Genomic DNA, 57,671 nt, shown 5'->3' with positions numbered 1-57,671 from the left:
CCAGTTTGCTTAAATCCATCAGCCCTTCGCTGTCAAAGAGGCGTTGGGCGCGATCGGCCTCGGTCGGTTCGCGGTACCAGGTATGGGCAGTGAAACGCGGCAGTGTACGGCCCAGCTCGCTCACTTCGTCGGCAAACGCATGAACGTCGCCGTTCTCCGCCGCGTGGAACCAGTTCACCTGCGCGGTATGCTGTCCTTTCGCCAGCGTATCGAGCATCGCCAACATCGGCGTCTGGCCGACGCCAGCGGAAATCAGCGAAACGGGGGTATCAGCGGCGACATTCATAAAGAAGTCACCTGCCGGCGCAGCCAGATGCACCACATCGCCTACGCTGGCGTGATGGTGTAACCAGTTTGATACCTGGCCGCCGTCTTCACGCTTCACGGCAATACGGTACCCTTTGCCATCGGGTTTACGGGTCAGTGAATATTGGCGGATCTCCTGATGCGCAAAACCTTCCGGCTTCAGCCAGACGCCCAGATACTGCCCGGGACGGTATTCCGCCACCGTACCGCCGTCGACCGGTTCAAACTCAAAGCTGGTGATCAGTGCGCTACGCGGGGTTTTCGCAACGATGCGGAAGGGGCGCGTGCCTTCCCAGCCGCCGTCTTTGCTGGCGTTCTCGTGATAAATCTCGGCTTCCCGATGAATAAAGACGTTAGCCAGTACGCCATAGGCTTTGCCCCACGCGTCCAGCACTTCCTGGCCCGGGTTGAACATTTCGTCCAGCGTCGCCAGCAGATGTGTCCCGACGATGTTGTACTGCTCCGGCTTAATCTGGAAGCTGGTGTGCTTCTGCGCGATTTTTTCTACCGCCGGCAGCAACGCCGGTAAATTTTCGATATTGCTGGCGTAGGCCGCGATAGCATTAAACAGGGCTTCGCGCTGATCGCCGTTACGCTGGTTGCTCATATTGAAGATTTCTTTGAGCTCTGGGTTATGCGTAAACATACGGTCGTAGAAGTGGGCGGTCAGTTTCGGTCCTGTTTCAACCAGCAGGGGAATGGTGGCCTTTACTGTAGCGATGGTTTGTGCGTCAAGCATACGTGCTTCCTTTATGTGAAAATCTAATGATGCATATCAAATGCATCTTATAAGAATACCCTTGCATTGTAAATGGATCTTCTCTGCTTTACGTTATGGAGGTAACAACGTGAAAAATCTGCATCACAAAGCTGAAAAGAAATCCGTTGAAATTCGTCAGGCTCTCGTTCAGGAAACCCTTATCTGACGCATAGGTAATCGTTTGCGTAAAAACCTTTGTCAAGACCTGTTATCGAAGAATGATTCGGTTATACTGTTGGCCGAAGTCCCACGGACTGCCTTTTCAGGCACAAATTTTATTGTTAGCTGAGTCAGGAGATGCGGATGTTAAAGCGTGAAATGAACATTGCCGATTATGATGCCGAATTGTGGCAGGCTATGGAGCAGGAAAAAGTACGTCAGGAAGAGCACATCGAACTGATCGCCTCCGAAAACTACACCAGCCCGCGCGTGATGCAGGCGCAGGGGTCTCAGCTGACCAACAAATACGCTGAAGGTTATCCGGGCAAGCGCTACTACGGCGGTTGCGAATACGTTGATGTCGTAGAGCAGCTGGCTATCGACCGCGCGAAAGAACTGTTCGGCGCCGACTACGCTAACGTGCAGCCGCACTCCGGTTCTCAGGCTAACTTCGCTGTTTACACCGCGCTGCTGCAACCGGGCGATACCGTTCTGGGTATGAACCTGGCGCAGGGCGGCCACCTGACTCACGGCTCCCCGGTTAACTTCTCCGGTAAACTGTACAACATCGTACCTTACGGTATCGATGAGTCCGGTAAAATTGACTATGACGAGATGGCGAAGCTGGCCAAAGAGCACAAGCCGAAGATGATTATCGGTGGCTTCTCTGCCTACTCCGGCGTGGTTGACTGGGCAAAAATGCGTGAAATCGCTGACAGCATCGGCGCATACCTGTTTGTCGACATGGCGCACGTGGCGGGCCTGATTGCCGCAGGCGTTTACCCGAACCCGGTTCCGCACGCTCACGTTGTCACCACCACCACCCACAAAACCCTGGCGGGTCCGCGCGGCGGCCTGATCCTGGCGAAGGGCGGCGATGAAGAGCTGTACAAAAAACTGAACTCCGCCGTCTTCCCAAGCGCGCAGGGCGGCCCGCTGATGCACGTGATCGCGGGTAAAGCGGTAGCGCTGAAAGAAGCGATGGAGCCGGAGTTCAAAGTTTACCAGCAGCAGGTGGCGAAAAACGCCAAAGCGATGGTAGAAGTGTTCCTGAACCGCGGCTACAAAGTGGTGTCTGGCGGCACTGAGAACCACCTGTTCCTGCTGGACCTGGTGGATAAAAACCTGACCGGTAAAGAAGCTGACGCCGCGCTGGGCCGTGCTAACATCACGGTGAACAAAAACAGCGTGCCGAACGATCCTAAGAGCCCGTTCGTGACTTCCGGTATCCGTATCGGTTCTCCGGCGGTCACTCGTCGCGGCTTCAAAGAAGCGGAAGTGAAAGAGCTGGCTGGCTGGATGTGTGACGTGCTGGACAACATCAATGATGAAGCCACCATTGAACGCGTGAAAGCGAAAGTGCTGGATATCTGCGCCCGCTTCCCGGTTTACGCGTAAGCGCTTATGTTGTGAAAATGGCCCGATGGCGCTGCGTCTGTCGGGCATTATTTATGCGCCATAACGTGACGCCGCCGGAAGTCATTATCCGGCGGCGTTGCCGTTTGAACTTCTCCCTCCGCTTGTTAATCTTATGTTACTCTTGCCAGCGCAACCGTTTACCGCCAGACTATCGCCTCCAAACGGGAGGGAATCATGGCATTGCATTCCACGCGCTGGCTGGCGCTCAGTTATTTCACCTACTTCTTTAGTTACGGTATTTTTCTGCCCTTCTGGAGCGTCTGGCTCAAAGGTCTTGGGCTAACGCCGGAAACCATCGGTCTTCTTCTGGGCGTGGGTCTGGTCGCGCGTTTTCTCGGTAGTCTGCTCATTGCGCCTCGCGTAAGCGATCCTTCGCGGTTGATCTCCGCGCTGCGCGTACTGGCATTGCTGACGCTGGTATTTGCGCTGGCATTTTGGGCAGGAACGCATGTCGCGTGGCTAATGGTGGTGATGGTTGGGTTTAACCTCTTCTTTTCACCACTGGTGCCGCTGACCGATGCGCTGGCCAATACCTGGCAAAAGCAAATTACCCTGGACTATGGTCGGGTGCGGCTGTGGGGGTCCATCGCCTTCGTGATAGGGTCGGCGCTGACCGGTAAGCTGGTGAGTTTATACGATTACCAGGCGATTCTGGCGCTACTGACGCTCGGCGTCGCCTCGATGTTGCTGGGTATGTTGTTACGTCCCAGCGTGCCGCCGCAAGGGGAAAGCCGTCAGCAGGAGAGCGCAGGCTGGCCCGCCTGGCGTACGCTGGTGGCACAAAGTTGGCGTTTTCTCGCCTGCGTCTGTTTGCTGCAAGGGGCGCACGCCGCCTACTACGGTTTTAGCGCCATCTACTGGCAGGGGGCTGGCTATTCAGCATCGGCGGTCGGCTATTTATGGTCGTTGGGCGTGGTGGCGGAAGTGATCATTTTCGCCCTGAGTAAAAAGCTATTTCGCCGGTTTAGCGCCCGCGACTTGCTGTTGCTTTCCGCTGTGTGCGGCGTGGTACGCTGGGGACTGATGGGCTGGAGTACGGCGTTGCCGTGGCTGATTGTGATACAAATCCTGCACTGTGGCACGTTTACCGTTTGCCATCTGGCCGCCATGCGCTATATCGCTGCGCGTCAGGGAAGCGAGGTGATTCGTTTGCAGGCCGTCTATTCCGCTGTGGCGATGGGCGGCAGTATCGCGATTATGACGGTATTTGCCGGTTTTCTGTATCAACATCTGGGCGGCGGCGTATTCTGGATTATGGCGCTGGTGGCATTGCCCGCTATCTTCCTTCGGCCCAAAGTGGTTGCCGCGTCATGATTCCAGGATCTTGCGGATCTGCTGCTGTTGGTGCTCTGTGAGGGTGCGATCCGCATGAATTAATGGCGGTGAGAAGAGCGGTAGCGGCGTGGCGTAAGGGGTAACAATCAGCGCTACGCCGCGCGGGCATCCCTCTTTTTGAAACGCCTGGAGCGATATCCGTCTGATATTCAGCGGCAATAGGGTCAGTTCACGCAGTTGCTGCTCAATATGCGTCTCCAGCGCATCATTTTTATCCGCTAACAATACGATCTGCCTCTCATGCAAATCGTTATCCTGCATCAGCCAGGCGCCGAAAATCACTGCCACCAGCCCCGTCTCTTCCTCGGAAAAGTGGATACCATATTCGGCTTCAAACCCGGCGAGCGCCTCACGTGTGGTGCGAACCAGACGCGGATAAAGACGGTTGAACTCTTCCGGAAGCGTATTATCGATGCCAATCGTGAATAAACTTCGGTTCAGCGCCTGGGCGAGATGGACATAGAGCTGATCGTTAAGCCCTTGTTCGTCGCTGAAGCGTACGTTCCCTTTTTCTCGAAAGCGCAGCACCAGCCGCGCCACCTCCAGTCGCAGTTGCTGCGCCCGTTGATGCGTGTCGCGAATCGGGTCGGGGAGGCGAATCATTGAAAACAGTAACGCCATAAACAGCGCTTCATTGAGCGGTGCGGCCTGCATCACGTGGCGCTGCCAGTGACGACCAATTTCCTGGGCGAGTGGATATTCCGCGCACGACTGCGCCCAAATCTGCTGTACAGGGTTGAACTCCGGGGTGATGCCGGCATGGTGTTGTAGCAGACAATACTGTAAAAAGAGACGCAGGAACTGCACGTCGCGATGTTCAAATGGTTTTTGCAACCGGCGGGCGCACAGATTGATGAGCGCGTGCAGATTAATATCGTCATACAGCGGACGCGCGATACCGCGCTGCTTTAGCGCGTTTTTTAAGGCCGGGGTAAACTGTTGCGTGACGAAGGTCGGGCATAAACGCAGGCCGCGCCTGAGCCAGTGTAAAAGGCAAAGGCGCTGATCGAGTGCTGTACCTTCGATCCGATAGCAACCGTTCTGGCATGTTGTGATGGCAAGGCGATGATAGCGCTGGATCTCCAGGCTTGTCTCAGTGATATCCTCACGGGCAGTATCATCATCAACGCCATTAAGCGCGCTGAAGATTTCCACCGTGGCAATTGGCTCCGGCTGGAAAAGCGTCAGCAATACCTGACAGCGGCGCTGGGGAGCGGAAAGTACAGATGGTGGGGCAATTGTCGGCATCATCTGTCAGGTCTCCCGTTAGTTTGTCTGGTAAGGATAGCTAAAGTTTGCGTGTGAAAAATGTGATAAGCGTGCTTTTAGGCCAGGAATGCTGAGGAACGTCACAGAATTTTTATCGCGAGGAACAGATGAAGCCAGTGAAACGCAGCGCCTTAACACTATTTCTTGCCGTTTTATCTTTCGTGGCGGCGGCGCATCCGCACAGCTTCATCCGTCTGCAAACGCAGGTGGTCAGTGAAAATGAGCAATTTGTGGCGTTAAAAATGCGCTGGACAATGGACGCGCTGACGTCCGCAGATCTGCTGTATGACGCCGGAAACGCGGCACCGGGGTCAGAAATATGGAAAAAGTTGGCGGCGGAAGTGATGGCTAACGTACTTGGGCAGCACTACTTTACAGAAGTGTGGCGCAATGGCGCGAAAGTGAAGTTTAAAAACAGGCCGACAGAATACGGTATGACGCGTGACGCGCATCAGGCGGTATTGACCTTTACGCTACCGCTGGCTGAACCGCAGCCGTTAAGCGGACAGACTTATACCTTTTCAACGTTTGATCCCTCTTATTATGTCGATATGCATTATGACCAGGACAGCGATATCACGATGCCGGAACCGCTGCGCGAAAAGTGTCGGATTCAGGTTTATACTCCTGCGCCCGGCGAAGAGACGCTACGTTTCGCCCAGTCGCTGGATAAAGAGGACGCGCCGCCGGAGGATATGGATTTAGGTAAACAGTTTGCCCAAACGGTGACCTTGCAATGTCAGTAATTTTTTCTCAACGCACTCCGGGGCGGCGCTGGCTCTCGCTGTGGCCATTGGCGTTATTCCTGCTGCTGATGCTGGTTGGCGGTCTGTGGATGTGGCAGGCCTGGCCGCAGGTGATGTTGAAAAGCGCTCTTTGGCAGCGGGACGTGAATCAGCAGTTGAGCGCGCTGCTTAACGCGGTGGCGACGCATCCTGAGCGGGCGGGCGGATCGTTGCTTCTGCTGAGTTTTATGTATGGCGTGCTTCATGCGCTGGGGCCGGGACACGGCAAAGTGGTGATCGCGACATGGCTGGCGACGCATCCTTCGAAGTTGAAATCGAGTATCGTGTTAACCCTCGCCGCCGCGTTATTACAGGGGTTCGTGGCTATCGGGTTGGTGGTGGGCGTGCTGACCGTATTGCAACTTCCGGCCAGGCAGCTCCATCTGAGCGGTTTCTGGCTGGAAAAGGGGAGCTATGCGTTAGTTGGCGGGCTGGGCATCTTGCTGTGCTGGCGGGCCATAAAAAGGTTACGCGCGCTGCTACGTAAACCTGCCTTTATCGCTTTTACGCCGCGCCATGTTCACCATGAAAAATGCGGCTGCGGACATCAGCATTTACCGACGCAGGAACAATTGCATAGCGGCGATGACTGGCGCGCGCGACTCATGATCGTACTGTCTATGGGGATGCGGCCCTGTTCCGGCGCGATAATGGTGCTGTTATTCAGTAAAGTGATTGGCGTTTTTAGCTGGGGAATGGCGTCGGTACTGGCGATGGCGGCGGGAACCTCGCTGACGATTACCGCGCTGGCGCTGCTGGTACACACTTTTCGTGCTCTGGCGGTGAAACTCAGTGGAAACAAAGCGCCGGCGTTATGGCGGCAGGTAGGCTGGTCAACGCTGGCGCTGGCCGGAGGGGTCATACTGCTTGTTGCGGCGCTGGTCATGTGGTTTAGCGTGCCGCAGCCTGTGGGCGGGCTGCGGCCATGGCGTGGTTGATTAGTGCCCGGCGGGTTTGAGATGCATCCGCGCGACGGATTCGTCTTCGGCCCAGTAAATGCGTTCGGCGACCATCGCTTCCGGATTGAGCTGAACGCCGCGCAGTACCCGTTCTTTAAAACGCAGGTAGCCGCCTTTGTCGATCAGATGGCCCATATGGAGATAGATCGGTTTTCCGCCGAGCATCTCTTTTTCAAATTCATACAGGTTAACGATCACCTGCTTTATCACATCTTCAGTCACCCAGTTGAGGAAGAGCTTGCCGACGCGCGGCGTCTTTTTACTGGTGCGTCCGCCCAGACGGACTTGCCAGAGCTGATCCGGCTTACGTTGCCAGGCCAGCGTCGGACAGGCCAGCACGCACTCGCCGCAGCCGATACAGGCGGACTCTTCTTTGACCGCTTTGCCGTTCTTCAGCGCCAGGCAGCCTACCGCGTGGTGACTACAGGCCTTCACGCAGGCGCCGCAACCGATACAGCGATCGGCAGTGAAGCGCATTTTCGCCACGCCAATAATTCCCAGATCGGCCATTGACGCCTTCGCGCAATCATTCGGGCAGCCAACGATGACCGTTTTGAGATGATAAGGGCTGGGATAGACCAGTTTTTCAAGACGGCGGGACAGACCGGTCGTGTCAGTGTTGGCTTTCTGGCAAATGCGGTTCCCCTGACAGGCGACAATATTTCGCCCGCCAATAGCGAGATAGCCCGCTTTGGTATCCTCAACCTGGACGTCGCACAGTTCTATTTCAATCTCGCGAAGAAACGGCTCCAGCGCGGCGTTCACGTTGTCGATATCTTCGTAACGGATACCCGGCATCGCCAGCTTCTGGCGGGTAGTGAGGTGAATTTGTCCGTTGCCCCAGGTTTCGGCGATGTCACGCGCCACCGTTAGCAAATGCGCGGGCAAAATACCGCCGGGAATGCGGACGCTGATCATGGCTTCGCCGCGCACTTTTGACAGGCGATATTCGTTTTTCGCACGGGCTTTAATGATATCAATATCAATGCTCATGATGTTCTCCTTAATCGGCAAAACGTTGCGCGACGGCGTAGTTAAATATCGGGCCGTCGGTGCAGACATACACTTCGCCCATACGGCAGTGGCCGCACTTCCCGACGGAGCAGGCCATCCGGCGTTCGTAGTCCACCCAGATTTGCTCCGGCTTGAGCCCTTTTTGCAGCAGCATTTTTACGGTAAAGGTAATCATTATTGGCGGCCCAACGACGATGGCCTGCATAGTGTCGATATCGCTAAGCGTCATGTCGGCAAGCCGATCGGTCACCCGGCCAATCTGGTAACGGTCATCAGCCTCGCCTTCATCCAGCGTGAGCACCAGATTATGTTTGCCGCGCCACGTCGCCATTTCTTCTTTGTACAGCACGCAATCGCGATTTTTATAGCCGAGAATCATATCCAGCTGACCAATTTCCTGGGGATTCTCAACGAAATAGCGCATTAAGCCTTTCACCGGCGCGACGCCCGTGCCGCCTGCGACAACCAGTAAGGGTTTATGGCGCAGCGTATCGACCGGATAGCCATTGCCATAGCAGCCGCGTAGCCATACGTTGTCGCCTTCTTTCAGCGTAAAGAGGGCGCTGGTCACTTTTCCGACATTACGAATCAGCAGATCTATCCAGCCGTCGCCATAGTCGGAAACGGAGATGGGCGCTTCGCCGACGCGCGGCAGCGACACCTCAACAAATTGCCCCCAGTGCGCGGGAAAATCGACGGCCACGCGGAAATTCCACTCCAGCGGCGTGTGGCGAGTAATACTGAGGATGCGGTACGCCGCAGGCAGCAAACTGTGCTGCGGTTTATCATGACAGGAACAATGTGACATGCGTTATGCCTCCTCTGCCAGCGCCTGCCGAACGGCAGCGGTCATTTTGTTGATAATCAAAGAAAATTTGATGTATTGCGGGCAGCGATCGTCGCAGCGGCCGCAGCCGACGCACATATGTTCAATGCCGTTGCGCGCTTTGTAGTCATTGACCTTATGCAGGGCGCGGTAGCGCAGACGCTCGCCGGGTTTTTCGCGAAAACCATGACCGCCGGCCATGTCGCTAAAGCCCGGCACCATGCAGCTTGCCCACTGGCGACGGCGTTCGCCGCGCTGCGGATTTTCATCATAGGCGACGTCAAAGACGCTATAGCAGGTACAGGTTGGGCACCCGGTAGTGCAGCGGCCACAACTGATGCAGCGGCTGTCGTAGGCGTCCCATAGCGGGTGGCGGGTGAGAATGTCGCGAATTTTTTGCGGATCGCGGCAAACGCTGTCCGGCGTGACGACGGTTTCCCGGTTTTCGCTGACGAAAGAGGGGGTATAGTCAGCCTCCTGCCCCAGCCCTTGTATCGCCGCCTCGATAAAGGGATCGCGGATGCTGACAAGCGCGCCCTCATCGCTAAAACGCATGGCGGCGCTATAACAGTCAGTTTTATTGGTACCCATTGAGACGCAGAAACAATTTTCGAAGCTTTCTTCACACTCAATAAGGACGAAACGAATATGCTCCCGTAGCAGTTGATAACTGTAATCGGAATTATTCCCATTTGATAAATACATATAATCCAGCCGCGACATGGCGTTAATGTCGCAGGCGCGGGCAAAGATGATTATCGGGGAGGTGTCTGTCTCGGCAATTTGAATGGTGTCTTTATCGAAATAAAAGAGCGTTTCGGTGATAGGGGCGATAATGGTATTCGGCGACATGTGCGATTTCTCGTGCCAGATGAGATCGCGCCAGCCGCTAATTCGTTGATAAATAATGTTGTCAGTGTCGGAAAAACGTCCGCCGCGAAACTCTGCGGACGGGGCAAACACGCGCCATTTTTTGTTTAATCGCTGGATAAGCAAACTAAACTCGTCAGGCGTAATTTTGATAGCCATCACATACTCCACAGTAATATTCAGGAAAAACAAATGAAAATAAATTGTTATAAAAATCAGTTGAATATTACTGTTACGCTAGCGCTAATCCACCGCCTTCGCTAACGGGAAAAAATGGTTTTTACTATCGGTATAATAAATATATTCTTAATCATAAAATATGCATATATACAGCGTCGCGCTATTTAGCGGATAGCGCGGTCTGAATAAATTTAATCATTGCATCACGGTAAAGGTTTGCATAACGTCCGGAAAAAGCATCAATGTGATCGCCGTCAGGAATGAAGATTTTTTGTTTGGGCTCCCGGGCGAGGGCATACAATTTCTCACTGTCCTGCCAGGGAATAACATGGTCTGCCGTGCCATGAAGAATCAATACCGGAATGGGGCTGACGCTGGCGATATTGCGATCCGCGCTATAGCGGTCATCAAGCAAATAGCCGCTGCCCGGGATCATCTGGTTGGCGATGGAGGAATAGGATAAAAACGTTGAGTCGAGGATAATCGCACGTATGCCCGCCTGGTCGGCGTAGCGCATATTTGCGCAGCCTACGCAGTGGCCTACGGCGGCCAGTACATTATTGCCGCCCAGGCTCTGTCCCAGCAGTACCAGGCGCTCGGGGTTAACGTCGGCGCGATGCCGCACATAATCTATCGCGCTTTTCGTATCGTCCAGTAGCCCCTCTTGTGATGGGGTGCCCTCAGATTCGCCAAAACCACGGTAATCAAACATAAACAGGTTTACGTTGCGTTCTGGCAGCCAACTGACTAACGGCCAGTGCGCCGACATATTTCCGGCGTTGCCATGGACATGAATCACCGTCGCGACGGCGTTTTCCGGCCTGCCGAAAGCAGTGGGAATAAACCAGCCGTGCAGATGCGTGCCATCTTTGGCGGTAAAGGTAATGGATTCAGCTTCGGCAGGGGTTGGCCCATAGACTTTATTGTCCGGGTAATAAAAGGCATTGATCGCTACGCGGGGTAGCAGATAAATACAGACCACAATGATAAACAGAATAAAAAGGGATTTGACGATGCGTCGGGTATGTTGAAGGGTCATGTTCGCTTCCTTGCCGCTTTATGCCAATAGCGGAGCAGGGAGCGATCGTACAAAAACATGCAGGCAAGTAAAGCGATGAGGCTGTGTTTAGGAAAAACGCCTGAAAAGGCACGGCGGATGAGTGGCCCCATCCGCCGAAGAGACTTAGCGCTTCAGCGCATCGCTCAGTTCGTCGCGCATATTCGCCAGCATGGCTTTAACGACGCGCGGATTCCCCGCCACGATATTACCGGTCATCATGTAGTTATGACCGCCGGTGAAATCGCTGACGATACCGCCCGCTTCACGAACCAGCAGTTCGCCCGCGGCGAAATCCCACGGACGAAGGCCAATTTCAAAGAAACCATCGACACGACCTGCAGCCACATAGGCCAGATCCAGCGCGGCGGAACCGGTGCGGCGGAAATCGGCGCATTCGGTGAACAGCTTGCCGATAATATTAATGTAGGTGGTCGCGTATTGTTTGGCTTTGAACGGGAAGCCGGTAGCGAGAATAGTGCCGTCCAGATCGCGCGCGGTACTGCCGCGCAGACGGTAGCCGTTCAGTTGCGCGCCCTGACCGCGGGTGGCGGTGAACAGTTCGTTACGCATCGGATCGTAAACGACAGCCACTTCAGTACGGCCTTTAATGCGTACAGCAATGGAAACAGAGAAGTGTGGCAGACGTTTGATGAAGTTGGTGGTGCCATCCAGCGGATCGATAACCCATTGAACATCCTGATCTGTGCCAACGTGCTCACCGCTTTCTTCGGTGATAATAGTGTGTTGCGGGTAAGATTTGCGAATGGTGTCGATAATTACCGCTTCAGCGGCCTTATCCACATTGGTCACAAAATCGTTACTGCCTTTTTGGCTCGCTTCTACAGCGTCCGGAGTTTCATAGTTTTTGGCAATTACATTACCCGCCTTGCGCGCTGCGCGCACGGCGATGGTCAGCATCGGATGCATCGGTCTCTCTCACTGGATGTTAAAGAACGGGAAAACGGCGCAGAGTATAGCAGCGAGATCGGAATCTGTCTTGGTTTTATGGTAAGATGTCAGAATAATCTTTAGCTGAAGAAAGACAATGCTGCAAAACATTCGAATTGTGCTGGTGGAAACCTCCCACACCGGCAATATGGGCTCTGTGGCTCGCGCTATGAAAACCATGGGCTTAACTAACCTGTGGCTGGTAAACCCGTTGGTGAAACCGGACTCCCAGGCCATCGCTCTGGCGGCAGGCGCCAGCGATGTGATCGGTAATGCGCAGATCGTTGATACGCTGGATGAAGCGTTGGCTGGCTGTAGCCTGGTGGTCGGCACCAGCGCTCGCTCCCGCACTCTGCCGTGGCCGATGCTTGATCCGCGCGAGTGCGGCTTAAAAAGCGTGGCGGAAGCGGCAAATACGCCGGTTGCGCTGGTTTTTGGTCGTGAGCGTGTCGGGCTGACTAACGATGAGTTGCAAAAATGCCATTATCACGTCGCGATTGCCGCTAACCCGGAGTACAGCTCGTTGAATCTGGCGATGGCGGTACAGGTCATCGCGTATGAAGTCCGTATGGCCTGGCTGGCGACGCAGGAAAACGGCGACGCGGCAGATTATGAAGAGACGCCGTATCCGCTGGTGGACGATCTTGAACGTTTCTACGGCCATCTGGAGCAGACGTTGCTCTCCACTGGCTTTATTCGCGAAAACCATCCGGGGCAGGTGATGAATAAATTGCGCCGTCTGTTTACCCGCGCCCGCCCGGAAAGCCAGGAGTTGAATATTCTGCGTGGGATTCTGGCGTCTATTGAGCAGCAGAATAAAGGCAAGTAACCGCGTCAATACCGCACGGAACGCTAAATACCTGACTAATTTACTCAAGTAAATAGTTGACCAAATTACTCGGGAATGTCAGACTTGTCCCTGCTATGCAATACCCCCATTTTACAATAAAAAACCCCGGGCAGGGGCGAGTTTGAGGTTAAGTAAGACATGAGACTGACATCTAAAGGGCGTTATGCCGTGACCGCAATGTTAGACGTTGCGCTCAACTCCGAAGCGGGCCCGGTACCGTTGGCTGATATTTCTGAGCGTCAGGGGATTTCCCTTTCTTATCTGGAACAGCTATTTTCCCGTTTACGTAAAAACGGTCTGGTTTCCAGCGTACGCGGGCCAGGCGGCGGTTATCTGTTGGGTAAAGATGCTGGCAGTATCGCGGTCGGCGAAGTGATCAGCGCGGTTGATGAATCCGTTGACGCGACCCGTTGCCAGGGGAAAGGCGGCTGCCAGGGCGGCGATAAATGCCTGACCCATGCGCTGTGGCGTGATTTAAGCGATCGCCTGACCGGTTTTCTCAACAATATTACCTTAGGCGAGCTGGTGAATAACCAGGAAGTTCTGGATGTGTCTGGTCGCCAGCACACGCATGACGCGCCGCGCGCCAGTGGTCGTGCGCAGGACGCTATCGACGTTAAATTACGTGCTTAATTAAAATATTACGCCATCTCTTCTGGCGGCATCATGCGGTGAATGCCGCGGTCGTCTGAAGGATGAAGCGTAAAAAAGAATTCAGAATCAGGCCGGGACGCGGACGTCCCGTCAACACGGTCGTACATCCAGCCGGTTGCCTGATTCCTTGCATTGAGTGATGTACGGAGTTTAAGAGCAATGAAATTACCGATTTATCTCGACTACTCCGCAACCACGCCGGTGGACCCGCGTGTTGCCGAGAAAATGATGCAGTTTCTGACCCTGGACGGAACCTTTGGGAACCCGGCGTCTCGTTCACACCGTTTCGGCTGGCAGGCTGAAGAGGCGGTAGATATCGCCCGTAACCAGATTGCTGAACTGGTCGGCGCTGACCCGCGTGAAATCGTCTTTACCTCAGGGGCGACGGAGTCCGATAACCTGGCGATCAAAGGCGCTGCCAACTTTTATCAGAAAAAAGGCAAGCACATCATCACCAGCAAGACCGAGCACAAAGCAGTGCTGGACACCTGCCGTCAGCTTGAGCGCGAAGGGTTTGAAGTGACCTACCTGGCGCCGCAGCGCAACGGCATCATCGATCTCAACGAGCTCGAAGCAGCGATGCGTGACGACACCATTCTGGTTTCCATCATGCACGTGAACAACGAAATCGGCGTGGTGCAGGATATCGCGACCATCGGCGAAATGTGCCGCGCGCGCGGTATCATCTACCACGTTGACGCCACCCAGAGCGTGGGCAAACTGCCTATCGACCTGAGCCAACTGAAAGTGGATCTGATGTCCTTCTCCGGTCATAAAATTTATGGTCCGAAAGGCATTGGCGCGCTGTATGTGCGTCGTAAGCCGCGTATTCGCATTGAAGCGCAGATGCATGGCGGCGGGCACGAACGCGGTATGCGCTCTGGTACTCTGCCTGTCCACCAGATCGTCGGCATGGGCGAAGCTTACCGTATCGCGAAAGAAGAGATGGAGACCGAAATGGCCCGTCTGCGCGGTCTGCGTAACCGTCTGTGGAACGGCATCAAAGATATTGAAGAAGTTTACCTGAACGGCGACCTTGAGCAGGGCGCGCCAAACATTCTCAACGTGAGCTTTAACTACGTTGAAGGCGAGTCGCTGATCATGGCGCTGAAAGACCTGGCGGTCTCTTCCGGTTCCGCCTGCACCTCCGCCAGTCTGGAACCGTCCTACGTGCTGCGCGCGTTGGGCATGAATGACGAGCTGGCGCATAGCTCTATCCGTTTCTCTTTAGGTCGTTTTACCACTGAAGAAGAGATCGACTACACCATTGATCTGGTTCGTAAATCCATTGGCCGTCTGCGTGACCTTTCTCCACTGTGGGAAATGTACAAGCAGGGTGTGGATCTGAACAGCATCGAATGGGCACATCATTAATCGGTATCGGAATCAGGAGAATTTATAATGGCTTACAGCGAAAAAGTAATCGATCACTATGAGAACCCGCGTAACGTAGGGTCGTTTGACAACAACGACGATAACGTGGGAAGCGGCATGGTTGGCGCGCCGGCCTGCGGCGACGTCATGAAGTTGCAGATTAAAGTTAACGATGAAGGTATCATTGAAGACGCGCGCTTCAAGACTTACGGCTGCGGTTCCGCTATCGCCTCCAGTTCTCTGGTAACGGAGTGGGTGAAAGGGAAATCCCTGGACGAAGCGCAGGCGATTAAAAACACCGACATTGCAGACGAACTGGAGCTGCCGCCGGTGAAAATTCACTGCTCTATTCTGGCGGAAGACGCGATTAAAGCCGCTATTGCGGATTACAAAAGCAAACGCGAAGCGAAATAAAATAGAACGTTAACATTGAGGTTTTGTTATGTCGATTACACTTAGCGACAGTGCAGCAGCGCGAGTTAATACCTTCCTGGCCAACCGTGGTAAAGGGTTTGGTCTGCGTCTGGGCGTGAGAACCTCCGGCTGCTCAGGTATGGCTTATGTACTGGAATTTGTTGACGAGCCAACGGCGGAAGACACCGTGTTTGAAGACAAAGGCGTTAAGGTAGTGGTTGACGGCAAGAGCCTGCAATTTCTGGACGGTACACAGCTGGACTTCGTAAAAGAAGGTCTGAACGAAGGGTTTAAATTCTCCAACCCGAATGTGAAAGATGAGTGTGGTTGCGGCGAAAGCTTCCACGTGTAACCGTGTTCCGCTGTTATACCGAGCATTCGTGCTGCAGAAAAGCGGCAAGCGAGTGAATCCCCAGGCGCTTACTTGAGTAAATGACTGGGGGAACCCGCGCAGACAACGCATCTGCGGCGCGAAGTAAGAAGGTATAACCCCACCGTGGTCGCCTGCGTGTGGGGTTTGTTCTGACAGGCTATCCCTGAGAATGTTATGGATTACTTCACCCTCTTTGGCTTACCAGCCCGCTATCAGATTGACACCCAGGCGCTGAGCCTTCGTTTTCAGGATCTGCAACGCCAGTATCACCCTGACAAATTTGCCAACGGCACCCAGGCGCAGCAGCTTGCCGCCGTCCAGCAATCCGCCACGATCAACCAGGCCTGGCAAACGCTGCGTCACCCTTTGACGCGCGCGGAGTATCTGCTTTCCTTACACGGGTTCGATCTGGCCAGTGAGCAACATACGGTACGCGACACCGCGTTTCTGATGGAACAACTCACGCTTCGCGAAGAGCTGGACGATATCGAGCAATCAAAAGACGACGTGCGGCTGGAAAGCTTCATCAAACGCGTACAAAAGATGTTTGATGCTCGCCTTCAGCAAATGGTGGAACAGTTGGACAACGCCGCGTGGGACGCGGCGGCGGATACGGTGCGCAAACTGCGGTTTCTCGATAAACTGCGAAGCAGCGCAGAACAACTCGAAGAAAAGCTGCTCGATTTTTAACTGGAATCTAACATGGCCTTATTACAAATTAGTGAGCCTGGTCTGAGCGCTGCGCCGCATCAGCGTCGTCTGGCGGCGGGCATCGACTTAGGCACTACCAACTCTCTGGTTGCGACGGTTCGCAGCGGCCAGGCGGAAACTCTGCCTGACCACGAAGGGCGCCACCTGTTGCCTTCAGTGGTTCACTATCAGCAGCAGGGCCATACGGTCGGTTACGCTGCGCGTGACAATGCCGCGCAGGATACGGCCAACACTATCAGCTCTGTGAAACGCATGATGGGACGCTCGCTGGCGGATATCCAGGCGCGCTATCCGCATCTGCCTTACCGGTTTAAGGCAAGCGTTAATGGGCTGCCGATGATTGACACGGCGGCTGGATTGCTCAATCCGGTACGCGTATCGGCTGATATTCTCAAAGCGCTGGCCGCGCGGGCTAGCGAATCGCTCTCCGGCGAGCTGGATGGCGTGGTGATTACCGTTCCCGCCTATTTCGATGATGCCCAACGTCAGGGGACGAAAGACGCCGCGCGGCTGGCGGGCCTGCATGTACTGCGCCTGCTCAACGAACCGACGGCAGCGGCGATTGCCTACGGTCTGGACTCAGGCAAAGAAGGCGTTATTGCTGTTTACGATCTCGGCGGCGGTACCTTCGATATCTCTATTTTACGCCTGAGCCGCGGGGTGTTTGAAGTGCTGGCGACGGGCGGTGATTCTGCGCTCGGCGGCGACGACTTTGACCATCTGCTGGCGGACTATATTCGCGAGCAGGCGGGAATTGCCGATCGTAGCGACAATCGCGTTCAGCGCGAACTGCTGGATGCCGCGATTGCGGCGAAAATCGCCTTAAGCGATGCCGATACCGTTCGCGTTAACGTTGCGGGCTGGCAGGGGGAGATCACTCGCGAGCAGTTTAACGATCTCATTTCCTCGCTGGTTAAGCGCACGCTATTGGCCTGCCGTCGCGCATTGAAAGATGCCGGCGTTGATCCCCAGGACGTTCTGGAAGTGGTCATGGTCGGCGGTTCGACCCGTGTACCGCTGGTGCGTGAGCGGGTGGGCGAATTTTTTGGCCGCACGCCGTTAACCGCTATCGACCCGGATAAAGTGGTCGCTATTGGCGCAGCGATTCAGGCCGATATTCTGGTCGGCAACAAGCCGGACAGCGAAATGCTGCTGCTGGACGTGATTCCACTCTCTCTTGGGCTGGAAACGATGGGCGGCCTGGTGGAAAAAGTCATTCCGCGCAACACCACTATCCCGGTGGCGCGCGCGCAGGATTTCACCACCTTCAAAGACGGCCAGACCGCGATGTCTATCCATGTGATGCAGGGCGAACGCGAACTGGTGCAGGACTGCCGCTCGCTGGCGCGCTTTGCGCTGCGCGGGATTCCGCCGCTGCCGGCGGGCGGGGCGCATATTCGCGTGACCTTCCAGGTAGACGCTGATGGCCTGTTGAGCGTCACCGCAATGGAAAAATCCACTGGCGTCGAGGCCTCCATTCAGGTCAAACCTTCCTATGGCCTGACCGATAGCGAAATCGCCTCGATGATCAAGGATTCCATGAGTTTTGCCGAGCAGGACGTGAAAGCGCGTATGCTGGCGGAGCAAAAAGTCGAAGCCGCGCGCGTGCTGGAAAGTTTGACCGGCGCGCTAACTGCCGACGCCGCGCTGTTAAGCGCCGCAGAACGTCAATGCATTGATGATGCCGCCGCACATTTAAGCGCGGTCGCACAAGGCGATGATGTTGACGCCATAGAACAAGCCATTAAAAACGTAGATAAACAAACCCAGGAATTTGCCGCTCGCCGCATGGACCAGTCGGTTCGTCGCGCGTTGAAAGGCCATTCCGTAGACGAGGTTTAACATGCCGAAGATTGTTATTCTGCCTCATCAGGATCTTTGTCCGGATGGCGCAGTTCTGGAAGCTGAGACCGGTGAAACCATTCTTGACGTTGCGCTGCGCAACGGCATCGAGATTGAACACGCCTGTGAGAAATCGTGCGCCTGCACCACCTGTCACTGTATTGTACGTGAAGGCTTCGACTCCTTGCCGGAAAGTTCGGAAGAAGAAGACGATATGCTGGATAAAGCGTGGGGGCTGGAGCCGGAAAGTCGACTGAGCTGCCAGGCCCGCGTTACCGACGACGATCTGGTTATCGAAATTCCACGTTACACAATCAACCATGCGCGTGAGCATTAACAGAGGGTAGTATGGGACTCAAGTGGACCGATAGCCGCGAGATCGGCGAAGCGTTATACGACGCATATCCTGATGTCGATCCTAAAACCGTTCGTTTCACCGATCTGCATCAGTGGATCTGCGAACTGGACGATTTTGACGACGACCCTAACGCATCCAATGAAAAAATTCTGGAGGCGATTCTGCTAGTCTGGTTGGATGAAGCAGAGTAATTTTTGCGTCATGATCCTCGCCGCAGGTGCGTTGGCTACGTTCGCTCACCCCAGTCACATAGTTTGCTATGCTCCCGGGGATTCGCTCACTTGCCGCCTTCCTGCAACGCGAATCATTTAGCAAAAGATCTAACGGGCTGCCCTACGGCGGCCCGTTTGCTAATAAGGAAAATAACAATGACAGAAGCCATGAAAATTACGCTTTCCACGCAGCCTGCCGATGCGCGCTGGGGCGATAAAGCCACTTACAGTATTAATAACGACGGTATTACCTTGCATCTTAACGGTAAAGACGATCTGGGGTTGATCCAGCGTGCGGCGCGTAAAATCGACGGCCTGGGAATAAAACAGGTCGCGCTGACAGGCGAAGGATGGGATATCGAGCGTTGTTGGGCATTCTGGGCGGGTTACAAAGGACCAAAAGGCGTCCGTACCGTAATGTGGCCGGATTTAGACGATGCCCAACGTCAGGAACTGGATAACCGCCTGACCATTATTGACTGGGTGCGCGACACCATTAATGCTCCGGCGGAAGAGCTTGGGCCGGAGCAACTGGCGCAGCGCGCGGTGGATCTGCTGTGCAGCGTCGCGTGCGATAGCGTCACTTATCGTATCACCAAAGGCGAAGATCTGCGCGAGCAGAACTATATGGGGTTGCATACCGTAGGCCGTGGTTCTGAGCGTCCGCCGGTGCTGCTGGCGCTGGATTACAACCCGACGGGAGACAAAGATGCGCCGGTTTATGCCTGCCTGGTCGGTAAAGGTATCACCTTTGACTCCGGCGGCTACAGTATCAAACAAAGCGCTTTTATGGACTCAATGAAATCCGATATGGGCGGCGCGGCGACAGTAACGGGCGCGCTGGCGTTCGCCATTACCCGTGGGCTGAATAAACGCGTAAAACTGTTCCTGTGCTGCGCTGATAATCTGATCAGCGGCAACGCGTTTAAACTGGGCGATATTATTCGCTACCGTAATGGCAAGAATGTCGAAGTCATGAATACCGATGCGGAAGGGCGACTGGTGCTGGCGGATGGCCTGATTGACGCCAGCGCACAACACCCGCAGCTAATCATTGATATGGCGACGTTAACCGGCGCGGCGAAAACGGCGCTGGGTAACGACTACCATGCGCTATTCAGTTTTGACGATACGCTGGCGGGGCGCTTGCTGACCAGCGCGGCGCAAGAGAATGAACCGTTCTGGCGTCTGCCGCTGGCGGAGTTCCACCGTAACCAGCTGCCGTCTAACTTTGCGGAACTGAACAACACCGGCAGCGCGGCGTATCCCGCCGGGGCAAGCACTGCCGCGGGTTTTCTGTCGCACTTTGTTGAAAATTACCGCGAAGGCTGGCTGCACATTGACTGTTCCGCCACTTATCGCAAAGCGCCGGTTGAGCAGTGGGCTGCCGGGGCAACCGGTCTGGGTGTGCGCACCATCGCGAATTTGCTGACCGCCTGAACGGTGTTTTTGTAGGCCGGGTAAGCGAAGCGCCACCCGGCATTTTGCCTGATGGCGACGCCGTGCGTCTTATCAGGCCTACAACCCATATACATAATTTGTGATTCCTATGTCCGAAACTAAAAATGAATTAGAAATCTTGCTGGAGAAAGCGGCGACTGAGCCCGCGCATCGTCCGGCATTTTTCCGTACCTTACTGGAGTCCACCGTCTGGGTGCCGGGCAGCGCTGCCGAAGGCGAGGCGATTGTGGAAGACAGCGCTCTGGATTTGCAGCACTGGGAAAAAGAAGACGGCACGACCGTCATTCCCTTCTTTACTTCTCTGGAGGCGCTGCAGCAGGCCGTGGAAGACGAACAGGCATTTGTGGTGATGCCGGCGCGCACGCTGTTTGAAATGACGCTTGGCGAAACGCTATTCCTCAACGCTAAATTGCCGACCGGCAAAGAGTTTATGCCGCGTGAAATCAGCCTGCTTCTCGCTGAGGAAGGCAGTCCGTTAAGTACGCAGGAAGTGCTGGAAGGCGGCGAGTCGCTTATTTTATCCGAAGTGGCCGAGCCGCCGTCGCAGATGATTGATTCCCTCACTACGCTGTTTAAAACCATCAAACCGGTGAAACGCGCGTTTCTCTGCGCGATTAAAGAACATGCGGACGCCCAACCCAATCTGCTGATTGGCATTGAGGCTGACGGCGAAATTGAAGAGATCATTCACGCAGCGGGCAATGTGGCGACCGACACGTTACCGGGTGACGAACCGATCGATATTTGTCAGGTGAGGAAGGGCGAGCAGGGTATCAGCCACTTTATCACTGAGCATATCGCGCCGTTCTACGAGCGCCGCTGGGGCGGGTTCCTGCGCGATTTTAAACAGAACCGCATCATCTGAAGAAAAGAAAGCCGCCCAACAGGGCGGCCTCCTGGCTTACCTGCTCTGGACGTTGAGCGTTACGGGAACAGAGCTACCTGGGTGGCTTCTGTCTGCGTGAAGACACAACGTGCCAGAAACAAGAAGCACGACACAAAAGCATCGTACCTTCATGTTGCGGTCCTTGCGAAGACCGCATCACGGCAGCACCGCTGGCGATAATGCCGTGATAGCAGGCACTACGGTGTGCCTGCGCTTACGGCCATGGGTTATCCTCTCCTGAAGCCAGCGCCCGTTTGCGAGACGGCGGAAAGGGCCGGGAAAGATAATACCTCAAATGTTGAATAGTTTCCCGGTAAATCATATTGACATTTGCTCCCTTAAAAGGGAGTATTAATCCCCTACGGTGTGCCTGCGTTGCTATGGCAACAAAGCCTGCTGGAAAGGCCGCGAACCGGACCAGCACAAAAAAACCGCTCAATTGAGCGGTTTTTTTGTGACCTGCTTAAACCGAATTTATGTAGATTCGTTTTAAATCAGCCTGAACGGTAGGCCGGATAAGCGTGAGCGCCACCCGACATCATGTCGATTAATCGACGAGCGCGTCCAGTTTTGCCCAAAACGCCTCATGATAATCCTCCAGGTCAAGTAAAGCGGCATCGCGTTGTTCATTCATTTTTTGCTGTGCCTTCCATTGCGGAAGATGTAAATCCTCTTCGGTAAAGCCAATGTCTTTAGCGCCCGAAATAATATTATAGAGATATTCCACCAGAGAAGACTCCGCCAGCCAGAATTCATTACGTTCCATGCGGGCAATAGGGTATTCGCCGTTGGCATCCCGTTCTGTGATATAGATAAAAATGGCCTGATCGCCGACATGATCGATACGAATTAATGCCGGAAGACGGGGATCGTTACTCCAGACAGGCATCAGATCTTCAATATCAATACCTGAGCTATCCATGCCAGCGCCGTAATACGCCTCTTCATCAGGGGAGTAAGAATGAATTACTCCCTCTTTATCAATAGATCTTTGTAATGTTTCAATCACAGGCATATTATAATTGCTAAGTAGATCGCGGTCGTAGGCCAGTAGCGCCTTCAGGCTTTCAGGCAACTCAGTGGTTTCCGTATTTTGCGGATCGCGATACTTACGCACTCGCAGACGACTTATTTCCTCGGCAGGCATAGGATTAGGCACCTTATTACGGTTAACCTTTTTAACCAACTCAATTAAATTAGCGAGTGAAATATCCATTTTCCATCCTTAAAAAATTATATTTACAGGAGTTATTTCCCGGTGAAAACCAAAACAGCGGTGATGATACTCCTTATACCCGACGTAAAGTATTTACCGATAAAAAATAGGATTTTATTAAGAGAAAATAATGCCCGTTTGCAGGACAGTGGAAAAGAGCTGAATAAAAACAATGTCTGTAGATCGTTTTACATCAGCCTGAACGGTAGGCCGGATAAGCGTGAGCGCCATCCGGCATGGCAGATATTAAGCGGGTTCAACCGGTAAATCGGTACGCGCGCCCCATTCGCTCCACGCGCCGTCGTAAAGCGTGACGTCAGGCACATCCAGCGTGGCGAGCGCCAGCACCACGACCGCGGCCGTCACGCCGGAACCGCAACTGGCGATAATCGGTCTGTCGAAACTCACGCCGTGGCTGAAAAAAACCTCATTCAGTTCGTCAGTGGTCTTTAATTCGCCCTCATACACCAGTTCCGTCCACGGGACGTTTAGCGCGCCAGGAATGTGTCCGCGCCTCAGTCCCGGACGCGGTTCATCAGCCTGAGCGTTAAAACGCGCCGCCGGACGCGCGTCAACAATTTGCGCGGTTTTTTCATGGCTTGCCAGCAATACGTCGGTGAGACGCACCACGGCTTGCGGCGCGAATTTGGCCTCAAACTCGCCTCCTTCATGCGCTTCCTCGCCTTCGCGCAATAGCCATTCGTCGCGCTGCCAGCCCGCCAGTCCGCCCGCCAGAATGGACACTTTCTCGGCACCGAACGTGCGCAGCATCCACCATGCCCGCGGAGCGGAGAACAGATTGCCTTCATCGTATATGACCAGGTGTTTATCCTGGCGAACACCCAGTTCACGCATGGCCACCGCAAACGCTTCCGGGCGCGGCATCATATGCGGCAACGGCGATGCGCGATCGGAAAGCGCTTCAATATCAAAAAACAGCGCGCCGGGAATATGTCCGGCGCGATATTCGCCCGCCATATCACGATGTTCCTGTCCTGGCGGCGCCATACGGGCGTCAAGAATCTGTATTTCCGGATCATCAATATGTTCGGCAAGCCAGTCGGCGGCGACAAAAAAGGCGGTGGTCATGGGTATCTCCATTGTTACCTGATTATGATCAAATTGTCGGACGTTTCCCGAAAAGGGACAAGTAGAAGAGGCTGTTTTGGCTGGCGAAACCACATTTCTGCGTAAAATTTTCGCATCATCACAGTAATACGGACTTACACAATAAAATTTCTCGCGCATAATATCTCATCAACCATTGCTGACAGGCCGTTAAGGCCAGGGATGAAAGATGAAACATTTACGCGTGGTGGCCTGCATGATCATGCTGGCGCTGGCGGGATGCGATAACAACGATAAAACCGCCCCGACGACTAAAAGCGAAGCGCCAGCCGTAGCGCAGCCCTCGCCCGCGCAAGACCCGGCACAGCTACAAAAGCTGGCGCAGCAAAGCCAGGGCAAAGCGCTCACGCTATTAGACGCCTCCGAAGCGCAGCTCGACGGCGCTGCGACGCTGGTGCTGACGTTTTCAATTCCTTTAGATCCTGAACAGGATTTTTCCCGTGTGGTTCACGTGGTTGATAAGAAAAGCGGCAGCGTTGATGGCGCATGGGAGCTGGCGCCAAATTTAAAAGAGCTAAGGTTACGTCATCTGGAACCTGAGCGCGTGCTGGTGGTCACGGTTGATCCCGCCGTTAAAGCGCTGAATAACGCCACCTTCGGCAAGTCTTATGAAAAAACGATTACCACGCGTGATGTCCAGCCCAGCGTCGGCTTTGCCAGCCGGGGATCGCTGCTACCGGGGAAAATCGCGGAAGGACTGCCGGTCATGGCGCTTAACGTCAACCACGTTGATGTGAACTTTTTCCGCGTTAAGCCCGGATCGCTGGCGTCATTTGTCAGCCAGTGGGAGTACCGTAGTTCTCTCTCTAACTGGGAGTCCGACCATCTGCTGAAAATGGCGGATCTGGTTTATACCGGTCGTTTTGATCTTAATCCGGCGCGCAATACGCGTGAGAAACTGCTACTGCCATTAAGCGATATTAAGCCGCTGCAACAGGCGGGCGTATATGTGGCGGTAATGAATCAGGCTGGACACTACAACTATAGTAATGCCGCTACGTTGTTTACCCTTAGCGATATCGGCGTGTCCGCGCACCGTTACCATAATCGGCTGGATATCTTTACGCAAAGCCTGGAAAACGGCGCGGCGCAGTCGGGAATTGAGATCGTTCTTCTGAATGATAAAGGTCAGACGCTGGCGCAGGCGACGAGCGACGCGCAGGGACATGTGCAACTGGAAGCTGATAAAGCGGCGGCGCTATTACTGGCGCGTAAAGAGGAGCAGACCACGCTGCTCGATCTCACGCTTCCGGCTCTGGATCTGTCGGAATTTAATGTCGCTGGCGCGCCCGGCTACAGCAAGCAGTTCTTTATGTTCGGCCCGCGCGATCTCTACCGACCGGGCGAAACGGTTATCCTCAACGGATTACTGCGCGATAGCGACGGTAAAACGCTGCCCGATCAACCCGTTAAGCTGGAAGTGGTAAAACCAGACGGACAGGTGATGCGTACCGTCGTCAGCCAGCCGGAAAATGGGCTATACCGTTTGAATTATCCGCTGGATATCAACGCGCCGACCGGCTTGTGGCATGTCCGCGCCAACACCGGCGATAATTTGCTGCGGAGTTGGGATTTCCACGTGGAAGACTTTATGCCGGAGCGGATGGCGCTCAACCTGACGGCGCAAAAAACACCTCTGGCGCCTGCGGATGAGGTGAAATTCTCCGTTGTCGGCTATTACTTGTATGGCGCGCCTGCTAACGGCAATACCCTGCAAGGGCAACTTTTCCTGCGTCCGCTGCGCGACGCTGTCGCGGCCTTGCCTGGCTTCCAGTTCGGCAATATTGCTGAAGAGAATCTTTCGCGCAGCCTGGACGAAGTTCAACTGACGTTGGATAAAGGCGGACGTGGTGAAGTGAGTGCTGCCAGCCAGTGGCAAGAAGCGCATTCGCCGCTGCAGGTAATTCTACAGGCCAGCCTGCTGGAGTCTGGCGGTCGTCCGGTCACTCGTCGCGTAGAGCAGGCGATTTGGCCTGCCGATACGTTACCGGGAATTCGTCCACAGTTCGCCGCCAAAGCGGTATACGACTACCGTACGGATACCACCGTTAATCAACCGATTGTCGACGAAGACAGCAACGCCGCATTCGATATTGTTTACGCCAACGCGCAGGGCGAGAAAAAAGCGGTGTCCGGTTTACAGGTGCGGCTCATCCGCGAGCGTCGCGACTATTACTGGAACTGGTCGGAAAGCGAAGGCTGGCAGTCGCAGTTTGATCAAAAAGATCTGGTGGAGGGCGAGCAGACGCTGGATCTGAACGCGGATGAAACCGGAAAAGTCAGCTTCCCGGTGGAATGGGGCGCGTACCGTCTGGAGGTCAAAGCGCCGAATGAGACGGTCAGCAGCGTTCGTTTCTGGGCCGGCTATAGCTGGCAGGATAACAGCGACGGTAGCGGCGCGGCGCGTCCGGATCGCGTCACCCTCAAACTGGATAAAGCGAATTATCGTCTAGGCGACACCATGAAATTGCATATCGCCGCGCCGGTCGCCGGTAAAGGTTATGCCATGGTGGAGTCCAGCGACGGTCCGCTGTGGTGGCAGGCGATCGATGTGCCGGCACAAGGTCTGGAGCTCACGATTCCGGTGGATAAAACCTGGAATCGCCACGATCTCTATCTCAGTACGCTGGTGGTGCGTCCCGGCGATAAATCTCGTTCCGCGACGCCAAAACGCGCCGTGGGGTTACTACACCTACCGCTGGGGGATGAAAACCGCCGCCTCGATCTGACGCTGGAAAGCCCGGCTAAAATGCGCCCGAATCAGCCGCTCACCGTCAGGGTGAAAGCCAGCGTTAAACACGGCGAAATGCCAAAACAGATCAACGTGCTGGTCTCCGCGGTCGATAGCGGCGTATTGAATATCACCGATTACGCGACGCCGGACCCGTGGCAGGCGTTCTTCGGTCAAAAACGCTACGGTGCGGATATCTACGATATTTACGGCCAGGTCATTGAAGGGCAGGGGCGGCTGGCGGCGTTGCGTTTTGGCGGCGATGGCGACGACCTTAAGCGCGGCGGAAAACCGCCGGTAAACCATGTCAATATCATCGCGCAGCAGGCGCAGCCGATCACGCTCAATGAGCAGGGCGAAGGGGTCGTAACGCTGCCGATTGGCGACTTTAACGGCGAACTGCGGGTTATGGCGCAGGCATGGACAGCGGACGATTTTGGTCGCGGCGAAAGCAAAGTCGTTGTCGCCGCGCCAGTGATTGCCGAGCTGAATATGCCGCGTTTTCTGGCGGGAGGGGATGTTTCGCGACTGGTGCTGGACGTCACCAATCTGACCGACCGCCCGCAGACGCTGAATATTGCGCTCGCCGCCAGTGGGTTACTGGAACTGCTTAGCCAGCAGCCGCAACCGGTCAACCTGGCGCCGGGCGTGCGCACCACCTTATTCGTTCCGGTACGCGCGCTGGAAGGTTTTGGCGAAGGCGAAATCCAGGCGACCATTAGCGGTCTGAATCTGCCGGGAGAAACCCTCGGCGCGCAGCATAAGCAGTGGCAAATCGGTGTGCGTCCGGCCTGGCCTGCCCAAACGGTAAATAGCGGCATTGCGCTGGCGCCGGGAGAGAGCTGGCATGTACCAGATCAGCATCTGGCAAACGTCTCGCTAGCCACGTTACAGGGACAACTGCTATTAAGCGGAAAACCGCCGCTCAATCTGGCGCGCTACATTCGCGAGCTGAAAGCATATCCGTACGGGTGCCTGGAACAAACCACCAGCGGGTTATTCCCGGCGCTGTATACCAATGCCGCTCAATTGCAGTCGCTCGGTATTACCGGCGATAGCGATGAAAAACGGCGCGCCGCGGTGGATATCGGCATCTCCCGCATACTACAGATGCAGCGTGATAACGGCGGTTTTGCGCTATGGGATGAAAATGGGGCGGAAGAGCCCTGGCTAACGGCCTACGCGATGGATTTCCTCATTCGCGCGGGCGAGCAGGGATATAGCGTCCCGCCGGAGGCCATTAACCGGGGCAATGAGCGACTGCTGCGCTATCTGCAGGATCCCGGCACGATGCTGATGCTGATTCGTTATAGCGATAATACCCAGGCCAGTACTTTTGCCGCTCAGGCTTACGCCGCGCTGGTACTGGCGCGTCAGCAGAAAGCGCCGCTCGGCGCGCTGCGCGAAATCTGGGAGCGCCGTAGTCAGGCGGCTTCAGGACTGCCGCTGATGCAATTGGGCATCGCGTTAAACACGATGGGCGATGCCAGACGCGGCGAAGAGGCCATTACGCTGGCTCTGAATACGCCGCGTCAGGACGAACGGCAATGGATAGCGGATTACGGCAGTTCTCTGCGCGATAACGCTCTGATGTTGTCGTTACTGGAAGAGAACAACCTCAGACCGGACGCGCAAAACGCGCTATTAAGCTCGCTTTCTGAGCAGGCCTTCGGTCAGCGCTGGCTCTCTACCCAGGAGAACAATGCCTTGTTCCTCGCCGCGCATTCGCGACAGGCCAGTGCGGGCGCCTGGCAGGCGCAGACCTCGTTAGAGGCGCAGCCGCTGTCGGGCGACAAGGCGCTGACCCGTAATCTGGATGCTGACCAGCTAGCCGCCCTTGAGGTGACGAACACCGGTAGCCAGCCGCTATGGCTGCGTCTGGATAGCAGCGGCTATCCCTCATCTGCGCCTGAGCCTGCCAGCAACGTTTTGCAGATTGAACGACAAATACTGGGGACCGATGGTCAGCGCAAATCGCTGTCCTCGTTGCGTAGCGGCGAACTGGTGCTGGTCTGGTTAACGGTAGTGGCCGATCGCAATGTGCCGGATGCGCTGGTGGTGGACCTGCTCCCGGCCGGGCTGGAGCTGGAAAACCAGAATCTGGCTGACAGCAGCGCCAGCCTGCCGGAGAGCGGTAGCGAAGTGCAAAATCTGCTTAATCAGATGCAGCAGGCGGATATTCAGTATATGGAATTCCGCGACGATCGGTTTGTGGCTGCCGTCGTTGTCAATGAGGGCCAGCCCGTGACGCTGGTCTACCTGGCGCGCGCGGTAACGCCGGGGACGTACCAGCTTGCGCAACCGCAGGTGGAATCGATGTATGTGCCTCAGTGGCGAGCAACCGGCGCGAGCGAGGGGCTGCTGATTGTGACGCCTTAAATGAACGGTTGGCGTGGTAAACGTGGCCGCTGGCTGTGGCTGGCGGGCGCGCCGCTTTTTATTCTTCTGGCGTTATGGGCGGCGGATAAACTCTGGCCGCTGCCGCTCAATGAGGTCCATCCTGCGCGGGTCGTGGTAGCCCATGACGGTACGCCGCTGTGGCGCTTTGCCGACGCTGGGGGGATCTGGCGTTATCCGGTGACGATTGAAGAGGTCTCTCCCCGCTACCTGGAGGCCTTAATCAATTACGAAGATCGCTGGTTCTGGCGGCACCCTGGCGTTAACCCTTTCTCCGTCGCGCGTGCGGCATGGCAGGATCTTACCGCCGGGCGCGTTATTTCCGGCGGCAGTACGCTGACTATGCAGGTGGCGAGACTGCTGGACCCGCATTCGCGCACGTTCGGCGGTAAAATCCGCCAGCTTTGGCGCGCCCTCCAGCTTGAATGGCATTTGTCCAAGCGCGATATCCTGACGCTGTACCTGAACCGCGCGCCGTTCGGCGGCACGCTACAGGGTATTGGCGCTGCAAGCTGGGCCTACTTCGGCAAGCCGCCCGCGCGCCTGAGCTACGCTGACGCGGCGCTGCTGGCCGTATTGCCGCAGGCGCCGAGCCGGTTACGCCCCGACCGCTGGCCTGAGAGAGCCGAAGCGGCACGAAATAAAGTGCTGGATCGGATGGCGGCTCAGGGCGTCTGGCCTGCCGAAACGGTACGCGAGTCGCGTGAAGAACCGGTCTGGCTGGCGCCGCGTCAAATGCCGCAACTGGCGCCGCTTTTTGCCCGAATGATGTTGAGTAAAAGCCAGAACGACAAAATTGTGACCACGCTGGACGCCGGATTGCAGCGGCAACTGGAAGATCTGGCGCGGGCATGGAAAGGGCGGCTGCCTGCACGCAGTTCGTTGGCGATGATCGTCGTCGATCATACCGATATGAGCGTGCGCGGTTGGGTCGGATCGGTAGACCTTAATGACGACAGCCGTTTTGGTCATGTCGACATGGTAACGGCGATCCGATCGCCGGGATCGGTACTCAAACCCTTTGTGTATGGTCTGGCGCTGGATGACGGCTTGATCCATCCCGCATCATTATTACAGGACGTTCCGCGCCGCACCGGAGATTACCGCCCGGGAAACTTCGACAGCGGATTTCACGGCCCGGTCAGCATGAGCGACGCGCTGGTACGCTCACTGAATCTGCCTGCCGTTCAGGTGCTTGAAGCCTATGGGCCGAAACGATTTGCGGCAAAACTGCGTAACGTCGGCCTGCCGCTATATTTGCCTGCTGGCGCGGCGCCCAATCTTTCGCTGATTCTGGGCGGCGCGGGCGCGCGGCTTGACGAGATGGCGGCGGCATACAGCGCGTTCGCTCGTCATGGGAAAGCGGCGAAACTACGGTTACAGCCGGACGATCCGCTGTCGGAAAGACCATTAATGTCGCCGGGAGCGGCGTGGATCATTCGACGGATTATGGCGGATGAAGCGCAACCCTTGCCGGATAACGCGCTGCCGCGCATTGTGCCGTTGGCGTGGAAAACCGGCACCAGTTACGGCTATCGCGATGCGTGGGCTATTGGCGTTAACGCGCGCTATATCATCGGCATCTGGACAGGCAGACCCGACGGCACGCCTGTGGTGGGGCAATTTGGTTTTGCCAGCGCGGTGCCATTGCTTAACCAGGTCAATAATCTGTTACTGGCGCATACGGGACGCCTGCCGGAAGATCCGCGTCCGCAGACGGTAAGCCGCGGCGTCATTTGCTGGCCGGGCGGACAGACTCTGCCTGCCGGAGACAGCAACTGTCGCCGCCGACTGGCGACATGGCTGCTCGATGACAGCCAGCCGCCCACGCTGCTATTACCTGAGCAGGAGGACATCAACGGTATTCGTTTCCCGGTCTGGCTGGATGATACGGGGCGGCGTGTCGCTGCCGACTGTCCGCAGGCGCGTGCGCATACGTTTATCGTCTGGCCGCGGCCGCTGGAGCCGTGGCTGCCGCCTGCGGAAAGACGTAGCGCCCGCTTGCCCGCGGCGTCCGACCACTGTCCGCCGCTACAGGGCAGTGATGCCGCGCCGTTAATGCTGTCAGGAGTGAGGGATGGCGCGGTGATCAGGCAATTGCCAGGCCAGGAAAACGTCACGCTGCCCGTCTCGACTACCGGCGGCAAAGGGCGTCGCTGGTGGTTTTTAAATGGCGAACCTGTTAATGGCGAAAATAATCGCCTTTCTTTATTACTCAATATCGCTGGACGTTATCAACTTGTCGTAATGGATGAGTCCGGTCAGGTTGCAGCGGTTAATTTTGAATTAATACGTTAACAACTCTTCAGAATAAATTATGAATTTCATTTAATTTAAAGTTAATGAGAATTATTAATTTTTCCGGAATTACCCTTAATGAGGGAGCTTGATAAATATCAAGAGAACCAGCGCATAAAAACGTGAGAATGGGTTTTTATTTGACGAGTCGGATCATGAAAAATATAAAAAGCCAGGGAAATGGCGAACAGCCCGCTATTTCTCGCCGCCATTTTATCCAGGCCAGCTCCGCGCTTATTGCGTTACCGTTTGTCTCCTCGCCAGCTACCGCTCAGGCGCGCGCTGTGACGGCAACTGAAAACAGGCCTGCGGAAAAAGTCGTTCAGACATGCAGCACTTTTGACTGTGGGGGCAAATGCGATATTCGGGCGCATGTTAGTGACGGTATCGTGACGCGAATTTCAACGCGACCGGATAATGCGCTGGATGCGCAAATGCCGGTTATGCGTGCCTGTGTTCGTGGACGCGCATACCGTAAATTTGTTTATCATCCTGACAGACTTAAATATCCCATGAAGCGCGTAGGAAAACGCGGTGAAGGAAAGTTCGAGCGCATTTCCTGGGATGAAGCGACAACCTTAATCGCCGATAATTTAAAATCGATTACTGAAAAATATGGCCCGGCTTCGCGCTATGTTCATGTTGGCACCGCCGTTTCCGGCGGCACCTTTTCCGGCGATAAAATGGCGCGTCGCCTGCTGAATCTGACCGGCGGCTATCTCGAAAGCTACCATTCTGTGAGTATGGGCAACACGGCGGCCGCGACGCCTTATACTTACGGCATTGCCGCCAGCGGCAGTTCGCTGGATACGCTTTTGGAGACCAAACTGGTGATTCTGTGGGGCCATAACCCGACGGAGACCATTTTTGGTCATACCAACTATTTCCTGCAGAAGATGAAGCAGAACGGTACGCGGTTTATCGTGGTCGATCCGCGCTATTCCGACACCGTTTCGTCGCTGGCGGATCAGTGGATCCCGCTACTGCCCACCACCGACAATGCGCTGATGGACGCGATGATGTACGTCATCATCAGCGAGAATCTGCACGATCGCGCATTTATTGCGCGCTACGCTATCGGTTTTGACGAAGACTCAATGCCGGAAGGCGTACCGGCTAACGAATCGCTGGTGGCGTATCTGACCGGCGCCAAAGACGGTGTCGTTAAGTCCCCCGAGTGGGCGGAAAAGATCACCCATGTGCCGGCGCAAACCATTCGCCAGTTAGCGCGTGATTACGCGAATACCAAACCCGCTGCGTTGATTCAGGGGTGGGGACCACAGCGCCACAACTGCGGCGAACGCACCGCGCGCGGCTCGACCCTACTGGCGACCATTACCGGTAATGTCGGCATCAAAGGCGGTTGGGCTGCGGGTTACGGCGGCTGCGCTAACCGTAAATTTGCCGCGGGTCCGGAGATGCCGGATAACCCGGTAAAAGCCAAAATTTCGGTGATGAACTGGGTGCAGGCCGCAGACGACGCCAGCAAAGTGACGCCGGATATGGGGCTGAAAGATGCCGATAAGCTGGACAGTAACATCCGTATTCTGTTCTCGCTGGCCGGGAACTATCTGGCGAATCAGAACCCCGATCTGCACCAGGCGGTACGCGTACTGGAGGATGAATCAAAGATCCAGTTTATTGTCGCCAGCGATCTGTTTATGACGCCGAGCGCGAAATACGCTGATCTACTGCTGCCGGAAACCAGCTTCATGGAACGCTGGAACATCGGTGAAACTTGGGGCACGGCAAGCTACCTGATACTCTCTGAAAAACTGATTGAGCCTGAATTTGAGCGTCGCTCCGACTACGACTGGCTACGTGAGGTGGCGGCGAAATTAGGCATTGAGAATGAATTTAGCCAGGGGCGCGATGAGAAAGCGTGGATTGAACACATCTGGGAACAGACGCGCCTGGCGATGCCGGACGAAAATCTGCCGGATTTTGCCACGCTGCAAAAGACCCGTCAGCATCTGTTCAAAAGCGCGCCATTTATCGCCTTTGAAGACAATATTCGCGATCCGGAAAATCATCCGTTCCCGACGCCGTCAGGGAAAATAGAGATCTTCTCGAAGCGCCTGTACGACATGCAGCATCCGGAAATCCCGGCGTTATCGCACTACGTTCCCGCGCATGAAGGCCCGGAGGATGCGCTGGCGAAAGATTTTCCTCTCCAGTTAATTACGTGGAAAGGAAAAAACCGAGCCAACTCAACGCAATACGCTAACCCGTGGCTGATTGAAGTGCAGCATCAAACATTGTGGATCAACCCGCAGGATGCGCAAAAGCGCGGCATTACGCATGGCGACATGGTGCGCATTCATAACTCACGCGGGATTTGCGAAATCCCGGCGGAAGTGACGCCGCGCATTATTCCCGGCGTTGTCGCGATGCAGGCCGGCGCCTGGTGGCAGCCGGATGAGAACGGTATTGATAAAGGCGGCTGTGCGAACGTCCTCAGCTCGGCCCGTATTACCGCGCTGGCGAAGGGAAATTCACATCAAACCATGCTGGTGGAGGTGGCTAAAGCATGAGTCAGTTTACACATTACCCGCCGGTGAGCGATAAACAACTGGGGTTTTTCATCGACTCCTCACGCTGCTCCGGTTGTAAAGCCTGCCTGGTGGCCTGCAAAGACAAAAACAATCTGGAAGTAGGCCGTCGTTTCCGCCGCGTCTATGAAGTCAAGGGCGGAAGTTTCATCCCGACCGGGCAGGGCGGGGTCAGCAATAACGTATTTGCTTATACGCTTTCTATTTCCTGCAACCACTGTGCGGACCCTGTCTGCACCAAAAATTGCCCGACTACCGCTATGCATAAACGCCCGGGCGACGGCATCGTGCGCGTTGATACCGACAAATGCGTCGGCTGTGGCTATTGCGCCTGGTCCTGCCCTTACGGCGCGCCGCAGCTTAACGAGCAGACTGGCCAAATGTCCAAGTGCGACATGTGCGTTGATTTACTGGCGAAAGGTGAACCGCCCGTCTGTGTTGCGACCTGTCCGCTGGAGGCCATCAAGTTTGGTCCGATTGATGAACTGCGCGCGAAGTACGGTAGCGTATGCGACGTTAACGGGCTGCCAGATTCATCCATAACCAAGCCTAATCTGGTTGTAAAAGCGCATCAGGGCGCAGAAAAAGAGGGTAAACGCCATGCATGAGTTACCGCTGCTGATTTTTACGCTCTGTTTGCAAGGGTCTGTGGGTGTGACAGTGTGGCTGGCGTTGGGCCGCCAGTACGCCGTAGAGGGACGCGTGCCTGCACGCGGCGCGCTTCCCGCGATGGCGGGGGCGTTTGTGCTGGCCTGCGTGGGGCTGCTTGCTTCAGCGCTGCACATGGGCTATCCCCTGAATGCGCTAAATGCGTTACGTCATGTCGCCAGTTCGTGGCTGACTCGCGAAATCGTCTTTGCCAGCCTTTATCTGGCGGCGCTGGGGCTAGGGGTTGTGCTGCTGTTTTTCCGAAAGCCAGGCTGGCAGCCGCTGCTGGCGCTGGCGGCAGCGTTTGGGCTGGTGGATGTATTCTGCATGGCGCAGGTTTATATCCATGCCTCGGTGGCGACCTGGCAGCATAGCAACACGCTGGCGCTGTTTTTTGGCACATCAGGCATTATCGGCTCGGTAGTCATTGCGCTGGCTTATCTGCGCAACGCTGGCGCCGCAATGCGCTGCGCTGTGGTAGTGGTCGCACTGATGGTGCTGATTCGCCTGATCATGCAGCCGCTATGGCTGGCGGATATTAATGCGGTGGATACGACGGTCGTCACTTTCCCGCATCATCCGCTACAGGCGCTGGCGCAGTTGCGCGACGTCTATCTTCTCGGCTGGTGTGTCTCAGCGGCGGGAATGCTCTGCTTTGCCGCAGGCGGTCTGCGAAACGCCAGAGGGACGCTGGTGGCGGGCAGCGTATTGCTGCTTCTCGGTGAGATTATGCTGCGCTACGTCTTCTTTAGTATTGGCTGATGGTTAACCTGACGATCGATCCGGCGGTAGACGTGACGCAGGCCTGCGTCCGTCGTCGCTTTCGTTTTTCTTCCTGCCGCGCTTGCGCCGATGTTTGTCCGGCGCAGGCGTTTTCGCTGGCGCAGGGGCAGGTCAGCATAGATACGACGCGCTGCATAGCCTGTGGCGACTGTCTGTTTGTCTGTCCTGTTGACGCCATTACCGGTATCAAACCGGTTAAACGCTTTGTGCAGGGGGATACGTTGGTGGGGCCGTTTTCGCTACAGGCGCCAACGGTCGATGAACTGCTTCTCTGGCACAGCCAGTACGGTATTCGCTTTATTGATATTGCGGTGGAGCGATCGGCGCAGTGGCTGATGGCGCTGGCGGGGCTAAATTTAGCGCTGCGCCGCTACGGCGAGCCGGGCTGGTCTTTCAAACACGTTGTCGGCGCGGAGATTAACGCCTCGCGGCGTACTCTGTTTCATGTTCCGCGCGACGCCATTACCCCGTGCGCCGTCGAGCCGGGGAAACGGCGTCTCAGACAGGCGTTTTCCGCGTTCAGCGAATGCGTACCCGAAATCAGTCCGCAAGAGTGCAGGATGTGCGGCGCCTGCTGGCGAAGCTGCCCGGAAAACGTTATCCAGTTTGACGACAATACCCTGACGATAGCGGCGGCGCGTTGTACGGGATGCGGCGGCTGTGCGGCGGTATGTCCGCATCAGGCGCTGCGGCTGCGGTTTGACGTGGAACCCGCGTCAACGCGGCATAGTGCGGTGCATACGCTCACCTGCGAAAGCTGCAAACGTACTTTCCATGCTCTCACGCCTGAACACACGCACTGCGTGCTGTGTCAGTCCCCTGAGTTTGCTGTGCGCCTTTAACTTTTGTTGCTAATGCTCATTTTATTTTAAAAAAATGTTACCTGCATCCATAGGCAATTGATGGGATGCTCTTTATAATCCGCGCCTGACATAACAACAGAACATATTTCAGAGGTAAACATGGCTATTGAACGGACTTTTTCCATCATTAAACCCAACGCGGTGGCAAAAAACGTTATTGGCAGCATCTTTGCGCGCTTTGAAGCTGCAGGGTTCAAAATTGTTGGCACTAAAATGCTGCACCTGACCGTTGAGCAGGCGCGCGGCTTCTATGCTGAGCACGACGGCAAGCCGTTCTTTGACGGTCTGGTGGAGTTCATGACCTCTGGCCCTATCGTGGTATCCGTGCTGGAAAGCGAAAATGCGGTACAGCGTCACCGCGATCTGCTTGGCGCCACCAACCCGGCGAACGCGTTGGCGGGTACGCTGCGCGCCGACTACGCTGATAGCTTAACTGAAAACGGCACCCACGGTTCGGATTCGCTGGAATCCGCGCAGCGCGAAATCGCCTTTTTCTTCGGTGAAGGCGAAGTGTGCCCGCGCACCCGTTAATCTCCTTCGTCTTTCACGCTGTAAATGCGTTGGCGATAAATTATCGGTTCAAATATTATTTTTGCTAATGCCGCGTGCAGACGTGGCATCCTTACGCCAGAATTTGTACAATGCAGCGCCCCCGGACGAGCAGTAAGCTTACCGGGGCGTTTCTTTTTTCAACCCTCCAGGGGCCATAACGTGTAATAACGAGGCCGGAATAGCATATGTCTGAACAAATTGTCACACCTGAAAGCAGTACCCCGGTAGTTCTTAACAACGAAACAAAAATCAACCTGCTGGATCTCAACCGTCAGCAGATGCGCGAGTTTTTTAAAAACTTAGGTGAAAAGCCTTTCCGCGCCGATCAGGTGATGAAATGGATGTATCACTATTGCTGCGATAATTTTGATGAGATGACCGACATCAACAAAGTGTTGCGCGGCAAATTAAAAGAGGTCGCGGAAATCCGCGCGCCGGAGGTCGTTGAAGAGCAGCGTTCCTCAGACGGCACCATTAAGTGGGCGATTGCTGTCGGCGATCAGCGCGTTGAAACGGTCTACATCCCGGAGGACGACCGCGCTACGCTGTGTGTCTCTTCACAGGTAGGATGCGCGCTGGAGTGCAAGTTTTGTTCAACTGCGCAGCAGGGCTTTAACCGCAACCTGCGCGTATCGGAAATTATCGGTCAGGTCTGGCGTGCGGCGAAAATCGTCGGCGCGGCCAAAGTCACCGGCCAGCGTCCGATCACCAACGTGGTCATGATGGGGATGGGCGAGCCATTGCTTAACCTGACCAATGTCGTACCGGCAATGGAAATTATGCTCGATGACTTTGGTTTCGGCCTGTCCAAACGCCGCGTCACGCTCTCAACGTCCGGCGTGGTGCCTGCTCTGGATAAACTGGGCGATATGATAGATGTCGCGCTGGCTATCTCCTTACATGCGCCGAATGACACTATTCGCGACGAAATCGTCCCGATCAACAAAAAATACAATATCGAAACGTTCCTGGGCGCGGTTCGCCGCTATCTGGAGAAATCCAACGCCAATCAGGGGCGCGTGACGATTGAATACGTGATGCTTGACCACGTCAACGACGGCACTGAACACGCGCATCAACTGGCGGAGCTATTAAAAGAGACGCCTTGCAAGATTAATCTGATTCCGTGGAACCCGTTCCCTGGCGCGCCGTATGGCCGCAGCTCTAACAGCCGTATCGATCGCTTTTCTAAGGTTTTGATGAGTTATGGTTTCACGACCATCGTACGCAAGACGCGTGGCGATGACATTGATGCGGCATGCGGACAGTTGGCAGGCGATGTGATTGACCGTACTAAACGTACCCTGCGTAAGCGTATGCAGGGAGAGGTGATTGACATCAAGGCTATTTGATAGCAGTTGCGCCACGGGGCATTCATTATACCGTGGCGCAATGTCAGTTGAATAATGTCTGGCGTTGTACTTGTCTGGTCAATAATAACGGTGCGTTTTTGTCGACTTTAAGGCAGTATGTAATGGTGCAACAAGAGTTTAGCCTTGTGTCTTAGCGGTTTTGTCATCTGCGGCCTGACAGGCTTATACTGTCTGACTAAGGTTAACTAACCTGATGTTTCGCGGTGTGGGCGGGCATTACGGCTCGTCGGCGCCTGAATCCTAATTTACACGTACCTGTAGCTGTAGCGAATGAATACTGAAGCCACGCACGACCAAAATGAAGCACAAACCACCGGCGTTCGTCTGCGCAATGCCCGTGAACAACTCGGACTCAGCCAGCAGGCTGTCGCTGAGCGACTTTGCCTGAAGGTTTCTACGGTACGCGATATTGAAGAAGATAAGGCGCCGTCCGATCTTGCTTCAACCTTCCTGCGCGGATATATCCGCTCATATGCGCGTCTGGTGCATGTTCCAGAAGAGGAACTGCTGCCGGGGCTGGAAAAGCAGGCCCCGCTGCGCGCCGCCAAAGTCGCCCCGATGCAGAGTTTCTCATTAGGAAAGCGTCGTAAAAAACGCGACGGCTGGTTAATGTCTTTTACCTGGCTGGTACTGTTTGTGGTCGTAGGGCTGACCGGCGCCTGGTGGTGGCAGAACCATAAGGCGCAGCAGGAAGAGATCACGACAATGGCCGATCAAAGCACGGCTGAACTGAACGCAGATAAAGACAGCGGCCAAAGCGTACTGCTGGACACCCGTGACGCGACAAGCCAGGATACGACGCCAGCGCAAACGGCTCCGGCGCCTGCGACGCCGGTTGATTCGACGGCGGCGACGCAAACGCCAGCGCCAACGGCGGCGGCGACGCAAAATACGGTAGTCGCGCCTTCGCAGGCGAATGTCGATACGGCTGCGACATCTGCCGCGCCAGCGGCAACGGAGACGCCGTCCGCGCTGCCGACCAGTCAGGCTGGCGTAGCGGCGCCTGCTGCCGATCCGAACGCGCTGGTGATGAATTTTACCGCTGACTGCTGGCTCGAAGTCACTGACGCCACGGGTAAGAAGCTGTTTAGTGGTATGCAGCGTAAAGATGGTAATTTAAACCTAACCGGTCAGGCGCCTTATAAACTTAAAATTGGCGCGCCGGCCGCGGTGCAGATCCAGTATCAAGGAAAACCTGTCGATCTGAGCCGCTTTATCAGAACTAATCAGGTTGCGCGTCTGACCCTTAATGCCGAACCGACACCGGCGCAGTAACAGACGGGTAACGCGGGAGATTTTTCATGCATAACCAGGCTCCGATTCAACGTAGAAAATCGACACGTATTTACGTTGGGAATGTGCCGATTGGCGATGGCGCCCCCATCGCCGTCCAGTCGATGACTAACACGCGTACAACTGACGTGGAAGCGACGGTTAATCAGATCAAAGCGCTGGAACGCGTTGGCGCAGATATTGTTCGTGTTTCTGTACCGACCATGGACGCCGCCGAAGCGTTCAAGCTTATCAAACAGCAGGTTAACGTCCCGCTGGTTGCCGATATTCACTTCGACTACCGCATTGCGCTGAAAGTAGCGGAATACGGCGTTGACTGCTTGCGTATCAACCCCGGCAATATCGGTAACGAAGAACGTATTCGTATGGTGGTGGACTGCGCGCGCGACAAAAACATCCCTATTCGTATCGGCGTAAATGCCGGATCGCTGGAAAAAGATCTGCAGGAAAAATACGGTGAGCCGACGCCGCAGGCGTTGCTGGAATCAGCCATGCGCCATGTGGATCATCTTGATCGTCTCAACTTTGATCAGTTCAAAGTGAGCGTAAAAGCGTCCGATGTATTCCTTGCCGTTGAGTCTTATCGTTTGTTGGCTAAACAGATCGATCAGCCGCTGCATCTGGGGATCACCGAAGCGGGCGGCGCGCGTAGCGGGGCGGTTAAGTCGGCGATCGGTTTAGGTCTGCTGTTATCGGAAGGTATCGGCGACACGCTGCGCGTATCGTTGGCGGCCGACCCGGTGGAAGAGATCAAAGTCGGTTTCGATATCCTGAAGTCGCTGCGCATTCGCGCGCGCGGCATCAATTTCATCGCTTGCCCGACCTGTTCTCGCCAGGAGTTCGACGTTATCGGCACGGTGAACGCGCTGGAGCAGCGTCTGGAAGATATCATCACCCCGATGGACGTCTCGATCATCGGTTGCGTAGTGAACGGACCGGGCGAAGCGCTGGTATCGACGCTGGGCGTGACGGGCGGCAATAAGAAAAGCGGCCTGTATGAAGACGGTGTGCGTAAGGACAGACTCGATAACGACGATATGATCGCGCAGCTTGAATCCCGTATTCGCGCGAAAGCAAGTCAACTTGATGAAGCGCGTCGGATTGACGTGCTGCAGGTTGAAAAATAAGAACGTGATGGGAAGCGGCGCGCTTCCCGTGTATGATTGAACCCGCATGGCTCCCGGTTCGTTCGGGGAAGCGCTGAGGGTTCATTTTTATATTCAGAAAGAGAATAAACGTGGCAAAAAACATTCAAGCCATTCGCGGCATGAACGATTATCTGCCTGGCGAAACCGCCATCTGGCAGCGCATTGAAGGCACACTCAAAAACGTGCTCGGCAGCTACGGTTACAGTGAAATCCGCTTGCCGATTGTAGAGCAGACCCCGTTATTCAAACGTGCGATCGGTGAAGTTACTGACGTGGTTGAAAAAGAGATGTACACCTTTGAGGATCGCAACGGCGATAGCCTGACATTGCGCCCTGAAGGTACGGCGGGCTGTGTACGCGCCGGCATCGAACATGGTCTCCTGTACAATCAGGAACAGCGTTTGTGGTATATCGGCCCGATGTTCCGTCATGAGCGTCCGCAAAAAGGCCGCTACCGTCAGTTCCATCAGCTAGGCGCCGAAGTCTTCGGCTTACAAGGCCCGGATATTGACGCGGAGCTGATTATGCTGACCGCACGCTGGTGGCGCGCGCTGGGCATCGCTGACCACGTTAGCCTGGAGCTGAACTCTATTGGTTCATTAGAGGCGCGTGCGAACTATCGCGATGCGCTGGTCGCGTTCCTCGAACAGCATCAAGAGACGCTGGACGAAGACTGCAAACGCCGTATGTATACCAATCCGCTGCGCGTGCTGGATTCAAAAAATCCGGACGTGCAGGCGCTGCTCAACGACGCGCCCGCTCTCGGCGACTATCTCGATGACGATTCACGCGAGCACTTTGCCGGCCTGTGTAAATTGCTGGACGCGGCGGGGATTGCCTACACCGTCAACCAGCGTCTGGTACGCGGTCTGGATTACTACAACCGCACCGTATTTGAATGGGTAACAAACAGTCTGGGGTCACAAGGCACCGTCTGTGCGGGTGGTCGTTATGACGGTCTGGTGGAACAACTGGGCGGTCGCGCTACCCCGGCAGTGGGCTTTGCGATGGGCCTGGAACGACTTGTTTTGTTAGTTCAGGCAGTTAATCCGGAATTTATTGCCTCTCCTGTTGTCGATATATACCTGGTAGCTGCCGGCGCACAAACGCAGTCTGCGGCAATGACGCTGGCGGAGCGGCTGCGCGATGAAATGCCAGGCGTGAAGCTAATGACAAACCACGGCGGCGGCAACTTTAAGAAACAGTTTGCCCGCGCCGATAAGTGGGGCGCCCGTATTGCACTGGTTCTTGGCGAATCTGAAGTCGCCGATGGGACTGTTGTAGTGAAGGATTTGCGCTCCGGTGAGCAAACGGCAGTGGCGCAGGACAGCGTCGCCGCGCATTTGCGCACTTTATTGGGCTAAGGAGAAGGACAGCGTGGAAATTTACGAGAACGAACACGACCAGGTGGATGCGATTAAACGCTTCTTTGCCGAAAACGGCAAAGCGCTGGCTGTCGGAGTGATTTTAGGGGTTGGCGCGCTGGTTGGCTGGCGTTACTGGAGCAGCCATCAGACGGAGTCCGCGCGTGCTGCTTCTCTAGCGTATCAAAATGCGGTGACGGCGGTAAGCGCCGATAAGCCGGATAGCATTCCCGCCGCTGAAAAATTCGCGGCTGAGAATAAAAATACCTATGGTGCGCTGGCGTCTATGGAACTGGCGCAGCAGTTTGTGGATAAGAATGAACTTAAAAAAGCCGAAGCCCAGTTGCAGCAGGGGTTGGCGGCCACCAGCGATGAAAATCTCAAAGCGGTGATTAATCTGCGTCTCGCTCGCGTTCAGTTACAGCTTAAGCAAGCTGATGCCGCGCTGAAAACTCTGGATGCCGTTAAAGGCGAAGGATGGACGGCCATTGTCGCTGATTTGCGCGGCGAAGCGTTGCTGAGTAAGGGTGATAAAAAAGGCGCGCGCAGCGCATGGGAAGCGGGCGTCAATAGCGATGCTTCTCCGGCGTTGAGCGAAATGATGCAGATGAAAATCAATAATTTGTCCATCTGAGAGGGACCCGATGCAATTGCGTAAATTACTTCTGCCAGGGTTGCTTTCCGTTACCCTGCTCAGCGGCTGTTCACTGTTTAGCGGCGAAGAAGATGTCGTCAAGATGTCTCCATTACCGCAGGTTGAAAACCAGTTTACCCCGACCACTGTCTGGAGCACCTCTGTCGGTAACGGAATTGGCGAATTTTATTCTAACCTTCATCCGGTAATGGCAGATAACGTGGTCTATGCAGCCGATCGCGCGGGCGTGGTAAAAGCGCTCAATGCGGATGATGGCAAAGAGATCTGGTCTGTGAATCTGGGCGAGAAAGACGGCTGGTTCTCTCGTTCGTCCGCGCTGTTGTCCGGCGGCGTCACGGTCGCGGGCGGTCACGTCTATATCGGCAGTGAAAAGGCCGAGGTTTATGCGCTGAATACCAGCGACGGCACTACAGCATGGCAGACGAAGGTCGCAGGCGAAGCGTTGTCTCGCCCGGTTGTCAGTGATGGAATCGTCCTTATCCATACCAGCAACGGTCAGTTGCAGGCGCTAAATCAGGCGGATGGCGCCATTAAATGGACGGTGAACCTGGATATGCCTTCGCTGTCGCTGCGCGGCGAATCTGCGCCGGCAACCGCGTTCGGCGCGGCTATCGTTGGTGGTGATAATGGCCGCGTCAGCGCCGTGTTGATGCAACAAGGCCAGATGATTTGGCAACAGCGTATCTCCCAGGCCACTGGCCCAACGGAAATTGACCGTCTGAGCGACGTTGATACCACGCCGGTTGTGGTAAACGGCGTCGTTTACGCGTTGGCGTATAATGGTAACTTAACGGCGCTGGATCTGCGCAGTGGTCAGATTATGTGGAAACGCGAGCTGGGTTCGGTCAATGACTTTATCGTCGACGGCGACCGTATCTACCTGGTCGATCAGAACGATCGCGTGCTGGCGCTGACCACTGACGGCGGCGTAACGCTGTGGACGCAAAGCGATCTGCTGCACCGTTTGCTGACCTCCCCGGTGCTGTATAATGGTGATTTAGTCGTCGGCGATAGCGAAGGTTATCTGCACTGGATTAATGTTGATGACGGGCGTTTTGTGGCCCAACAAAAAGTAGACAGTTCCGGTTTCCTGACCGAACCGACGGTGGCGGATGGTAAACTGCTCATCCAGGCCAAAGACGGTACGGTCTACGCGATTACGCGTTAATCGTCACGGTTGTGCGTTTTAAAAAACGGCTCCTGGTGTAGGGGCCGTTTTCCTGTTTTTAACAATGGCGCAAAATGCGCGCGTTGTCTGATGATTTTTTTAATGAGGCTTTAAACATGGTACCTGTGGTCGCGCTTGTCGGGCGCCCTAACGTCGGAAAATCCACGCTATTTAACCGTCTGACCCGCACCCGAGATGCGCTGGTTGCGGATTTCCCGGGTCTGACTCGTGACCGTAAGTACGGTCGTGCGGAAGTTGAAGGCCGCGAGTTTATCTGTATCGACACCGGCGGTATTGACGGCACCGAAGACGGCGTCGAAACGCGGATGGCGGAACAGTCGCTGCTGGCGATTGAAGAAGCGGATGTAGTGTTATTCATGGTTGATGCGCGCGCTGGCCTGATGCCGGCGGATGAAGCGATTGCCAAACATCTGCGTTCCCGTGAAAAACCGACCTTCCTGGTGGCGAATAAAACGGATGGTCTCGATCCCGATCAGGCGGTTGTCGATTTTTACTCGCTGGGATTAGGCGAAATTTACCCTATCGCCGCCTCACATGGTCGCGGCGTATTGAGCCTGCTGGAACATGTGCTTCTGCCGTGGATGGATGATGTCGCGCCGCAGGAAGAGGTGGATGAAGACGCGGAATACTGGGCGCAGTTCGAGGCGGAACAAAATGGCGAAGAAGCGCCGGAAGATGATTTTGACCCGCAAAGCCTGCCGATCAAGCTGGCGATTGTCGGTCGCCCGAACGTAGGTAAGTCCACACTCACTAACCGTATTCTCGGTGAAGAGCGCGTGGTGGTATACGACATGCCGGGCACCACTCGCGACAGCATTTATATCCCGATGGAACGCGACGAACGGGAATATGTGCTGATTGACACGGCAGGGGTGCGTAAGCGCGGAAAAATCACCGATGCGGTAGAAAAGTTCTCGGTGATTAAAACGTTGCAGGCGATTGAAGACGCTAACGTCGTACTGTTGGTCATCGATGCGCGCGAGGGGATCTCCGACCAGGATTTGTCTCTGCTGGGCTTTATCCTCAATAGTGGGCGCTCACTCGTTATCGTAGTCAACAAATGGGATGGCCTGAGCCAGGAAGTCAAAGAGCAGGTGAAAGAGACGCTGGATTTCCGTCTGGGCTTTATTGATTTTGCCCGCGTTCATTTTATCTCTGCGCTACACGGCAGCGGCGTCGGCAACCTGTTTGAGTCCGTACGCGAGGCTTACGACAGTTCCACTCGCCGGGTGAGCACTGCGATGCTGACCCGTATCATGACGATGGCGGTGGAAGATCATCAGCCGCCGCTGGTGCGCGGTCGCCGTGTGAAACTGAAATATGCCCACGCTGGCGGCTATAACCCGCCGATTGTGGTTATCCACGGCAACCAGGTAAAAGATCTGCCAGACTCCTATAAGCGCTATCTGATGAACTACTTCCGCAAGTCGTTGGAAGTGATGGGGACGCCGATTCGCATTCAGTTTAAAGAAGGGGAGAACCCGTATGCGAACAAGCGTAACACACTGACGCCAACGCAAATGCGCAAACGTAAGCGTCTGATGAAACATATCAAGAAAAGCAAGTAATGCTTTTTCAGTAATATTCCAGGCCTGACAAGCGCTGCGCTATCAGGCCTTTCAAGTAAAAGTGAGTCACGCGCCTGAGGAGAATGTTATGGAAATAACCTGCCCCGTTTGCCATCACGCGCTGGAGCGCAATGGCGATACAGCGCATTGCGAGACATGCGCTAAAGATTTCTCGTTACAGGCAATGTGTCCTGACTGCCGCCAGCCGTTACAGGTTTTGAAAGCCTGCGGCGCAGTGGACTATTTTTGCCAGAACGGTCATGGTTTAATTTCAAAAAAACGGGTTAACTTCGTCATTTCCGATCAATAAAACCGCTGTTGACGTTGCGCCGCAGAGCAGAGGCGCCGACGTCTTATCCGGCTAAGGGCAAAAGCGTTATTCGATACTCCCGTAATATCAGCATAGTCTCCTGCCCGACGGCTATTTTATTCTTTTTATTGATTCAATTATTTATAGAGAATATTATTCCCAAAAATTAATATTAGAAATAAATAACAGCCTTCTTTTTATTTATTATATCAATATTATAAGTCTGTTTCATATTAAACTTTTCTTTTTAGGAATATATTTAGGTCTGTTAGTTATGATTCCATCTGAATCATCCATATAATATCTTTTCATCGAGGCGTGTTTATTTAACGACAGGGATATCATATGGTGCGAAGGATTCGCATTCTGGTTTTGCTATTAGTGTCTGGAGTATCGGTTGCGGCTTCCGGCGCAGATAACTCTGTATCTGCAAATGATGAAAGCCACTCCTCCTTGCCTGATTTAGCCAGCGAATCCGCCAAAAAAGAAGAACAGGAAAATAAAGGAAAGTCCTTTAAAGAACAGGGCGCTGACTACTTTATTAATTCCGCCACCCAGGGCTTTGATAATCTCACCCCGGAAGCGCTGGAATCCCAGGCGCGTAGCTATTTGCAAAACCAAATTACTTCCTCAGCACAGTCATATCTTGAAGGCGTAATGTCACCTTATGGCAAGATCCGTACCAGCCTCACCGTGGGCGAAGGCGGCGATCTGGACGGCAGTTCGCTGGATTATTTTATTCCCTAGTATGACAATCAGAGCACGCTTTTCTTTAGCCAGATTTCGGCTCAGCGTAAGGAAGACCGCACCATTGGTAACTTTGGGCTTGGCGTGCGCCAGAACGTCGGCAACTGGCTGCTTGGCGGCAACGCATTCTATGACTACGATTTTACGCGCGGTCACCGTCGATTAGGTCTGGGAACCGAAGCCTGGACAGATTACCTGAAATTCTCCGGCAACTATTACCATCCTCTTTCTGACTGGAAAGACTCCGAAGATTTCGACTTTTATGAAGAACGACCCGCGCGCGGCTGGGATATCCGCATGGAAAGCTGGCTGCCGTTTTATCCGCAGCTTGGCGCTAAATTAGTTTACGAACAGTACTACGGCGATGAAGTAGCGCTGTTTGGCACCGATAATCTGCAAAAAGATCCTCATGCCGTCACTTTGGGGCTGGAATATACGCCGGTACCGCTGGTCACGGTTGGTACGGATTACAAAGCCGGTACTGGCGATAGTAACGACTTTAGCGTTAACGCGACCGTGAACTACCAGATAGGCACGCCGCTGGCGGCGCAACTCGATCCGGAAAACGTTAAAATTCAGCACTCCTTAATGGGCAGCCGCACCGATTTTGTCGATCGCAACAATTTCATCATTCTCGAATATCGCGAGAAAGATCCGCTGGACGTCACGCTGTGGCTGAAGGCTGACGCCACCAACGAACACCCGGAATGCGTGATTGAAGATACGCCTGAGGCCGCGGTGGGGCTGGAGAAATGTAAGTGGACGGTCAACGCGCTGATTAACCACCATTACAAAATTATTTCTGCTTCCTGGCAGGCGAAAAACAACGCCGCCCGTACGCTGGTGATGCCGGTAGTAAAAGCTAATGCGTTAACCGAAGGCAACAATAACAGCTGGAATCTGGTGCTTCCTGCCTGGGTTAACGCCGATACCGAAGAGCAGCGCACCGCCCTGAACACCTGGAAAGTACGCATGACGCTGGAAGACGAAAAGGGCAATAAGCAGAACTCCGGCGTGGTGGAAATCACCGTCCAGCAGGATCGCAAAATTGAGCTGATCGTCGACAACATTGCCGATACCGATCGCAGCGATCACAGCCATGAAGCCAGCGCGCTGGCCGATGGCGAAGACGGCGTGGTGATGGATCTCCTGATCACCGATTCCTTTGGCGACTCCACGGATCGCAATGGTAACGAACTGGTGGACGATGCCATGACGCCTGAGTTGTACGACAGCAATGATAAAAAAGTCACCCTGGCCCAGACGCCCTGCACCACGGAAACCCCCTGCGTGTTTATTGCCAGTCGTGATAAAGACGCGGGGACGGTGACGCTTTCCAGCACCCTGCCAGGCACTTTCCGCTGGAAGGCGAAAGCAGACGCCTATGGCGACAGTAACTACGTTGATGTCACTTTTATCGGCGACAACCTGAGCGCGCTGAATGCGGTGATTTATCAGGTCAAAGCCGCCAACCCTGTCAACCTTATCGGCAAAGAAGATAAGCACCCTACGGTCAATAATGCTTACCGTTTCCTGCTGTGGCGCGACAAAAATAAAGACAATGTTTTTCAGATGTCCGAGCAGCTCACGGAAGAAGAGATGGCGCTGTACGACTACCAGTGGGAGTTTACCGGGCAGAGTACAAACGGACATACCGGCGCGTTGGCCAACACCATGAATGAAGATCTTGTCCTGCCAGTAACCAATAAAGAGGCGGCGCAGAAGTTTGCCGCCAATGAGGAAGATGGCGTTCAGGGTTACGGCATACGCGTTACGTATAGCCAGAAATAGCGTCAGCGTTATGGCTGACCAGCCAGCCGCTGAATTTGGAGAAAAAGGAGAGTCTGAATGCAAGCAACAGTAAAACGGCGGCTGACGAAGGTCGCTTTAGCATTAGTAGTTGCCGGATATTGCGCCGCGCCAGCGGTGGCGGCAAACGGTAATCTGAAATCGGGGCAGTGGCAGAGTGCCACTGAACAGACGGGCACCATTCAGGGTACGGTGCCGTGGATTACCCGTGCGGCGGATAAAACTGCGGATACCGACAAAGATCACGTAACGGTAACTATCGATCGCGGCGTTCGTACCGTTGTGACCGAAGGCGATAAGCAGTTTCACGTTGGCGATAAGGTCACGGTGAACTGGGCGATTGGCGATACGGAAGGCGACCTCGACACCGACAACGCCGCCACGAAACAGACGGTGCAGTGGATGAGATACAGCGACCAGAATGGTAGCAATCCCGAAGAGATTGGCACCAAAGGTAGCGATACCTATGAAATTCAGGCGGCTGACGCAGACCATTATATCGGTATCAAAATCACGCCGACCACCACCACCGGTGACCCTGCCGTGGCAACCGAACTGCTGTTGAAAGACCTGTCGACCGATGCGGGCGGTGGTTCGGATGATGACGAAATTCCGGAAGGTCCGGTGGTGGATGAAAACGTCCATGTGGTTATCTATGAGTCTGGCTCAACCACCAACCTGTTGGGTACCTCTACTCCGCTCAAAACCGACACCACCTATAAAGTGCTGCTGTGGAGCGATAAGAACAGCAACGGTACCTATGATACCGGTGAAGACGTTACCAGCCAGTATGACTACCGCTGGAAATTCATGGGGACCAGCGCAAAAGCAGGTACTGGTGCCGGCGGTATTGTCAACGAAAGCTGGAACGATAAAGACCTTGTCATCCCGCTTACCAACGCCGAAGCGAAAGAGGCGTTCGAGGGTGCGGAAGGCGGCGTTACCGTGGGTAGCGACGGTGTCCAGGGCTTTGGTTTGTCCATCGACTACAAACGCAAATAAGTTGTCCTCAACATACCACTCCCCGCGGGGAGTGGTATTTTCCGCGCACTTTGCTTAGCCGCGCGCTAAGCAAAGTGGGTTGAATTACGACAGAGAATGAAAACGGGTGGCTATCGCTCATGGACAGGAATCGGCAAGTGAATAAAGTTGTACATTTCTTACTGACATTACTGGTCATGTTTGCAGCGTCGATCGCGCCTGCGCAGGCGCTATTGAAGGGCGGAACCTGGCAAGAGCTGAACTCGACGACCGGCGCGGTTAACGGCACCGCGCCGCTGGCCGACGGGGCCATTATCCCCCTGTATCAGGGCAGTACGTTGCTTGACCCGAGCAAAACCCACGATATTGAATTCAGCGCCATGCCGCGCGATTTTAGCGCGGATGCTACCTCAACCTCGATGCAGGCGGTCAATTCCACCGATACCGAAGGCGATCTCTTTAGCGATCCGCCCACCATCGCCTGGGAAAACCGCCAGCCGCCCGCCATGGGGCTGGTATGGGCCGATGCCGCCACGCCCGACACGCCGCTCTCGCCGCAGCCGGTTCCGAACCTGACCTTTTGCGCCCAAAACCTCGCCGGGCGACAGCTGGTGGCCTGGGCGCAGGTGGAAGATGAAACCAACGTTCCCGCGCTGTGGCTCTTTACGAATACCGGGGTGCCGAATTATGCGACCATTCCGCTGTTAAGCCCGAAAGTGACGCTCAACATTAAACCGGCCACTGACACGCCGGTTACGGTCAGCGGCGATCACGTTGATTCGGCTTTTGAGGCATCAAAAGTGAAGGTAGGGGAGAGCATCACCCTCACCATCACCACCAAAGCGTGCGACGGCACGCCCGAAGGCAACGCGCCGTTTGTCATCCGCCGTAAAGATGCGGAAAACCGCCAGGGTGTGGTCAACAATGCCAACCCGGTTCGCGTTGGCGATACCGAACTTACGACCACCCAAACGGAATATCGCGGCGTCACTGACGCCAACGGCAACGCCACGGTGGTGGTCACCCAGAAGGAAGGCCCCGGCGTCAAAACGCCGCTGGTTGTCAGCTCGGTCAACTTCCCGGCGCTTACGGCTGAAACCGCCGTCATTTTCACCACTATCACCAGTCCGGACAGCGATAAGGCCAGTATGTACGGCCATATGGTGGAGAGCACCACCGCGACGCTGAACGGTATAACCTACACCTTCACCCGCCCGAAGCTGGCGGCGGAAGCGAGCGGCGCTGACAAAAGCGTCGTCGATACCAACGAAACCTGGGCGCTGTTCGACTGGAGCGGCGCCGATAACCATTGCAATATTCTGCCGGACGCCGAACAACTGGTGCAGATGCGACATGAGCACAGCACGCTGGCAACGTACACCGGCTGGCCGGCGACGGACGATGCCGAATACTGGTCGTCGACCAAAGATCAGATGAGCGGCTACCACGCTGCCGTACATATGAACAGCGCATCGGTCGTCAGGGCCGCCGACAGCGACACGCTGCTGGTCAGCTGCGTGGATAAAGCCCAGCCTGCGGCGCACCCGCAGATTACCCTTTCTCCGGTGGGGCCGTATAAAGCGCAGGTGGGGGACGAGATCAATCTGACGATGACCGTAGTCGACCGGGACACGCAAAAACCGCTGCCTTACCGTTATATGGAGCTGTTTATCGACCCGGCGACAAACCGCAAAGGGGAGCATCAGGACGCGTGGGATAACCAGCGGGTCACCGTCGATTCCGAAGGCATGAGCGCCTCCTCGCCGGAGCACTATACCGGCGTGACTGACGTTAACGGCCAGGCGCATCTGACGTTAAAACACGACAGCGGCATGGGGGTTGAAACGCCCATCCGCATCGTGATGCCGGACGACGAAGGCGGCAACGTCGAGCTGCCCTTTAGCGTGATTTTCACCGTAATCACCAGCCCGGACGTGGACGGCGCCAACATGTGGGGCCATATGCGCGGCGTGGTGGACGCGGGCAACCTGTACAAACGCCCGCTGCTGGCGGTGGAGGCCAGCCATAAAGACGGCCAGTTCGACGAAAACAACGAACAGTGGGCGACATTTAACTCCGTGGCGTCGGCCACCGCGCAGTGCGGTACCGGCCAGGTGCCGGATCAGTCGTCGCTGGCGCATTTGTACAGCGAACATGCGGGCGGGCAGATGGAAAGCGAACACGGCTGGCCGACCGAAGATTATTACATCGCCGCCGACAGCGACGCCTCCGGGACGGTACACGTCAACCTCGAAAACGGCGATAGCGGCAAATTTACCGATACGCCGAACTACCTGACCTGCTCGGCCAATGAAATGGTGGCGGTGCTGGACGTCTATTTCAACGACGACCCGGCGACCAAAAATGCCGATATGACCGCCAAAGTGGGTGAACAGATTAAGCTCAACATCCATTCGCGCAACGCTCTTAACGGCATGGCGATCGCCAATACCGACTTCACCGTCACCATGGCGAACGGCAGGCGGCGCGACGGGCTGACGACCGGTTTTACCGATACCAGCAACGGCGAGATGCAGTTTGACGGCGTCGGCTACGTTGCCGGACAGGTTTATCAGGGGATCACCGACGCCAACGGCGATGCGACCATTATCCTCACCCAGGATAAGGGCGTGGGGTTGCTGACACAGTTAAGCATCGTGCCCATCCATTCATACATCAATACGCCGGTTTCCCGCAGCGTGAAGTTTACCGTCGCCACCAGCCCGGATACGGCAAAAGCCAAAATGTGGGGCCATATGGCCGACACAATTACCGTGGGTGACTGGACCTTTGAGCGGCCCAAACTGGCGGGTGAAGTGAGCAACCCGCTGCGTACCCAGGACGAGAGCAATGAGACCTGGACGCGTGTGGCCCACACAGACGCGGCGGGCAATCCGGATGCGGGCGGCTGCGCGGCGAACCGCCTGCCGCGCATCGACCAGCTTGAGGCGCTGTATAACGCCAACAGCGGTGGCAAAATTAACGGCATTCAGGGCTGGCCAGTCTATCTTAACTACTGGTCGTCCACCTACCAGAGCGCCACCACCTGGAAACTGATCGCGCTGGCGAACGGCAGTGAATTTGCCAACAGCAACGTCTCCATTTATGCCAGCTGCCTGGCCAGCGACAACCCGGTACCAGCCGCCATCACCATTGAACCGGTCGATCCATCGCTGTGGTACGACGGCAGCGACGTGCATGCAGTCAAAGTGAAAAAGGGCGATACCCTACAGCTCAAGGTGACGGTGAAGGACGCCAGCGGCAACCCGGTCCCGGAAGCGCCATTTGTGCTCACCCGCGGCGACGGTTACGATCGCCGGGGCGAAAAGTATACCGCCCAGGACGGCGACGATCTGCAAGGCATCGTGACGCCCGTGGTGATCGACGGCGAATCGCTGGCCTGGACCACCACTAAAATGGGGTCGCAGACCGGCCCTGACGGCACCCGCATTATTAGTGTTACCCGCCCGGACACCCACGGCACCCGCACCGCGATTAACGCGACGCTGTATGAAAATGCCGCCGTGAGCGCCAGCATTGACACCATCTTTACCGTCGTCACCAGCCCGGATGTCAGCGTCGCCCGCATGTGGGGGCATATGGCGCCGTCGCTGACGGCGGCAGATGGTGCGGTGTACCAGCGCCCGCTGTTGTACGCTGAGCTGGCCAGTACGGACAATACTACGACTAAGCAAGAAACCAACGAAACCTGGGCGGTTTTTCATGGGCCTGCCAGTGAAGGGGCAAATCCGGCCCGTTGCGCGGCGGGCTATTACCCTGCCGTTGAGGCGCTGGATTCGCTCTACAGCAAATACCCGAACCGAACGATAAATACTGCCCAGGGCTGGCCGGTCTACTATTCTTACTGGAGCGGATCGAACTCGACGTCACTCTCCAGCGGGGCAAAAGTTGACTTCTATTACGCAGTCGATCTGGCTGATGGTTCGCGTCGGTCAGAAAACAGCTCGCCCAGCATTGCCTGGCAGTACCAAATTTGCGCCAGGACGCCGATACCGCAGGCCACGCAGATCACCCTCACCTCCCCGCAGGCGATGGATGACGCTATTCAGGCGGTGAAGGCGAAAAACAGCGAGTCGATCCCGCTGCTCATCACCACTACCGATGCGATGGGCAACCCGGTGCCTTATACGGCTTTTTCGCTTAAACGCGACGCCGGGACGCCGCGCAACACTGACTATAATAAATTTGTAGCCACTAACGGCACCAACATGACGGTGACGCCGCTCGCCGGTGCGCAGCAACAGTTTTACTATGCCACATCGGCTCTGACCGGCACCACCGGCGCGGACGGTACGCTGACTCTGACACTTGCCGAACCCGGCGGCATAGGGTTGAAAAACCTGCTGACCGCGAGTCTGTACGATACGCCGACGGCGACCTCATCGCTGCCGGTGGTGTTCACCGTCCTCACCAGCCCGGACAGCGACAAGGCCAACATGTACGGCCATATGCCGGAGACCTTCACCGCCAGCAACGGTGCGGAGTTTAAGCGCCCGCTGGTGGTAGGCGAGCCCTCATCGGAGGCGCACACGGATACCTATTTCGAAACCAATGAATACTGGATCATGGTGAATAATTTTAATACCGGTAATTACGGTGGGTGTCCGATGAATCAGATGGCTGCGATAGATGATTTCACGGCGCTGTACAAGGATCACCCAAGCGGCAAGGTGGCGACCGATATTGGATTGCCCGTCGGGAAGCGGTGGTGGGCTGGCGATAGCCTGCTGAAAGGCTCAACCCTTTACTGGCAGTATAAAGATCTCAAGACGGGGAAAGACTACAGCATGTCGGAAAACCCGGGTAACTACTACTTACAACTCTGCCTGACAAAACCGCGCAGCGGGCTGAATATCGCGCTCTCTTCCGACGCATGGAACGCCGATAAATCAGCGGCCGTGGCGAAAAAAGGCGAAACGATACCGATGACGGCAACGGTGACTAACGACGATGGGCAGCCGCAGGCCGGGGTGGCCGTACTGTTGACGCGTGGATACGCTTATTCGCGCGGTGCGGTGGATAAGCAATACATTGATCCCGGCGTGATTGGCGAGCCGGTTCCGTTTACAACTTCGCCAGCGAATATGATGCTGACGCCGGTTGCACCTGCGGCGGGTGCGGCAGTGGCGTTTAATAACCAGAATGGCCTCAGCACAAAATGGTCTGGCTTCACTGGCGATGACGGTAAGTTGCGGTTTACGTTAACTCAGGATAAATCGTCGGGGTTAAAAACGTCTGTCACGGCGGCGCTTGCGAATCAATTTGATGAGGCGGCGAGTGTGGATGCAATCTTTACGGTACAAACCAGCCCGGATACGCCGTATGCGTCATACTGGGGTCATATGCCGGATACCGTGCAGGTGAACGGCGTTACGCTGCGCCGCCCGTATCTGAAAGCCGAGCTCTCTGCCATGCCCCAGTATACCTGGCTGATGACTAACGAATACTGGGCGTCGAACTATTATTATCAGTCCGAGCACGTTGAAACATCGCTGACACATCTTTGCGGATCGCAGGAAAATATGGCCTCGCTGGACGATCTGAAAGCGTTGCAGAGCGTTATCGGCACGTTGCAATGGCCGACGACATCGTCCTGGGATTATGTGTCGCAAGATGAAGGTCAAAGCAATAAGGTCTACTGTTCATTTAACGAAACGACCGGCCAGACAACCTGTAATCGTGAAAAATCGACGACCTCGGGCTTAGGCTCGTGCCGGGTGCCGTAGTGAATGGGGCCGGGAGCGCCTTTGAATGTTGGGTGACGCATTGCGTCGCCCAACCTGGGTATCCCTTGCGGCTGGCGTTGTTCCGGTAGCGATGCATTTTTACGTTTTTGTATTCACGGAATGAACTGCAACGAAATGGACCTTTCTCAGGTACGTCAGTGAAATCGAAAAAGTGTGTCGGTTTTTTATTCTGGCTGCTGCTATGCGCCCTCAGTTTAACGCCTTTCTTCGCGCAGGCCGTGCGAAGCAGCGGCGCATGGCAGGAACTCACTGAGCAAACTGCGGCTATTAACGGCACTCCGCCTCAGGCCGACAGTGTAACGATCCCGGTATATCAGGGTAGCGTTAGTTGCGATCTGATGCGGCGAATCCTGTAGCTCGTTAGGCTGGCCGACGCAGGGCTATCCCTGTTTATCTAAATCAACCTCGAGCGGCGGCATGTATTGCGGCGTGGATGAGAATACCAGGCAACAAAACTGCGCCATTAAGCCGGCAAGCACAGCAGGTTATGCGACGTGTGTGTATTAACGTATTACGCGTCTGGCGCTACCTATATACTCTAAATAATTCGAGTTGCAGGAAGGCGGCAAGCGAGCGAATCTCCGGGAGCTTACTAAAGTAAGTGACTGGGGGGAGGGAACGCAGCCGCAGCACATGCAACTTGAAGTATGACGAGTATATTTAAAATAACGCCAGGTGTCGCATGATAATTACCCCTTTTTGCCTCGCGCATCTATTTATCTCAATGTATGAAATCATTAAATGATATTCACAATATAAATATATATAAAAGAGATGGATATATTTATATCAATTATAAATTAATCAAAAGTTGACCTGATATTGAAATAGGCCTTGAAATTGGTTAATAATTTGGCTTTGATAATATATTGTTACAGGTGATTGCAATCATTCATAAAACCATATTTTTATCATTTATTATTTATCTCATTTATATACACCATTTAAAAGCTATTTACAGCCAATCAAAATCCAGTTTGCTTCGTGAACGTTATTAAAAGGAAATTTAAAAATTGAACAGGACCTACAGTATTGTCTGGAGCGCCGTGCGAAATATGTATGTTGTGGCTTCAGAACTGGCGCGAGGCCACAGCAAAGTTAAAGCGCAAGTATGCGCGAGTGAAACCCATTCCCTAAATAAAAAGTCCGAATATGGACAAATAATAAAAGCAACGCGCAATGTGCTGGCTTGCGCCGTGGCTGCGGCGCTCGGATTTTTCAGCCCGCTGGCCATGGCCGACAATCAGGCATCATATGCTGATGCGCAGACCCACGTTCTGGATGATTCAACGCCGCCGATGACCTATTCGGGAGTTGAGGATGGCGCGGCACTCTATGTCTCGGGTGTTGCCACCGTCGGCTGGCAGCCTACTACGGTCACAGGGACTGGACTCGTCATTGAAACAAGCGGAGGCGGAGCCGATGATCCGAATGGCGGTAAGTATGTTTCCAACGCCATTTCGCTGGATCATTATGCGATCCTTGATCTTACCGACGCGCAGATAACCACTACGGGCATTTATACTCAGGGTATTACCGCAGCGGATGGCAGCACACTGATGTTAACGGACAGCACGCTGAATATTGGCGGCAATTACGGCGTAATGACGTTGTATACGGGTTCAGCAGCGACACTGAACAACACCACCGTTGAGGCAGCTAACAGCAGCAGCGCGCAGGTGCAACAAGGCAGTACGCTGAACGTGCTGGACGGTAGTAAAATCACCCTGGCGCAAGGCCAGATAAACGTTGTTGCCGGTACCTCTGCGACAGATGCGGGTTCCACCCTGAACCTGTCGGATAGTTCGGTCATCTCTACAGGTACGATAAGCACCATCCAGGGCAGCAATAAGGCCGATCTTAATCTCACCAACGCGACTATAACACATACCAACGCCAGCGGTGCGGCGGTGCAGGCCAATAACGCCACCACCCTGGATATTACAGGCGGCAATATTACCTCTGCCGGTACGGGCGTGTATATTCTGGCGTCGGACGCCAGGATCGACGGCGCCACCATCAACGCCGACGGCGACGGCATCTTTATCACCAGCAAAAAGAAAAGCAGTTGGTATGAAGATATCAACGCGCTCACGGTCAGCGACGCAAACGTCACCTCAAAAACTGTCGCACTGAACGTTGATGGTAGCACGACCATTAACGACCCCATTAAGCTCACCAACAGCACCTTTGCGGCGCCGACCGCGATCAAATTGGGCAGCAAAGCGGCTATTCAGGCCGAAAACATGACGCTGACCGGCAACATTGTCCAGACTGACACGTCGTCGTCATCGCTCTCTTTAAGCCAGAAGTCCACGTTAACCGGTCGTGTAGATGCGATGTTTACTACGCTGTCGCTCGACGAAACCAGCCTGTGGAACATGACCGACCCGTCAACCGTCGGCAACCTGACCAACGACGGCGGCATTACGCTGGGCAACGCGAGCGGTTCGACAGGTACGCTGCTGACGGTGGATAATACCCTGACCTTGCAGGACGGCAGCCAGATAAACGCGACGCTGGATACCGCCAACAGCTCGCCAATTATCAAAGCCGCCAACGTCACGCTGGACGGGACGCTGAACCTTAGCTCAACGGCCACCTTTGTCGCGCCCGAAACCGACGAACACTTTGGATCGGTCACGCTGATTGATTCGCAAACTGCGATCACTACCGATTTTGACAGCGTAACGCTGGATGCCGACATTTCCGCTATGCCGGATTACCTTACGATCAACGCGGGCGTTGATGCGAATGATAATACCAACTACGAGTTGTCTACGGGCTTGAGTTGGTACGCGGGCGCAAATTCTGCGCGCGCTGCGCATGGCACTTTTACCGTTGATGCAGACAGTACCTTTACCGTCACCAGCGAACTGGACGAAACCACGGCTACCTCCGACTGGGGTGGCAGCAAGCTAACCAAACAAGGCGACGGCACGCTGATCCTCAGCAACACCGGCAACGACTACGGCGACACTGAAATTGTCGGCGGCATTCTGGCCGCCAAAGACGCCGCCTCGCTCGGCACTGGCGATGTGACGATTGCAGAAAGCGCAACGCTTGCGCTGAGCCAGGGCACGCTGGATAACAACGTGACCGGCGAGGGCCAAATTGTCAAAAGCGGTAGCGATGAGCTGATCGTGACCGGCGATAACACTTACTCCGGCGGCACCACTATTTCCGGCGGTACGCTGACGGTTGACCATGCGGATTCGCTGGGGACCGGGACTATTGCCAACAGCAGCGTGCTTCAGGTCGGCGAGGGCGAGC

The 57,671-nt window shown here is 55.2% G+C and carries 44 protein-coding genes and 2 pseudogenes (1 of these 46 cut by a window edge); 36 read left to right on the top strand and 10 right to left on the bottom strand.

The window, feature by feature from the left end; translation table 11 throughout:
* On the bottom strand, positions 1–1,045 hold the 5' portion of the coding sequence (gene hmpA / locus NA986_RS16415; RefSeq protein ID WP_000883151.1) for an NO-inducible flavohemoprotein. Its footprint begins 146 nt before the window's first position; the window shows 1,045 of its 1,191 coding nt (coding positions 1–1,045); the start codon lies at positions 1,043–1,045; the stop codon falls past the left edge of the window.
* 324 nt (positions 1,046–1,369) lie between these two features.
* Here hmpA and glyA point away from each other — a divergent pair, with 324 nt between their 5' ends.
* Both glyA and NA986_RS16405 read left to right on the top strand, forming a co-directional pair.
* Positions 1,370–2,623 (top strand): serine hydroxymethyltransferase, encoded by a 1,254-nt coding sequence (gene glyA / locus NA986_RS16410; RefSeq protein WP_000919178.1) that lies wholly within the window; start codon positions 1,370–1,372, stop codon positions 2,621–2,623.
* 195 nt (positions 2,624–2,818) lie between these two features.
* Positions 2,819–3,958, top strand: a complete 1,140-nt coding sequence (locus NA986_RS16405; RefSeq protein WP_001173729.1) for a 3-phenylpropionate MFS transporter — start codon at positions 2,819–2,821, stop codon at positions 3,956–3,958.
* Here NA986_RS16405 and csiE read toward each other — a convergent pair.
* On the bottom strand, positions 3,953–5,230 hold the full coding sequence (csiE, locus tag NA986_RS16400) for a stationary phase inducible protein CsiE (RefSeq protein ID WP_000982963.1): 1,278 nt from the start codon (positions 5,228–5,230) through the stop codon (positions 3,953–3,955). The genes NA986_RS16405 and csiE overlap by 6 nt on opposite strands.
* A 125-nt stretch (positions 5,231–5,355) precedes the next feature.
* Here csiE and NA986_RS16395 point away from each other — a divergent pair, with 125 nt between their 5' ends.
* Both NA986_RS16395 and NA986_RS16390 read left to right on the top strand, forming a co-directional pair.
* Complete coding sequence (locus tag NA986_RS16395) at positions 5,356–5,994, top strand: DUF1007 family protein (protein ID WP_000805728.1); 639 nt, start codon at positions 5,356–5,358, stop codon at positions 5,992–5,994.
* Positions 5,985–6,971, top strand: coding sequence for a nickel/cobalt transporter (locus NA986_RS16390; RefSeq protein WP_070793974.1), 987 nt, complete (start codon positions 5,985–5,987; stop codon positions 6,969–6,971). The genes NA986_RS16395 and NA986_RS16390 overlap by 10 nt, the downstream gene beginning before the upstream one ends.
* Here the strand turns inward: NA986_RS16390 and asrC are convergent, their stop codons facing one another.
* From asrC to suhB, 5 genes are all read right to left on the bottom strand, one after another.
* The gene (asrC, locus tag NA986_RS16385; RefSeq protein ID WP_000020685.1) at positions 6,972–7,985 is read right to left on the bottom strand and encodes a sulfite reductase subunit C; all 1,014 of its coding nucleotides are present in this window, start codon (positions 7,983–7,985) and stop codon (positions 6,972–6,974) included. It abuts the gene before it with no gap.
* A gap of 10 nt (positions 7,986–7,995) precedes the next feature.
* A complete protein-coding gene (asrB, locus tag NA986_RS16380) occupies positions 7,996–8,814 on the bottom strand; it encodes an anaerobic sulfite reductase subunit AsrB (RefSeq protein WP_000017587.1) in 819 nt (272 codons plus the stop codon).
* Between the two features lie 3 nt (positions 8,815–8,817).
* Positions 8,818–9,861, bottom strand: coding sequence for an anaerobic sulfite reductase subunit AsrA (gene asrA / locus NA986_RS16375; protein WP_000985209.1), 1,044 nt, complete (start codon positions 9,859–9,861; stop codon positions 8,818–8,820).
* A gap of 181 nt (positions 9,862–10,042) precedes the next feature.
* Positions 10,043–10,921, bottom strand: coding sequence for an alpha/beta hydrolase (locus NA986_RS16370; RefSeq protein WP_000174944.1), 879 nt, complete (start codon positions 10,919–10,921; stop codon positions 10,043–10,045).
* A 144-nt stretch (positions 10,922–11,065) separates the two neighbouring features.
* Complete coding sequence (gene suhB, locus NA986_RS16365; RefSeq protein ID WP_000553473.1) at positions 11,066–11,869, bottom strand: inositol-1-monophosphatase; 804 nt, start codon at positions 11,867–11,869, stop codon at positions 11,066–11,068.
* 118 nt (positions 11,870–11,987) lie between these two features.
* Here suhB and trmJ point away from each other — a divergent pair, with 118 nt between their 5' ends.
* From trmJ to sseB, 11 genes are all read left to right on the top strand, one after another.
* On the top strand, positions 11,988–12,719 hold the full coding sequence (gene trmJ, locus NA986_RS16360; protein WP_000940034.1) for a tRNA (cytosine(32)/uridine(32)-2'-O)-methyltransferase TrmJ: 732 nt from the start codon (positions 11,988–11,990) through the stop codon (positions 12,717–12,719).
* A gap of 159 nt (positions 12,720–12,878) precedes the next feature.
* Positions 12,879–13,373, top strand: coding sequence for a Fe-S cluster assembly transcriptional regulator IscR (gene iscR / locus NA986_RS16355; RefSeq protein ID WP_001241346.1), 495 nt, complete (start codon positions 12,879–12,881; stop codon positions 13,371–13,373).
* A 180-nt stretch (positions 13,374–13,553) separates the two neighbouring features.
* On the top strand, positions 13,554–14,768 hold the full coding sequence (gene iscS, locus NA986_RS16350; RefSeq protein ID WP_000775263.1) for a cysteine desulfurase: 1,215 nt from the start codon (positions 13,554–13,556) through the stop codon (positions 14,766–14,768).
* 27 nt (positions 14,769–14,795) lie between these two features.
* Positions 14,796–15,182 (top strand): Fe-S cluster assembly scaffold IscU, encoded by a 387-nt coding sequence (gene iscU / locus NA986_RS16345; RefSeq protein ID WP_000331704.1) that lies wholly within the window; start codon positions 14,796–14,798, stop codon positions 15,180–15,182.
* Positions 15,183–15,210: 28 nt separating this feature from the next.
* Positions 15,211–15,534, top strand: coding sequence for an iron-sulfur cluster assembly protein IscA (gene iscA, locus NA986_RS16340; protein WP_000028952.1), 324 nt, complete (start codon positions 15,211–15,213; stop codon positions 15,532–15,534).
* A gap of 195 nt (positions 15,535–15,729) precedes the next feature.
* The gene (hscB, locus tag NA986_RS16335) at positions 15,730–16,245 is read left to right on the top strand and encodes a co-chaperone HscB (protein WP_000384398.1); all 516 of its coding nucleotides are present in this window, start codon (positions 15,730–15,732) and stop codon (positions 16,243–16,245) included.
* Positions 16,246–16,257: 12 nt separating this feature from the next.
* On the top strand, positions 16,258–18,108 hold the full coding sequence (hscA, locus tag NA986_RS16330) for a Fe-S protein assembly chaperone HscA (RefSeq protein WP_001196655.1): 1,851 nt from the start codon (positions 16,258–16,260) through the stop codon (positions 18,106–18,108).
* 1 nt (position 18,109) lies between these two features.
* On the top strand, positions 18,110–18,445 hold the full coding sequence (gene fdx / locus NA986_RS16325) for an ISC system 2Fe-2S type ferredoxin (protein WP_001124466.1): 336 nt from the start codon (positions 18,110–18,112) through the stop codon (positions 18,443–18,445).
* A gap of 11 nt (positions 18,446–18,456) precedes the next feature.
* Positions 18,457–18,657 (top strand): Fe-S cluster assembly protein IscX, encoded by a 201-nt coding sequence (iscX, locus tag NA986_RS16320; RefSeq protein WP_000523621.1) that lies wholly within the window; start codon positions 18,457–18,459, stop codon positions 18,655–18,657.
* A 177-nt stretch (positions 18,658–18,834) separates the two neighbouring features.
* On the top strand, positions 18,835–20,118 hold the full coding sequence (gene pepB, locus NA986_RS16315; RefSeq protein ID WP_000133536.1) for an aminopeptidase PepB: 1,284 nt from the start codon (positions 18,835–18,837) through the stop codon (positions 20,116–20,118).
* A gap of 109 nt (positions 20,119–20,227) precedes the next feature.
* Positions 20,228–21,004 carry an enhanced serine sensitivity protein SseB gene (sseB, locus tag NA986_RS16310; RefSeq protein WP_001533245.1) on the top strand — a complete coding sequence of 259 codons (777 nt, stop codon included), beginning with the start codon at positions 20,228–20,230 and terminating at the stop codon, positions 21,002–21,004.
* A gap of 36 nt (positions 21,005–21,040) precedes the next feature.
* Here the strand turns inward: sseB and timP are convergent, their stop codons facing one another.
* Together timP and NA986_RS16300 are read right to left on the bottom strand one after the other, a co-directional pair.
* The gene (gene timP / locus NA986_RS16305) at positions 21,041–21,157 is read right to left on the bottom strand and encodes a small toxic inner membrane protein TimP (RefSeq protein WP_242618368.1); all 117 of its coding nucleotides are present in this window, start codon (positions 21,155–21,157) and stop codon (positions 21,041–21,043) included.
* Positions 21,158–21,572: 415 nt separating this feature from the next.
* Positions 21,573–22,241 carry a DUF5066 family protein gene (locus tag NA986_RS16300; protein WP_023181208.1) on the bottom strand — a complete coding sequence of 223 codons (669 nt, stop codon included), beginning with the start codon at positions 22,239–22,241 and terminating at the stop codon, positions 21,573–21,575.
* 42 nt (positions 22,242–22,283) lie between these two features.
* Between NA986_RS16300 and NA986_RS16295 the strand changes: the two genes are divergently transcribed.
* Complete coding sequence (locus tag NA986_RS16295; RefSeq protein WP_024134286.1) at positions 22,284–22,508, top strand: hypothetical protein; 225 nt, start codon at positions 22,284–22,286, stop codon at positions 22,506–22,508.
* On the opposite strand, the gene sseA is transcribed toward NA986_RS16295, so the two are convergent.
* A complete protein-coding gene (gene sseA, locus NA986_RS16290) occupies positions 22,488–23,330 on the bottom strand; it encodes a 3-mercaptopyruvate sulfurtransferase (protein WP_000205241.1) in 843 nt (280 codons plus the stop codon). The genes NA986_RS16295 and sseA overlap by 21 nt on opposite strands.
* A 208-nt stretch (positions 23,331–23,538) precedes the next feature.
* Here sseA and NA986_RS16285 point away from each other — a divergent pair, with 208 nt between their 5' ends.
* From NA986_RS16285 to NA986_RS16190, 20 genes and pseudogenes are all read left to right on the top strand, one after another.
* On the top strand, positions 23,539–28,479 hold the full coding sequence (locus NA986_RS16285; protein WP_023216497.1) for an alpha-2-macroglobulin family protein: 4,941 nt from the start codon (positions 23,539–23,541) through the stop codon (positions 28,477–28,479).
* Positions 28,480–30,795 carry a peptidoglycan glycosyltransferase PbpC gene (pbpC, locus tag NA986_RS16280; protein WP_023216498.1) on the top strand — a complete coding sequence of 772 codons (2,316 nt, stop codon included), beginning with the start codon at positions 28,480–28,482 and terminating at the stop codon, positions 30,793–30,795.
* Positions 30,796–30,950: 155 nt separating this feature from the next.
* Positions 30,951–33,329, top strand: coding sequence for a DMSO/selenate family reductase complex A subunit (locus NA986_RS16275; RefSeq protein ID WP_001519256.1), 2,379 nt, complete (start codon positions 30,951–30,953; stop codon positions 33,327–33,329).
* Positions 33,326–33,955, top strand: coding sequence for a DMSO/selenate family reductase complex B subunit (locus NA986_RS16270; RefSeq protein ID WP_023216499.1), 630 nt, complete (start codon positions 33,326–33,328; stop codon positions 33,953–33,955). Before NA986_RS16275 ends, NA986_RS16270 begins: the two co-directional genes overlap by 4 nt.
* Positions 33,948–34,757 (top strand): dimethyl sulfoxide reductase anchor subunit family protein, encoded by an 810-nt coding sequence (locus NA986_RS16265; protein ID WP_023216500.1) that lies wholly within the window; start codon positions 33,948–33,950, stop codon positions 34,755–34,757. Before NA986_RS16270 ends, NA986_RS16265 begins: the two co-directional genes overlap by 8 nt.
* Positions 34,757–35,620, top strand: coding sequence for a 4Fe-4S binding protein (locus tag NA986_RS16260; RefSeq protein ID WP_000247783.1), 864 nt, complete (start codon positions 34,757–34,759; stop codon positions 35,618–35,620). The genes NA986_RS16265 and NA986_RS16260 overlap by 1 nt, the downstream gene beginning before the upstream one ends.
* 120 nt (positions 35,621–35,740) lie before the next feature.
* Positions 35,741–36,172, top strand: coding sequence for a nucleoside-diphosphate kinase (ndk, locus tag NA986_RS16255; protein WP_000963846.1), 432 nt, complete (start codon positions 35,741–35,743; stop codon positions 36,170–36,172).
* A 206-nt stretch (positions 36,173–36,378) separates the two neighbouring features.
* Positions 36,379–37,545 (top strand): bifunctional tRNA (adenosine(37)-C2)-methyltransferase TrmG/ribosomal RNA large subunit methyltransferase RlmN, encoded by a 1,167-nt coding sequence (locus NA986_RS16250; protein ID WP_000003206.1) that lies wholly within the window; start codon positions 36,379–36,381, stop codon positions 37,543–37,545.
* Between the two features lie 291 nt (positions 37,546–37,836).
* The gene (rodZ, locus tag NA986_RS16245; RefSeq protein ID WP_023216501.1) at positions 37,837–38,841 is read left to right on the top strand and encodes a cytoskeleton protein RodZ; all 1,005 of its coding nucleotides are present in this window, start codon (positions 37,837–37,839) and stop codon (positions 38,839–38,841) included.
* A 26-nt stretch (positions 38,842–38,867) separates the two neighbouring features.
* Positions 38,868–39,986: a flavodoxin-dependent (E)-4-hydroxy-3-methylbut-2-enyl-diphosphate synthase gene (gene ispG / locus NA986_RS16240; protein WP_000551804.1), complete on the top strand. Its 1,119-nt coding sequence runs from the start codon at positions 38,868–38,870 to the stop codon at positions 39,984–39,986.
* 110 nt (positions 39,987–40,096) lie between these two features.
* On the top strand, positions 40,097–41,371 hold the full coding sequence (gene hisS, locus NA986_RS16235; RefSeq protein WP_001107139.1) for a histidine--tRNA ligase: 1,275 nt from the start codon (positions 40,097–40,099) through the stop codon (positions 41,369–41,371).
* Between the two features lie 13 nt (positions 41,372–41,384).
* Positions 41,385–42,005: a YfgM family protein gene (locus NA986_RS16230; RefSeq protein WP_000409190.1), complete on the top strand. Its 621-nt coding sequence runs from the start codon at positions 41,385–41,387 to the stop codon at positions 42,003–42,005.
* Positions 42,006–42,015: 10 nt separating this feature from the next.
* Positions 42,016–43,194, top strand: coding sequence for an outer membrane protein assembly factor BamB (gene bamB, locus NA986_RS16225; RefSeq protein WP_001177072.1), 1,179 nt, complete (start codon positions 42,016–42,018; stop codon positions 43,192–43,194).
* A 116-nt stretch (positions 43,195–43,310) separates the two neighbouring features.
* A complete protein-coding gene (der, locus tag NA986_RS16220; RefSeq protein ID WP_000249411.1) occupies positions 43,311–44,783 on the top strand; it encodes a ribosome biogenesis GTPase Der in 1,473 nt (490 codons plus the stop codon).
* Positions 44,784–44,871: 88 nt separating this feature from the next.
* The gene (locus NA986_RS16215; protein ID WP_000406469.1) at positions 44,872–45,093 is read left to right on the top strand and encodes a zinc ribbon domain-containing protein; all 222 of its coding nucleotides are present in this window, start codon (positions 44,872–44,874) and stop codon (positions 45,091–45,093) included.
* Between the two features lie 345 nt (positions 45,094–45,438).
* Positions 45,439–47,631, top strand: a pseudogene (sinH, locus tag NA986_RS16210) (intimin-like inverse autotransporter SinH).
* Between the two features lie 57 nt (positions 47,632–47,688).
* Positions 47,689–48,651, top strand: coding sequence for a SinI family autotransporter-associated protein (locus NA986_RS16205; protein WP_023216503.1), 963 nt, complete (start codon positions 47,689–47,691; stop codon positions 48,649–48,651).
* Between the two features lie 119 nt (positions 48,652–48,770).
* A complete protein-coding gene (gene ratA / locus NA986_RS16200) occupies positions 48,771–54,377 on the top strand; it encodes a DUF823/DUF824 repeat adhesin RatA (RefSeq protein ID WP_077957228.1) in 5,607 nt (1,868 codons plus the stop codon).
* 158 nt (positions 54,378–54,535) lie between these two features.
* Positions 54,536–54,753 (top strand): annotated as a pseudogene (locus NA986_RS16195) (hypothetical protein); the annotation flags it as partial.
* Between the two features lie 658 nt (positions 54,754–55,411).
* Positions 55,412–57,671, top strand: a 2,260-nt coding sequence (locus tag NA986_RS16190) for an autotransporter-associated beta strand repeat-containing protein (protein ID WP_369551037.1), incomplete at its 3' end; no start/stop codon positions are given.

This window comes from Salmonella sp. NW177 (genome assembly GCF_051811585.1).
Classification (GTDB): Bacteria; Pseudomonadota; Gammaproteobacteria; order Enterobacterales; family Enterobacteriaceae; genus Salmonella; species Salmonella enterica.
This window is presented reverse-complemented; position numbering and strand designations above follow the sequence as displayed.

Coding starts and splice junctions, on each gene's coding strand:
- glyA (WP_000919178.1), top strand. CDS start 1,370: ATGTTAAAGCGTGAAATGAACATTGCCGATTATGATGCCGAATTGTGG.
- NA986_RS16405 (WP_001173729.1), top strand. CDS start 2,819: ATGGCATTGCATTCCACGCGCTGGCTGGCGCTCAGTTATTTCACCTAC.
- csiE (WP_000982963.1), bottom strand. CDS start 5,230: ATGATGCCGACAATTGCCCCACCATCTGTACTTTCCGCTCCCCAGCGC.
- NA986_RS16395 (WP_000805728.1), top strand. CDS start 5,356: ATGAAGCCAGTGAAACGCAGCGCCTTAACACTATTTCTTGCCGTTTTA.
- NA986_RS16390 (WP_070793974.1), top strand. CDS start 5,985: ATGTCAGTAATTTTTTCTCAACGCACTCCGGGGCGGCGCTGGCTCTCG.
- asrC (WP_000020685.1), bottom strand. CDS start 7,985: ATGAGCATTGATATTGATATCATTAAAGCCCGTGCGAAAAACGAATAT.
- asrB (WP_000017587.1), bottom strand. CDS start 8,814: ATGTCACATTGTTCCTGTCATGATAAACCGCAGCACAGTTTGCTGCCT.
- asrA (WP_000985209.1), bottom strand. CDS start 9,861: ATGGCTATCAAAATTACGCCTGACGAGTTTAGTTTGCTTATCCAGCGA.
- NA986_RS16370 (WP_000174944.1), bottom strand. CDS start 10,921: ATGACCCTTCAACATACCCGACGCATCGTCAAATCCCTTTTTATTCTG.
- suhB (WP_000553473.1), bottom strand. CDS start 11,869: ATGCATCCGATGCTGACCATCGCCGTGCGCGCAGCGCGCAAGGCGGGT.
- trmJ (WP_000940034.1), top strand. CDS start 11,988: ATGCTGCAAAACATTCGAATTGTGCTGGTGGAAACCTCCCACACCGGC.
- iscR (WP_001241346.1), top strand. CDS start 12,879: ATGAGACTGACATCTAAAGGGCGTTATGCCGTGACCGCAATGTTAGAC.
- iscS (WP_000775263.1), top strand. CDS start 13,554: ATGAAATTACCGATTTATCTCGACTACTCCGCAACCACGCCGGTGGAC.
- iscU (WP_000331704.1), top strand. CDS start 14,796: ATGGCTTACAGCGAAAAAGTAATCGATCACTATGAGAACCCGCGTAAC.
- iscA (WP_000028952.1), top strand. CDS start 15,211: ATGTCGATTACACTTAGCGACAGTGCAGCAGCGCGAGTTAATACCTTC.
- hscB (WP_000384398.1), top strand. CDS start 15,730: ATGGATTACTTCACCCTCTTTGGCTTACCAGCCCGCTATCAGATTGAC.
- hscA (WP_001196655.1), top strand. CDS start 16,258: ATGGCCTTATTACAAATTAGTGAGCCTGGTCTGAGCGCTGCGCCGCAT.
- fdx (WP_001124466.1), top strand. CDS start 18,110: ATGCCGAAGATTGTTATTCTGCCTCATCAGGATCTTTGTCCGGATGGC.
- iscX (WP_000523621.1), top strand. CDS start 18,457: ATGGGACTCAAGTGGACCGATAGCCGCGAGATCGGCGAAGCGTTATAC.
- pepB (WP_000133536.1), top strand. CDS start 18,835: ATGACAGAAGCCATGAAAATTACGCTTTCCACGCAGCCTGCCGATGCG.
- sseB (WP_001533245.1), top strand. CDS start 20,228: ATGTCCGAAACTAAAAATGAATTAGAAATCTTGCTGGAGAAAGCGGCG.
- timP (WP_242618368.1), bottom strand. CDS start 21,157: ATGAAGGTACGATGCTTTTGTGTCGTGCTTCTTGTTTCTGGCACGTTG.
- NA986_RS16300 (WP_023181208.1), bottom strand. CDS start 22,241: ATGGATATTTCACTCGCTAATTTAATTGAGTTGGTTAAAAAGGTTAAC.
- sseA (WP_000205241.1), bottom strand. CDS start 23,330: ATGACCACCGCCTTTTTTGTCGCCGCCGACTGGCTTGCCGAACATATT.
- NA986_RS16285 (WP_023216497.1), top strand. CDS start 23,539: ATGAAACATTTACGCGTGGTGGCCTGCATGATCATGCTGGCGCTGGCG.
- pbpC (WP_023216498.1), top strand. CDS start 28,480: ATGAACGGTTGGCGTGGTAAACGTGGCCGCTGGCTGTGGCTGGCGGGC.
- NA986_RS16275 (WP_001519256.1), top strand. CDS start 30,951: ATGAAAAATATAAAAAGCCAGGGAAATGGCGAACAGCCCGCTATTTCT.
- NA986_RS16270 (WP_023216499.1), top strand. CDS start 33,326: ATGAGTCAGTTTACACATTACCCGCCGGTGAGCGATAAACAACTGGGG.
- NA986_RS16265 (WP_023216500.1), top strand. CDS start 33,948: ATGCATGAGTTACCGCTGCTGATTTTTACGCTCTGTTTGCAAGGGTCT.
- NA986_RS16260 (WP_000247783.1), top strand. CDS start 34,757: ATGGTTAACCTGACGATCGATCCGGCGGTAGACGTGACGCAGGCCTGC.
- ndk (WP_000963846.1), top strand. CDS start 35,741: ATGGCTATTGAACGGACTTTTTCCATCATTAAACCCAACGCGGTGGCA.
- NA986_RS16250 (WP_000003206.1), top strand. CDS start 36,379: ATGTCTGAACAAATTGTCACACCTGAAAGCAGTACCCCGGTAGTTCTT.
- rodZ (WP_023216501.1), top strand. CDS start 37,837: ATGAATACTGAAGCCACGCACGACCAAAATGAAGCACAAACCACCGGC.
- ispG (WP_000551804.1), top strand. CDS start 38,868: ATGCATAACCAGGCTCCGATTCAACGTAGAAAATCGACACGTATTTAC.
- bamB (WP_001177072.1), top strand. CDS start 42,016: ATGCAATTGCGTAAATTACTTCTGCCAGGGTTGCTTTCCGTTACCCTG.
- der (WP_000249411.1), top strand. CDS start 43,311: ATGGTACCTGTGGTCGCGCTTGTCGGGCGCCCTAACGTCGGAAAATCC.
- NA986_RS16215 (WP_000406469.1), top strand. CDS start 44,872: ATGGAAATAACCTGCCCCGTTTGCCATCACGCGCTGGAGCGCAATGGC.
- NA986_RS16205 (WP_023216503.1), top strand. CDS start 47,689: ATGCAAGCAACAGTAAAACGGCGGCTGACGAAGGTCGCTTTAGCATTA.
- ratA (WP_077957228.1), top strand. CDS start 48,771: ATGGACAGGAATCGGCAAGTGAATAAAGTTGTACATTTCTTACTGACA.